Annotated in this window: 54 protein-coding genes, 4 tRNA genes and 1 riboswitch (1 of these 59 only partly in view); of the genes, 22 read left to right on the top strand and 36 right to left on the bottom strand. The window is 57.1% G+C overall.

Annotation, left to right across the window (positions count from 1 at the left end):
- Positions 1–130, top strand: the 3' end of a protein-coding gene (locus AAC632_RS11510) for a hypothetical protein (RefSeq protein ID WP_340299006.1). It extends 335 nt beyond the left edge of the window; only the last 130 of its 465 coding nucleotides appear in the window; the start codon falls outside the window, past its left edge; its stop codon occupies positions 128–130.
- Positions 131–194: 64 nt separating this feature from the next.
- Positions 195–539, top strand: a complete 345-nt coding sequence (locus tag AAC632_RS11515) for a hypothetical protein (RefSeq protein ID WP_340299008.1) — start codon at positions 195–197, stop codon at positions 537–539.
- Positions 540–588: 49 nt separating this feature from the next.
- Here the strand turns inward: AAC632_RS11515 and AAC632_RS11520 are convergent.
- The 6 genes from AAC632_RS11520 to tgt all read right to left on the bottom strand — a co-directional run bounded on the left by AAC632_RS11520 (position 589) and on the right by tgt (position 5,941).
- A tRNA-Val gene (locus tag AAC632_RS11520) sits at positions 589–664 on the bottom strand.
- Between the two features lie 91 nt (positions 665–755).
- Positions 756–1,361: a histidine phosphatase family protein gene (locus tag AAC632_RS11525; RefSeq protein ID WP_340299011.1), complete on the bottom strand. Its 606-nt coding sequence runs from the start codon at positions 1,359–1,361 to the stop codon at positions 756–758.
- A 58-nt stretch (positions 1,362–1,419) separates the two neighbouring features.
- Positions 1,420–1,494, bottom strand: a tRNA-Val gene (locus AAC632_RS11530).
- Positions 1,495–1,689: 195 nt separating this feature from the next.
- Positions 1,690–2,001, bottom strand: a complete 312-nt coding sequence (locus AAC632_RS11535) for a hypothetical protein (protein ID WP_340299012.1) — start codon at positions 1,999–2,001, stop codon at positions 1,690–1,692.
- A 146-nt stretch (positions 2,002–2,147) separates the two neighbouring features.
- Complete coding sequence (lon, locus tag AAC632_RS11540; protein WP_340299151.1) at positions 2,148–4,553, bottom strand: endopeptidase La; 2,406 nt, start codon at positions 4,551–4,553, stop codon at positions 2,148–2,150.
- 257 nt (positions 4,554–4,810) lie between these two features.
- Positions 4,811–5,941, bottom strand: a complete 1,131-nt coding sequence (gene tgt, locus AAC632_RS11545) for a tRNA guanosine(34) transglycosylase Tgt (RefSeq protein WP_340299014.1) — start codon at positions 5,939–5,941, stop codon at positions 4,811–4,813.
- Positions 5,942–6,022: 81 nt separating this feature from the next.
- On the opposite strand from tgt, the gene AAC632_RS11550 reads away from it, so the two are divergent.
- The 3 genes from AAC632_RS11550 to AAC632_RS11560 all read left to right on the top strand — a co-directional run bounded on the left by AAC632_RS11550 (position 6,023) and on the right by AAC632_RS11560 (position 7,865).
- The gene (locus AAC632_RS11550) at positions 6,023–7,024 is read left to right on the top strand and encodes a putative ATP-dependent zinc protease (RefSeq protein WP_340299016.1); all 1,002 of its coding nucleotides are present in this window, start codon (positions 6,023–6,025) and stop codon (positions 7,022–7,024) included.
- Between the two features lie 84 nt (positions 7,025–7,108).
- The gene (locus tag AAC632_RS11555) at positions 7,109–7,486 is read left to right on the top strand and encodes an SUF system Fe-S cluster assembly protein (protein ID WP_317654983.1); all 378 of its coding nucleotides are present in this window, start codon (positions 7,109–7,111) and stop codon (positions 7,484–7,486) included.
- Between the two features lies 1 nt (position 7,487).
- Positions 7,488–7,865, top strand: a complete 378-nt coding sequence (locus AAC632_RS11560; RefSeq protein WP_340299019.1) for a HesB/IscA family protein — start codon at positions 7,488–7,490, stop codon at positions 7,863–7,865.
- Between the two features lie 185 nt (positions 7,866–8,050).
- Here the strand turns inward: AAC632_RS11560 and AAC632_RS11565 are convergent, their stop codons facing one another.
- Positions 8,051–8,959, bottom strand: coding sequence for an isopenicillin N synthase family dioxygenase (locus AAC632_RS11565; protein WP_340256017.1), 909 nt, complete (start codon positions 8,957–8,959; stop codon positions 8,051–8,053).
- 77 nt (positions 8,960–9,036) lie between these two features.
- On the opposite strand from AAC632_RS11565, the gene tpiA reads away from it, so the two are divergent.
- A complete protein-coding gene (tpiA, locus tag AAC632_RS11570; RefSeq protein WP_340299021.1) occupies positions 9,037–9,789 on the top strand; it encodes a triose-phosphate isomerase in 753 nt (250 codons plus the stop codon).
- A gap of 6 nt (positions 9,790–9,795) precedes the next feature.
- On the opposite strand, the gene AAC632_RS11575 is transcribed toward tpiA, so the two are convergent.
- From AAC632_RS11575 to AAC632_RS11605, 7 genes are all read right to left on the bottom strand, one after another.
- Positions 9,796–11,031 carry a DVUA0089 family protein gene (locus AAC632_RS11575; RefSeq protein ID WP_340299022.1) on the bottom strand — a complete coding sequence of 412 codons (1,236 nt, stop codon included), beginning with the start codon at positions 11,029–11,031 and terminating at the stop codon, positions 9,796–9,798.
- 89 nt (positions 11,032–11,120) lie between these two features.
- On the bottom strand, positions 11,121–13,988 hold the full coding sequence (uvrA, locus tag AAC632_RS11580; RefSeq protein WP_340299023.1) for an excinuclease ABC subunit UvrA: 2,868 nt from the start codon (positions 13,986–13,988) through the stop codon (positions 11,121–11,123).
- Positions 13,989–14,180: 192 nt separating this feature from the next.
- Positions 14,181–15,575, bottom strand: a complete 1,395-nt coding sequence (gene lpdA, locus AAC632_RS11585; protein ID WP_340299025.1) for a dihydrolipoyl dehydrogenase — start codon at positions 15,573–15,575, stop codon at positions 14,181–14,183.
- Between the two features lie 100 nt (positions 15,576–15,675).
- Positions 15,676–16,254: a DUF924 family protein gene (locus AAC632_RS11590; protein WP_340299027.1), complete on the bottom strand. Its 579-nt coding sequence runs from the start codon at positions 16,252–16,254 to the stop codon at positions 15,676–15,678.
- A gap of 45 nt (positions 16,255–16,299) precedes the next feature.
- The gene (locus AAC632_RS11595) at positions 16,300–17,580 is read right to left on the bottom strand and encodes an MFS transporter (protein ID WP_340299028.1); all 1,281 of its coding nucleotides are present in this window, start codon (positions 17,578–17,580) and stop codon (positions 16,300–16,302) included.
- Between the two features lie 56 nt (positions 17,581–17,636).
- On the bottom strand, positions 17,637–18,692 hold the full coding sequence (gene queA, locus AAC632_RS11600; protein WP_340299030.1) for a tRNA preQ1(34) S-adenosylmethionine ribosyltransferase-isomerase QueA: 1,056 nt from the start codon (positions 18,690–18,692) through the stop codon (positions 17,637–17,639).
- A gap of 25 nt (positions 18,693–18,717) precedes the next feature.
- Entirely contained in the window at positions 18,718–21,951 is a 3,234-nt protein-coding gene (locus AAC632_RS11605) for a YhdP family protein (protein ID WP_445322682.1), read from the bottom strand.
- A 304-nt stretch (positions 21,952–22,255) separates the two neighbouring features.
- Between AAC632_RS11605 and AAC632_RS11610 the strand changes: the two genes are divergently transcribed.
- The 4 genes from AAC632_RS11610 to AAC632_RS11625 all read left to right on the top strand — a co-directional run bounded on the left by AAC632_RS11610 (position 22,256) and on the right by AAC632_RS11625 (position 25,625).
- Positions 22,256–22,720, top strand: a complete 465-nt coding sequence (locus AAC632_RS11610; protein ID WP_340299035.1) for a peroxiredoxin — start codon at positions 22,256–22,258, stop codon at positions 22,718–22,720.
- Positions 22,721–22,767: 47 nt separating this feature from the next.
- Positions 22,768–23,568: a ferritin-like domain-containing protein gene (locus AAC632_RS11615; protein WP_445322683.1), complete on the top strand. Its 801-nt coding sequence runs from the start codon at positions 22,768–22,770 to the stop codon at positions 23,566–23,568.
- A 199-nt stretch (positions 23,569–23,767) separates the two neighbouring features.
- Positions 23,768–25,108, top strand: coding sequence for a M23 family metallopeptidase (locus AAC632_RS11620; RefSeq protein ID WP_340299040.1), 1,341 nt, complete (start codon positions 23,768–23,770; stop codon positions 25,106–25,108).
- A complete protein-coding gene (locus AAC632_RS11625) occupies positions 25,098–25,625 on the top strand; it encodes a bactofilin family protein (protein ID WP_340299041.1) in 528 nt (175 codons plus the stop codon). The genes AAC632_RS11620 and AAC632_RS11625 overlap by 11 nt, the downstream gene beginning before the upstream one ends.
- A 66-nt stretch (positions 25,626–25,691) precedes the next feature.
- Here AAC632_RS11625 and AAC632_RS11630 read toward each other — a convergent pair whose 3' ends face one another.
- Together AAC632_RS11630 and AAC632_RS11635 are read right to left on the bottom strand one after the other, a co-directional pair.
- A complete protein-coding gene (locus tag AAC632_RS11630; RefSeq protein WP_340299043.1) occupies positions 25,692–26,486 on the bottom strand; it encodes a DUF2189 domain-containing protein in 795 nt (264 codons plus the stop codon).
- A gap of 79 nt (positions 26,487–26,565) precedes the next feature.
- On the bottom strand, positions 26,566–26,847 hold the full coding sequence (locus AAC632_RS11635; protein ID WP_340299044.1) for an RpiB/LacA/LacB family sugar-phosphate isomerase: 282 nt from the start codon (positions 26,845–26,847) through the stop codon (positions 26,566–26,568).
- Positions 26,848–26,946: 99 nt separating this feature from the next.
- Between AAC632_RS11635 and fsa the strand changes: the two genes are divergently transcribed.
- Positions 26,947–27,600: a fructose-6-phosphate aldolase gene (gene fsa / locus AAC632_RS11640; RefSeq protein ID WP_340242504.1), complete on the top strand. Its 654-nt coding sequence runs from the start codon at positions 26,947–26,949 to the stop codon at positions 27,598–27,600.
- A 251-nt stretch (positions 27,601–27,851) separates the two neighbouring features.
- Here the strand turns inward: fsa and AAC632_RS11645 are convergent, their stop codons facing one another.
- The 7 genes from AAC632_RS11645 to AAC632_RS11675 form a co-directional block, all read right to left on the bottom strand.
- Entirely contained in the window at positions 27,852–29,015 is a 1,164-nt protein-coding gene (locus AAC632_RS11645) for an iron-containing alcohol dehydrogenase (protein WP_340299046.1), read from the bottom strand.
- A 5-nt stretch (positions 29,016–29,020) separates the two neighbouring features.
- Positions 29,021–29,458 (bottom strand): 6,7-dimethyl-8-ribityllumazine synthase, encoded by a 438-nt coding sequence (locus AAC632_RS11650; RefSeq protein WP_340299047.1) that lies wholly within the window; start codon positions 29,456–29,458, stop codon positions 29,021–29,023.
- A 98-nt stretch (positions 29,459–29,556) separates the two neighbouring features.
- A riboswitch (FMN riboswitch) is annotated at positions 29,557–29,691 on the bottom strand.
- Between the two features lie 74 nt (positions 29,692–29,765).
- Positions 29,766–30,893, bottom strand: a complete 1,128-nt coding sequence (gene prfB, locus AAC632_RS11655; RefSeq protein WP_340299048.1) for a peptide chain release factor 2 — start codon at positions 30,891–30,893, stop codon at positions 29,766–29,768.
- 86 nt (positions 30,894–30,979) lie between these two features.
- A complete protein-coding gene (locus tag AAC632_RS11660; RefSeq protein WP_340299152.1) occupies positions 30,980–33,529 on the bottom strand; it encodes a penicillin-binding protein 1A in 2,550 nt (849 codons plus the stop codon).
- A 119-nt stretch (positions 33,530–33,648) separates the two neighbouring features.
- Positions 33,649–34,389, bottom strand: a complete 741-nt coding sequence (locus AAC632_RS11665) for an N-acetylmuramoyl-L-alanine amidase family protein (RefSeq protein ID WP_340299049.1) — start codon at positions 34,387–34,389, stop codon at positions 33,649–33,651.
- A 246-nt stretch (positions 34,390–34,635) separates the two neighbouring features.
- On the bottom strand, positions 34,636–34,857 hold the full coding sequence (locus AAC632_RS11670; protein WP_340299051.1) for a hypothetical protein: 222 nt from the start codon (positions 34,855–34,857) through the stop codon (positions 34,636–34,638).
- A 63-nt stretch (positions 34,858–34,920) separates the two neighbouring features.
- On the bottom strand, positions 34,921–36,072 hold the full coding sequence (locus tag AAC632_RS11675) for an aminotransferase class I/II-fold pyridoxal phosphate-dependent enzyme (RefSeq protein ID WP_340299053.1): 1,152 nt from the start codon (positions 36,070–36,072) through the stop codon (positions 34,921–34,923).
- Between the two features lie 63 nt (positions 36,073–36,135).
- On the opposite strand from AAC632_RS11675, the gene AAC632_RS11680 reads away from it, so the two are divergent.
- Together AAC632_RS11680 and AAC632_RS11685 are read left to right on the top strand one after the other, a co-directional pair.
- Positions 36,136–37,452, top strand: coding sequence for a M48 family metalloprotease (locus tag AAC632_RS11680; protein WP_340299055.1), 1,317 nt, complete (start codon positions 36,136–36,138; stop codon positions 37,450–37,452).
- 11 nt (positions 37,453–37,463) lie between these two features.
- Positions 37,464–38,225 (top strand): DsbA family protein, encoded by a 762-nt coding sequence (locus tag AAC632_RS11685; RefSeq protein WP_340299056.1) that lies wholly within the window; start codon positions 37,464–37,466, stop codon positions 38,223–38,225.
- A 69-nt stretch (positions 38,226–38,294) separates the two neighbouring features.
- Here the strand turns inward: AAC632_RS11685 and AAC632_RS11690 are convergent, their stop codons facing one another.
- The 8 genes from AAC632_RS11690 to AAC632_RS11725 all read right to left on the bottom strand — a co-directional run bounded on the left by AAC632_RS11690 (position 38,295) and on the right by AAC632_RS11725 (position 47,659).
- A complete protein-coding gene (locus AAC632_RS11690) occupies positions 38,295–40,934 on the bottom strand; it encodes an Rne/Rng family ribonuclease (protein WP_340299920.1) in 2,640 nt (879 codons plus the stop codon).
- A 544-nt stretch (positions 40,935–41,478) separates the two neighbouring features.
- Positions 41,479–42,801 carry a sigma-54-dependent transcriptional regulator gene (locus AAC632_RS11695; RefSeq protein ID WP_340299058.1) on the bottom strand — a complete coding sequence of 441 codons (1,323 nt, stop codon included), beginning with the start codon at positions 42,799–42,801 and terminating at the stop codon, positions 41,479–41,481.
- 22 nt (positions 42,802–42,823) lie between these two features.
- Positions 42,824–44,596: an ATP-binding protein gene (locus AAC632_RS11700; protein ID WP_340299060.1), complete on the bottom strand. Its 1,773-nt coding sequence runs from the start codon at positions 44,594–44,596 to the stop codon at positions 42,824–42,826.
- A gap of 83 nt (positions 44,597–44,679) precedes the next feature.
- The gene (purQ, locus tag AAC632_RS11705) at positions 44,680–45,348 is read right to left on the bottom strand and encodes a phosphoribosylformylglycinamidine synthase subunit PurQ (RefSeq protein ID WP_340299062.1); all 669 of its coding nucleotides are present in this window, start codon (positions 45,346–45,348) and stop codon (positions 44,680–44,682) included.
- A gap of 18 nt (positions 45,349–45,366) precedes the next feature.
- The gene (locus AAC632_RS11710) at positions 45,367–46,404 is read right to left on the bottom strand and encodes a zinc-binding dehydrogenase (protein ID WP_340299065.1); all 1,038 of its coding nucleotides are present in this window, start codon (positions 46,402–46,404) and stop codon (positions 45,367–45,369) included.
- Between the two features lie 12 nt (positions 46,405–46,416).
- On the bottom strand, positions 46,417–46,647 hold the full coding sequence (gene purS / locus AAC632_RS11715) for a phosphoribosylformylglycinamidine synthase subunit PurS (protein WP_317655037.1): 231 nt from the start codon (positions 46,645–46,647) through the stop codon (positions 46,417–46,419).
- Between the two features lie 47 nt (positions 46,648–46,694).
- Positions 46,695–47,453, bottom strand: coding sequence for a phosphoribosylaminoimidazolesuccinocarboxamide synthase (gene purC / locus AAC632_RS11720; protein ID WP_340299066.1), 759 nt, complete (start codon positions 47,451–47,453; stop codon positions 46,695–46,697).
- A gap of 41 nt (positions 47,454–47,494) precedes the next feature.
- The gene (locus AAC632_RS11725; protein ID WP_340299067.1) at positions 47,495–47,659 is read right to left on the bottom strand and encodes a hypothetical protein; all 165 of its coding nucleotides are present in this window, start codon (positions 47,657–47,659) and stop codon (positions 47,495–47,497) included.
- Between the two features lie 25 nt (positions 47,660–47,684).
- Here AAC632_RS11725 and AAC632_RS11730 point away from each other — a divergent pair, with 25 nt between their 5' ends.
- From AAC632_RS11730 to AAC632_RS11745, 4 genes are all read left to right on the top strand, one after another.
- Positions 47,685–47,999, top strand: coding sequence for a DUF1476 domain-containing protein (locus tag AAC632_RS11730; protein ID WP_340299068.1), 315 nt, complete (start codon positions 47,685–47,687; stop codon positions 47,997–47,999).
- A 162-nt stretch (positions 48,000–48,161) separates the two neighbouring features.
- Entirely contained in the window at positions 48,162–49,175 is a 1,014-nt protein-coding gene (bmt, locus tag AAC632_RS11735) for a betaine--homocysteine S-methyltransferase (protein ID WP_340299070.1), read from the top strand.
- A 135-nt stretch (positions 49,176–49,310) separates the two neighbouring features.
- Complete coding sequence (locus tag AAC632_RS11740; protein WP_317655041.1) at positions 49,311–50,015, top strand: corrinoid protein; 705 nt, start codon at positions 49,311–49,313, stop codon at positions 50,013–50,015.
- Between the two features lie 6 nt (positions 50,016–50,021).
- The gene (locus AAC632_RS11745; RefSeq protein WP_340299071.1) at positions 50,022–50,672 is read left to right on the top strand and encodes a DUF1638 domain-containing protein; all 651 of its coding nucleotides are present in this window, start codon (positions 50,022–50,024) and stop codon (positions 50,670–50,672) included.
- On the opposite strand, the gene AAC632_RS11750 is transcribed toward AAC632_RS11745, so the two are convergent.
- Positions 50,669–51,094, bottom strand: coding sequence for a SufE family protein (locus tag AAC632_RS11750; RefSeq protein ID WP_340299073.1), 426 nt, complete (start codon positions 51,092–51,094; stop codon positions 50,669–50,671). The two genes, AAC632_RS11745 and AAC632_RS11750, sit on opposite strands and share 4 nt — an antisense overlap.
- 128 nt (positions 51,095–51,222) lie before the next feature.
- Between AAC632_RS11750 and AAC632_RS11755 the strand changes: the two genes are divergently transcribed.
- Positions 51,223–51,666 (top strand): hypothetical protein, encoded by a 444-nt coding sequence (locus tag AAC632_RS11755; protein WP_340299075.1) that lies wholly within the window; start codon positions 51,223–51,225, stop codon positions 51,664–51,666.
- Here AAC632_RS11755 and rnd read toward each other — a convergent pair.
- The 3 genes from rnd to purM form a co-directional block, all read right to left on the bottom strand.
- Positions 51,663–52,823, bottom strand: coding sequence for a ribonuclease D (rnd, locus tag AAC632_RS11760; RefSeq protein ID WP_340299076.1), 1,161 nt, complete (start codon positions 52,821–52,823; stop codon positions 51,663–51,665). The genes AAC632_RS11755 and rnd overlap by 4 nt on opposite strands.
- 76 nt (positions 52,824–52,899) lie before the next feature.
- Positions 52,900–53,502, bottom strand: a complete 603-nt coding sequence (purN, locus tag AAC632_RS11765) for a phosphoribosylglycinamide formyltransferase (RefSeq protein WP_340299078.1) — start codon at positions 53,500–53,502, stop codon at positions 52,900–52,902.
- The gene (gene purM, locus AAC632_RS11770; protein ID WP_340299080.1) at positions 53,499–54,560 is read right to left on the bottom strand and encodes a phosphoribosylformylglycinamidine cyclo-ligase; all 1,062 of its coding nucleotides are present in this window, start codon (positions 54,558–54,560) and stop codon (positions 53,499–53,501) included. The genes purN and purM overlap by 4 nt, the downstream gene beginning before the upstream one ends.
- Positions 54,561–54,685: 125 nt before the next feature.
- Here purM and AAC632_RS11775 point away from each other — a divergent pair.
- Positions 54,686–54,762, top strand: a tRNA-Ile gene (locus AAC632_RS11775).
- 16 nt (positions 54,763–54,778) lie between these two features.
- On the opposite strand, the gene AAC632_RS11780 is transcribed toward AAC632_RS11775, so the two are convergent.
- A complete protein-coding gene (locus AAC632_RS11780; protein WP_340299153.1) occupies positions 54,779–56,113 on the bottom strand; it encodes an ATP-binding protein in 1,335 nt (444 codons plus the stop codon).
- Between the two features lie 55 nt (positions 56,114–56,168).
- On the opposite strand from AAC632_RS11780, the gene AAC632_RS11785 reads away from it, so the two are divergent.
- The 3 genes from AAC632_RS11785 (at position 56,169) to AAC632_RS12240 (ending at position 57,518) form a co-directional block, all read left to right on the top strand.
- A complete protein-coding gene (locus AAC632_RS11785; RefSeq protein ID WP_340299921.1) occupies positions 56,169–57,020 on the top strand; it encodes an MBL fold metallo-hydrolase in 852 nt (283 codons plus the stop codon).
- Positions 57,021–57,091: 71 nt separating this feature from the next.
- Positions 57,092–57,166, top strand: a tRNA-Asn gene (locus AAC632_RS11790).
- A 19-nt stretch (positions 57,167–57,185) separates the two neighbouring features.
- Entirely contained in the window at positions 57,186–57,518 is a 333-nt protein-coding gene (locus AAC632_RS12240) for a TfoX/Sxy family DNA transformation protein (RefSeq protein ID WP_445322680.1), read from the top strand.
- Positions 57,519–57,671: the final 153 nt, after the last annotated feature.

The raw sequence follows: 57,671 nt of genomic DNA on the forward strand, positions 1-57,671 counted from the left end.
TGATGACGATAAAGGAAATCTTGACCCCCGTATCACCCTAACCAACCCGCAAGACGGGCCGATTGATATTTGGGTTGGCACCTACGATGGGGCCTATTGCAACGCCCGTTTAGAAATCGAAACTTTCTGATCAAATTTTGCCGCACAGTGATGGTTGCGCGGCCAATTCAAACGACGATGAGGATGAGTGCCCAATGTCACGTAAATCAATTCTTGCCGCTCTTGCCCTAGGCAGCCTTGCCAATTTTGCCCGCGCCGATGAAGTGGCTTTTACCGTGGATGGACGCAGCTTTAGCAGCAATTATGCCTGCACCACGGCCTCTGAGCGCGCCGTGAACCAAGTCGCCTCTTGGGTCGATTTTGCGGGCGGTGATGACGAGGAACATGTATGGTATCAAATCAACGGCAATATTTTTGTGACCATGAAATGTTACGACAATCAGCCGTATTTCATTCATGTGCATCGAGTTGGAGATACCGGTGACGCGGCGGCCAATATCCGCGACCGCATCACCGACCGGCTCTATACCGCGAAATAATCGCGCGAGCCCTTGGGATCAGTCAAGCTGAAGTCTGGGAGGAAGCGCGTGGTGGGTGATGAGAGACTCGAACTCCCGACATCTTCGGTGTAAACGAAGCGCTCTACCAACTGAGCTAATCACCCTCGCCAACGCGTGAAGGGGTATTAGCCGCATGATGCAGGGATATGCAAGCCCGATCTGCAAAGAATTTTGCCCCAAAGGCGTAAAGTTTTTTCAAAACCCAATCTTCACCTCACCCCCATTGGCGGTAATCACATAAACCCCGCCCTGCGCATGGCCCAAACGTGCCGTTTGGTCAGGGTCTAGCCCGCGCAAAAGGCCGCGCAAGGTTTGGATCACAACGCCGTGGCTAACCAATAGGCTCGGCCCCTTCAAATCAGCTACAAGATCCTGCAAACGCGCCTCGAGGGCCGCGCGCGTTTCGCCCCCTTGGGTCAAGAGAGAATGACGATAGACCTGCGCCTCGGTGTCAAAGCGCACAGGCCAATTCGCCTGCACCTCGGCCCGCGTAAGCCCCTGCCATTGCCCCATATTCACCTCACGCAGGCGCGCGTCTTGCACTAGGGTCGGCAAATCGGGATAGGCCCGCGCGATCAACCGCGCGCTGCGTGCCGCGCGCCCAAGCGGGCTGGTTCGGAAATCGGTCACCGCGTCATAGCCTTGGCGGGTGATCATTTCCTGCAACAAACGACCTTGCGCCTGCGCCTGCGCAACCCCATTGGTGGTAAGCGCGGAGTCGAGCCAACCTTGAAACCGATGCGCGTTGTTCCATTCGGTTTCCCCATGGCGCAGCAAATATATCGGAAAATTTCGCCGCATCACAAAGATCACCTCGCCCGTGGTTCACAGACCTGCCCCGCCTCAACAATAGGCCAGATGGTGGGTGATGAGGGATTTGAACCCCCGACATCTTCGATGTGAACGAAGCGCTCTACCACTGAGCTAATCACCCGTTCTGCGCGGGGTTCTTCTATTCAGCCGCGCCCCACTGCGCAAGGGTTTAGTCTTGGTCGGTTTCCTCGGCGCTTGCACCGCGTTTATCAGCCTCGATCAGCTTTATCCGCGCCACCATCGGGCGCCCATCCTGACCATCCTTATCTTTGCGCAACATGACCTATCCAAATGGCGGCAGGATCAGGTCGCGCCCTTAATCTAGGGCTTCGGCCATCTCGACCAGAACCGCATCCATGACTTCGCGCGCATCTGTGCGTTTGACACCCACGCGCATCGCAACCGCCTCAAGCAGGGTGCGGCGCTTCAGCGCCTCAATCTTCGCCTTGGGTTTGCTCTCAAATTTGGGGGCGGTCACGGCTTTGAGCGCGGGCTTGTCAGACGGTTTTGCTGTTGCTTTTACGGCCGCCTTTGATTTGGGTGCGATCACCGCCGCGACCGAGGCCACCGCAGGTTTTGGTTTAGATGCCGCCTTATCCGTAGTGGATTTTGGTGATTTTGTTGCCATGTGTGTCCCCATTTGGCCAATCCTATCAAAGCCACATGGTATCAGGACATATTATATATGAAAACTATATATTTTTATTTCGCAGCACCCGAAAAAGAAAACCCCCGCCACGAATATGACGGGGGTGTTTCGCGGAATGTGCCACATTAATGGGTTGTGGCACTGCTGTCTTTTGCGGCCTCAAGCGCACGCTGTGCGGCGGCGGCCTCTGCCTCCTCATCCCAATCAATCGGTTCGGGCTGACGGGTCAAGGCCTTTGCGAGAACCTCGCTGACATGGGATACGGGGATAATTTCCAATCCCTCTTTCACATTGTCAGGGATTTCGGGCAGGTCTTTTTCATTTTCCTGCGGGATCAGCACTGTTTTGATCCCACCCCGCAACGCGGCCAACAACTTCTCCTTAAGGCCACCGATGGCCAAGACATTGCCGCGCAGCGTCACCTCGCCCGTCATAGCAATATCACGGCGCACGGGCGTTTGGGTCAGAACCGAAACGATAGACGTCACCATCGCAATCCCTGCACTAGGGCCATCTTTCGGGGTCGCCCCTTCTGGAACGTGGACATGGATATCCCACCCGTCCAGTTTCGGGGGCTGCACGCCAATTTTGGGCGCGATAGAACGCACATAGGAACTGGCCGCATCGATGGATTCCTTCATCACATCGCCAAGTTTACCCGTGGTTTTCATGCGCCCCTTGCCCGGCAGGCGCAGCGCCTCAATCGACAGCAGATCACCGCCCACACTTGTCCAAGCCAGCCCTGTGACAACGCCAATTTGATCATCCGATTCCGCCAGACCAAAGCGATAGCGGCGCACGCCAAGCATCTCTTCAAGGCGCTCACGGGTGACTGTGACAGATTTCTCGCCGCCCTTGAGGATTGCGGTCAGGGCCTTGCGGGCCAGTTTCGCGACCTCGCGCTCTAGGTTTCGCACACCCGCCTCACGGGTGTAATAGCGGATCACATCGGTCAGCGCCTCGGGCTCGACCGCGAATTCCCGCGCCTTGAGATTGTGGTTTTTCACTTGCTTAGGCAGAAGATGCCGTGTCGCAATTTCTAGCTTTTCATCTTCGGTGTAGCCCGAAAGCGAAATGATCTCCATGCGATCCAACAGCGGCGCAGGCATATTATAGCTGTTCGCCGTGGTCAGGAACATCACGTTCGAGAGATCATATTCAACTTCCAAATAGTGATCCACAAATGTGGCGTTCTGTTCGGGGTCGAGAACCTCCAACATCGCACTGGCAGGATCCCCACGGAAATCTTGACCCATCTTGTCGATCTCATCGAGCAAGATCAGCGGATTGGTGGTTTTCGCCTTTTTCATCGCCTGAATGATCTTGCCAGGCATCGACCCGATATAGGTGCGGCGATGGCCCCGAATTTCAGACTCGTCCCGCACACCGCCCAGACTGATGCGAATAAACTCGCGCCCCGTGGCCTTCGCCACCGATTTCCCAAGCGAGGTCTTCCCAACACCCGGAGGGCCCACAAGACAAAGGATAGGCCCCTTCACCTTGGCCGAACGCGCCTGCACCGCAAGATATTCGACAATGCGCTCTTTGACCTTTTCAAGCCCGTAATGATCCGCATCCAAAACCTCCTCGGCACGGGTGAGGTTCTTTTTCACACGGCTTTTCACGCCCCAAGGCAGTGAGACGATCCAATCAAGATAATTGCGCACCACAGTCGCCTCGGCGGACATGGGCGACATATTTTTCAGCTTCTTCAGCTCTGCATCGGCCTTGTCGCGCGCCTCTTTTGACAGTTTGGTTGCGACGATTTTTTCTTCTAGCTCTGCCACCTCATTGGCGCCGTCTTCGCCATCCCCCAACTCGCGCTGAATGGCCTTCATCTGTTCGTTCAGATAATATTCGCGCTGCGTGCGCTCCATCTGCGACTTCACGCGGGTTTTAATCTTTTTCTCAACCTGCAGCACGGACATTTCACCCTGCATCAGGCCATAGACCTTTTCAAGGCGCTCGGAGACGTCAATCGTTTCAAGCAAATCTTGCTTTTGCGCGACATCAACGCCGAGATGCCCTGCGACCAGATCGGCCAGTTTTTGCGGCGCTTGGGTTTCGGAAACCGAGGTCAGCGCATCTTCGGGGATGTTTTTCTTGATCTTCGCATAGCGCTCAAACTCGTCTGCGACCGACCGCAACAAGGCCGTTGTTGCCGCCTCATCGCCCAATTTTTCTTCAAGCGGCGCGGCCTCTGCCTCGAAAAACTCCTCCGTTTTGGTGAATTTCTTAATTTTTACGCGGGATTTTCCTTCGACCAATACTTTGACTGTGCCATCGGGCAATTTCAGCAATTGCAGAACCGAGGCCAAGACACCGACCGAATAAATTCCTTCTGGTTCAGGGTCATCAATGGCCGGATCAATTTGACTGGACAGCAGGATCTGACGATCATCCTGCATCACCTCTTCCAGCGCGCGCACCGATTTTTCGCGCCCCACAAAGAGCGGCACAATCATATGGGGAAACACGACAATGTCGCGCAGCGGCAGAACTGGATAGGTTTCGTGAATTTCTGGCATTATGCCTTCCTTTTCTTCGTGGCAAGAGAGCGCGCGATCCCATCTTTGGCGATCATTTGGCTCTCTCCTCATGGAGCAGCTACATTTGGGCAGCCTTGAGACGCATTTCAAGCGGGGAAGTTAATCTATGGTTTACGCATCAGGGCCGCGCCTTCAATCTGCGTGCCATATTACGCCCCTGCCAATCTTGACGCGTCTTGCGGCTGCATTTCATGCAATGCTGCACTAGGGCGCGGGCAGTGACAAGCCGAAAATCAGGGTTAGATCGGCTCGATATCGCCCTCAGTACGGGCGGCGTGGAAGCCCGCCTCAAACTGGGCGAATTGCCCCGCCTCGATGGCCCCACGCATCCCTTCCATAAGTTCTTGGTAGTAATGCAAATTATGCCATGTCAGCAGCATCGAAGAAATAATCTCGCCCGCGCGGAACACATGATGCAGATAGCCGCGCGAATAATTGCGACAGGCGGGACAGGTGCAATTTTCGTCCAAGGGGCGCGGATCATCTTGGTGGCGGGCATTTTTGATATTCACCTGCCCCCGCCGCGTCCATGCTTGCCCCGTGCGCCCCGAGCGCGAAGGCAGCACGCAATCCATCATATCAATCCCACGCGCCACAGCCCCAACAATATCATCGGGCTTGCCCACCCCCATCAGATAACGGGGACGATCTTGGGGCAAGAAATCAGGGGAGTAATCGAGGCAATCAAACATGGCCGCCTGCCCCTCGCCAACGGCGAGACCACCGACCGCATAGCCGTCAAAGCCAATATCACGAAGCGCCTCAGCGCTTGCCTGTCGCAAATCGCGCTCTAGCCCGCCCTGCATGATCCCAAAAAGCGCATGGCCCGGCCTCTCGCCAAACGCCGCTTTCGAGCGCGCAGCCCATCGCATGGACAACTCCATCGAGGCTGCAATGCGATCTCGATCCGCAGGCAAAGCGGGGCATTCATCGAAACACATGACAATATCCGACCCCAGCAGCGCCTGAATTTCCATACTGCGCTCGGGCGTCAGCATATGTTTTGACCCATCCACATGCGAGCGGAACGCAACCCCTTCCTCCGTCAGCTTGCGCAGATCTGACAGGCTCATCACTTGAAACCCGCCGCTATCGGTCAGGATCGGCTTCTGCCAATTCATGAATTTGTGCAGACCCCCGAAACGCGCAACCCGTTCAGCGGTCGGGCGCAGCATAAGGTGATAGGTGTTGCCCAAAAGAATATCCGCACCTGTGGCCGCAACACTTTCGGGCATCATTGCCTTGACCGTTGCAGCCGTGCCTACAGGCATGAAGGCGGGCGTGCGAATTTGCCCCCGTGGGGTAGAAATCACGCCACGGCGCGCCTTGCCATCTTGGTGTAATAATTCAAATGCAAACTCTTTGGGCACGGGATAAAGCCTCGCTCAGATTGGGCCTCTGTTCATAGGCGATTCTTCGCCGATGCCAAGGCCCGAGAATGATTTCACCAGATGGGGTATCGCACGGATCAAGTCTTGAAACTTGGTTGGGAAGAATGGGTTGGCTTGCCGCAATTGGGGCTGCCTGCACTGAAGGCTAAGGTGGATACAGGCGCGCGCACCTCGGCGCTGCACTCCTTTGATATCGAACTCTTTGCCCCTGCCACTAAGCCGAAAGTGCGGTTTTTGATCAATCCAATTCCTGCCCGCCCAGATTTGGCGATTGCCTGTTCTGCAACCATCCATGACCGCCGCGATGTGACCAGTTCCAATGGTGATACAGAGGCGCGCTATGTGATCCTCAGCCCGCTCGAAATCGGCCCGTTGCGGCAAGAAATTGAAATCACGCTGACGGATCGCGCCAATATGAGCTATAGGATGCTTCTGGGGCGGCAGGCAATTGGGACAGATTGGATCATCACCCCCTCAGAAAGTTTCTGTCAACCGCAACGCAGTTACGAGGTTTATCACACCGCTGCGGTCAAAGAGACCGCGCCCAAACGCGCGCTGGGCATTGCCGTTCTGAGCCGCGAACAAAACTATACTACACAAAAATTGCAGGCCGAGGGCGAGGCGCGCGGCCATGTCGTTGAAGTGATCAACACAACCCGTTGTTACATGGCGCTCAATGCCATGACGCCTGCGGTTTATTGTGACGGGCAAGAATTGCCAAAATATGATGCGGTTATCCCCCGCATCGGCCCCTCAATTACAGCCTATGGGGCGGCGGATGATTTCCGCTCAAAATTGCATCGTGGCGGCACGGCGGTCAGCGTGCGCATCACCCGCGAGGAACGCGAAACCGCCATTCGATCTGCGCGCGCCTTTGGCGTTGGGATTGCGGGTGTCGATATGCTGCGTGGCGCTGACGGGCCTAAAGTGCTTGAGGTCAACTCTTCGCCGGGCTTTGAGGGCATAGAGGAGGTCACGGGCAAAAACATCGCCGCCCATCTTTACAGCGCCATCGAAAAACACGTGCGCCCCGCCCCGATCAAACGCCGCCCGCCGCGGTGATGAGCGTGACTTACCCTTGCCCTTGGCCCACCCTTTCCTTATACGTTTAGTCAGGAATTCGTCCCGCAAAGGATATGGCCCAAGATGACCAGCACTCCCGATCCGATGCCGCAAGAAACGCTTGAAGGGGCGCCTTTGATTGCGCCCTCTAGCACGGACCACCCGCTTTACGACACGGTGGTCGAAGCCTGCCGCACTGTTTATGACCCTGAAATTCCAGTGAATATTTATGATCTGGGCTTGGTTTACACGATCAATATCGATGCTGAGAATGCAGTCGAGGTGATCATGACCCTAACCGCACCGGGCTGTCCAGTTGCGGGCGAGATGCCCGGATGGGTGGCAGACGCAATTGAGCCTCTCGAAGGGATCAAGCAGGTCGATGTCAAGCTGACATGGGAACCCCCATGGGGTATGGATATGATGAGCGATGAAGCCCGTCTTGAGTTAGGGTTCATGTGAGATGTTCGGCATTTCAGGAAAAGCGGCTGTAACCCTTACCCCCGCTGCGATTGGGCAGATCAAGAAACTGATGACGCGAGACGGGCATCAGGGGCTGCGCATCGGGGTGAAAAAGGGCGGCTGCGCAGGCATGGAATATACGATGGATTACGCCGCGGAGATCGACCCCCATGACGAGGTGGTCGAGGTCGAAGGCGCGCGCGTGATGATTGCGCCCATGGCGCAAATGTTCCTCTTTGGCACAGAGATCGATTATCAAACCTCACTTCTTGAGGCAGGGTTCAAATTCAACAACCCCAATGTGGCCGATGCCTGTGGTTGTGGTGAATCGATCAAGTTCAAGGATGTCTCAGAACTCAACGCAGAACGCGAAGGCTGACGCACCGCATCGCTTGCCAAGCGCGATTTCTGCCCCCTATAGTGAACCCGCTAAACTTGGGACGGGCACAAGGGGTTGATCCGTGCAATCAGAAGAATTTGAGGCGCTGTCGAAAAAAATCGACAGCCTGATTTCGCTTAATGCGCAAATTGCGGCGCAGAAATCCTTGCAGCGCTGATGGCCCCTTAGGCGGTTTTCATATGCAGATAGGTTTCAGCATAGCGGCGGCTGAGGTGGTCGCCTGCACGGATCAGCTGATCTGATCTTGCGGGTGCGACATTGGCATCATAATTAGGGTTAAAAAACAGCGGGATAGAAATGCGCTCCTCCGCACCGCCTGTAACGCGGTGCAATGTGGCCTTCACCCCGCCCTCGCTCCACATCTCAAGCATTTCGCCAAAATTGATGACAAACACACCCGGCTCAACCGCGACAGGCAGCCATGACCCATCCCGCATCTCTACTTCAAGGCCCGCCTGCCCATCCGTGGCCAAAAGGGTGAGGCAGCCATAATCCGTATGGGCCGCGATGCCGAAATCCTTTTCACCCGCCCAATCTGGGCGGGGTGGATAGAAATTTGCCCGCAACAGCGCCATGGGGCGGTCGAATTTATCTGCAAAATAATCCCCGTCCTTGCCAATTGCCCGCGCAATCGCCGCAAGCAGGGCCAAGGACACAGCGCGCGCTTGCGCAAAATACTGCTCGACTGTGTCTTGGAAACCTTGAGGGGCTTCGGGCCAAAGATTTGGCGCATAGACAGGCAAATGCGCCATTGGGTCGCCATCGGGCACTGGCAGGCCACAGTCGAACACTTGTTTATAATCAGGGTTTGACTTCGGATCGACCTGTTCGGATTTGGACGCACCCCACCCGCGATTGGCCCCTGTTCGCGCCATATCCACGGCCGCTTTGGCCGCGTCATCCATTTTGAAAAAACGGCGATAGAGCGCGATTAACTCTTGAACAGCCTCGCCCGAAATCGGCGTGTTCTCAAGCGTCAAAAACCCAACGTCACGCGCGCCATAGGCGATAGTCTCAAGGGTCTCGGCATCACCTGCGATCATTTTCTGAAAATCAATTCGCGGTATTGTCACGATTCTCACCCCATATTGGCTTGACCCTTGGCTGCATCCTTGCCACCCATAAAACCAAAGATAAAGAGGAGAGTGCGATGCGCAGAAAACTTGCCGCAGGAAATTGGAAGATGAACGGGCTTTTGGCGAATATGGCCGAAGTGCAAAGCCTGATTGCGGCATTCCCTGCACCGCAGCCAGTCGATATTTTGATCTGTCCGCCCGCGACCTTGCTGGGTGCCATTGCCGCACAGTGCCGCGACAGCGCCATCGCGCTCGGGGGGCAATATTGCCATACCGCAACGGCAGGGGCGCATACGGGCGATATTTCCGCACCCATGCTGAAGGACGCAGGGGCGGATTATGTGATTGTGGGCCATTCCGAGCGGCGCGCTGATCACGGCGAAACCAACGCCCAAGTGCGCGCGCAGGCAGAAGCGGCATTGGAGGCGGGGCTGACCCCCATTATCTGCTTAGGTGAAAGCGAGGCAGAACGGCGCGCGGGCCATGCCCGCGCGGTTGTTGAAACACAGCTTGACGCCTCACTCCCTGATGAAGGCGCGTTTGTAATAGCCTATGAACCGATTTGGGCGATTGGCACAGGGCTTGTTCCTGAACTGGGTGATATTGCCGAAATCCATGATGCCATGCGCGCTAATCTGGCTGCCCGCTACGGCGCGGATGCCGCAAAAAGCGTGCCGCTGCTCTATGGCGGGTCAGTCAAGCCAACCAATGCCGCCGAGATTTTCGCATTGGAAAATGTCGATGGCGCTTTGGTGGGGGGGGCCTCTCTGGAGGCGCAGGATTTTGGCCCCATCATCACGGCATTAGCCGCATCAGACGGGGCCTGAACGCGCTTAATTGGCCGCCACAAAGCGCTGGATCACCAGACGCACCATGCCTGCGCTGTTATCATATTGCCGCAAGCCCACCAAATAGCTGCCCCCGCCAAGAGGCTGCGCGATTTGGCTGTCATATCCAGACCCGCTATCGTCATTATAGGCAAGCTCACGGCCCACTGGATCGTAAAGGGCCAGAATTGGGTCAGAATTGCCCATGCCAACCGCATCAATCAGCAAAAGCCCATCCTCTTGCATAGACACGAGGAACCATTGCGCCTTGCCTGATACGCTGACATCGCGCACGAACTGCCCCGAAATTGCGCCCAAATCCGTGATAGGATAGCTGCCACCGATAGGGGGGCTGGCCTCTAGCGCCTCATACATCTGCTGCATGGCACGCATTGGGTCGTAATCGCGCAAGGTCACTGTCACAGGCGCGTTTTGATCTGACAAGGCGCGCATCGCGATACAATAGCTGCCTGCAGGCAGCGGGTCAGCCATGTCAATCTGGCTATCAAGACCCATATGGTCGTCATTTTCCGCCAAGAGCCGCCCATCTGGCCCATAGAGATAGATATAGGGATCAGCCGCACTGTTTTCGGCTTGAATGGTCACCGCCGTTGGGGCCGAAAGGCCAAAGCGATAATAGGGCGTGCTTGCCACGCTGCCTGTTTGGCTGATACCTGCGCTCAGCTCAGCTTGGCTCAAGGCCCCCGCCCCCAAAACCGTGGCGGGCGTATCCGCCGTGCAGGGCGTAACCCCTGCAAAGCTGCCTGTTCCTGCATCCAAACCCATCGTCAGCGCAGGATCGCGATCACTGAGGCCAATACGCAGGTCAACCGCGCCAGCGGTTCCACTAAAATCGCGCAACGCAACGCAATAGCGCCCCGCCGCCAAGTTGATCTCACCGCGCGCAGCAAGGTTTCCGCCGCTATCGTCATCATTCAAGATCAAACGGCCCGTTTCGTCATAGAGGTCTAAAACGGGATCAACCCCACCCTGCCCCACCGCCTCAACGCGCAGATTTGCAGATTGCGATAATGTGAACAGCCCGACCGCCTGATTGCCCGCAGACAGGCCAAGACCCGTCAGATCAAAGGCCGTGCTTGCTTGGCTGAGGTCAGAGGCGGCCTCGGTGCCATTGGCCCAAAGACCCATGGCCCCCATTCCTCCACAAAAATCCTGCGCAAAGGCAGGGCTGCTTGCCGCAAACAGCCCCAGTGACAAGGCAAAAGACATACGTGCCGACATTGGTCAACCCCTATTTATGCTTCATCCGTCACGCCAAGCTTAGACGCAATCAGCGCCGAACGGGAAAAAATTTGCGTGAGGGGGTAAATCTATTGCGCAGCCGTAACGCGGGCCGCGGGCAGCATCGGGGCCAAATAACGTCCCGTATGCGATGCGGCAACGCCCGCGACATCCTCGGGCGTGCCTGTCGCCACGACCTGCCCCCCGCCATCACCGCCTTCGGGGCCAATGTCGATCAGCCAATCGGCGGTTTTGATCACATCAAGATTATGCTCAATCACTACAACTGAGTTGCCCTGATCAACCAATTCATGCAGCACTTCCAACAATTTGCGCACATCTTCGAAATGCAGGCCCGTGGTGGGTTCATCCAGAATATAGAGGGTTCGGCCCGTGGCGCGTTTGCTCAATTCCTTGGACAGTTTCACACGCTGCGCCTCGCCACCCGACAAGGTGGTCGCTTGCTGGCCCACCTTGATATAGCCGAGCCCCACGCGCATCAGCGCGTCCATCTTCTCGCGAATGGATGGCACCGCTTTGAAAAACTCCTGCGCGTCTTCGACAGTCATGTCCAATACATCGGCAATGCTTTTACCTTTGAACGTCACCTCAAGGGTTTCGCGGTTATAGCGCTTTCCTTTGCAGGTTTCACATTCCACATAAACATCGGGCAAGAAATGCATCTCGATCTTGATGACACCATCGCCTTGGCAGGCCTCGCAGCGACCGCCTTTGACGTTAAAGCTGAACCTCCCAGGCTTGTAGCCGCGCGCCTTGGCCTCGGGCAGGCCTGCAAACCAATCACGGATTGGGGTAAAGGCGCCTGTATAGGTCGCAGGGTTCGAGCGGGGCGTGCGCCCAATTGGGCGTTGGTCAATATCGATCACCTTATCGAGATGCTCTAGCCCTTTGATCGTCTCGCAAGGCGCAGGTGTCTGGCGCGCCCCATTCAGCCGCGCTGAGGCTGTTTTGAACAGGGTTTCAATCGTCAGGGTGGATTTGCCCCCCCCCGAAACACCCGTGACGCAGACAAATTTCCCGAGCGGGAAATCCACTGTCACCCCCTGCAGGTTGTTGCCTGTCGCATTGACCACGGTAACGGACTTGCCGCCCTTTTTGCCCTTGCGCCGCTCTTGGGGCACAGCAATCTCGCGGCTGCCCGACAGATATTGCCCCGTGACTGAGGCGGGGTTTTCCATGATCTCACGCGGCGTGCCAGAGGCCACAACTTGGCCGCCATGCACCCCTGCACCGGGGCCGATATCTAGAACGTAATCCGCCTCCCGAATGGCTTCTTCGTCATGTTCAACCACGATGACGGTATTGCCCTGATCGCGCAGATTTTTCAGCGTATCCAGGAGGCGGGAATTATCGCGCTGATGCAAACCAATTGAGGGTTCATCAAGAACATAAAGCACCCCCGTGAGGCCCGAGCCGATCTGGCTTGCCAAACGGATACGTTGGCTTTCACCACCTGACAAGGTGCCTGCATTGCGTGACAGCGTCAGGTAATCCAAGCCCACATTGTTCAGAAACCCGAGGCGTTCGCGGATCTCTTTCAGAATTGCGCGGGCGATTTCATTTTTTTGGGCACTCAAGGCAGCTGGCACAGTGTCGATCCAATCATAGGCCTGACGGATGGACATTTGCACCACCTCGCCCACATGAAGGCCGCCGATTTTCACCGCTAACGCCTCAGCCCGCAGTCGGTACCCGCCACACGCACCACAGGGGCGATTGTTCTGATAGCGTTCAAATTCCTCACGAATCCACGCGCTATCGGTTTCGCGATAGCGGCGTTCCATATTGGGGATCACCCCCTCAAACACGCGGGAAACCTGATAAACCCGCCCGCCCTCGTCATAACGAAAGGCGATTTCTTCCTCGCCAGAGCCGCGCAAAAACACATCTTGCACTGCCTCAGGCAGGTCTTTCCATTGCGCCTTAGGATCAAAACCGTAGTGACGGGCGATCGCTTCGATGGTTTGCAGGAAATAGGGTGACTTCCCCCTGCGCCATGGCGCAATGGCCCCATCGGCAAGGCTAAGCGTGACATCAGGCACCATCAGCCGTTCATCAAAAAACAGCTCATGCCCCAACCCATCACAAGACGGGCACGCCCCAAAGGGCGCATTGAACGAGAACAAGCGCGGCTCGATTTCGGGAATGGTAAAGCCCGAGACAGGACAGGCGAAATTCTCGGAAAACGTAATCCGCTCGGGGTCGCCGTCCTTTGGCGCAGTCTCCAGAATGGCAATCCCATCGGCCAGATCAAGCGCCGTGCGCAAACTATCGGCCAGACGCGTCTCACTACCCGCACGCATCACAATGCGATCCACCACAACGTCAATATCGTGGCGAAATTTCTTGTCCAAGCTTGGCGGGGTTTCTAATTCGTAAAACGCTCCATCTACCTTGACCCGCTGAAACCCCTGCTTGCGCAGTTCCAACATCTCTTTGCGATATTCACCTTTGCGGTCGCGCACAATCGGGGCCAAGAGATAGGCGCGGGTTCCCTCCTCCATGCCCATAATGCCGTCGACCATGTCCTGAACCTGCTGCGCCTCAATGGGCAGACCTGTTGCGGGGCTATAGGGCGTGCCGACCCGCGCAAACAACAAGCGCATATAGTCGTAAATCTCGGTCACGGTTCCCACCGTGGAACGGGGGTTTTTCGAGGTGGTTTTCTGCTCAATGGAAATCGCGGGCGACAGCCCCGAGATGTGATCCATGTCGGGCTTTTGCATCATGTCAAGGAATTGCCGCGCATAGGCGCTGAGGCTTTCGACATAGCGGCGCTGCCCTTCGGCATAGATCGTGTCAAAGGCCAGTGACGATTTCCCTGATCCCGATAGGCCCGTTATCACAGTCAGTTGGTCGCGGGGAATGTCGACATCGATATTCTTCAAATTATGCTCGCGTGCGCCGCGCACTTCGATTTTCTTTAATTCCGCCATCTGACCGCCCGATCCTATATTGATGCGCCACAAGCTAGGGCGATCCTGTGCCTGCGCCAGTGCCACAAAGCAAGGGTCAGGATGGCGAGAACAAAACCGAAACGCGCAAACCTGTCAAGCATGGCGCCAGAACGGCAAAAGGGGCACGGTTGCCCCTGCCCCCATAACCCAGACACCTGAGACGCGCGCCCTCTAGATATGGATCGCTCGCCCATAGGCATCAAGAACCGCCTCATGCATCATCTCTGACAAGGTTGGATGCGGGAAAACGGTCTCCATCAGGTCTTCTTCAGTGGTTTCAAGCTTGCGGCCCACCACATAGCCTTGGATCAGTTCGGTCACTTCCGCGCCCACCATATGTGCGCCCAAAAGCTCGCCCGTTTTGGCATCAAACACAGTTTTGATCAGCCCTTCAGGCTCGCCCAAGGCGATGGCCTTGCCATTGCCAATAAAGGGGAAGCGGCCCACTTTCACGGCATAGCCTGCGGCTTTTGCCTTTTCTTCGGTCAAACCGACCGAGGCAATTTGCGGGTGGCAATAGGTGCAGCCTGCAATGCTTTCAGGTTTCACCGCGTGAACCTTGCGCCCTGCAATCATCTCGGCAACCATCACGCCTTCGTGGCTGGCCTTGTGCGCAAGCCATGGCGCGCCTGCGACATCGCCAATTGCATAAAGCCCGTCCACGCCTGTGCGGCAATATTCATCCGTCACAACATGGGTGCGGTCTATTTTGACCCCAAGCCCATCTAGGCCCAAGCCTTCGACATTGCCGACAATACCAACGGCGGAAATGACTGTGTCGAATTCTTGCGTCTCAACCTTGCCGCCCATTTCGATATGCGCTGTGACCTTATCAGCTGCACGATCCAGTTTCTTGACCACCGCCTTTTGCAGAATTTTCATCCCCTGCTTTTCAAAGGCCTTTTTGGCAAAGGCGGAAATCTCGGCATCTTCCACAGGCAGGATGCGGTCCATCACTTCGACAACTGTCGTCTCAGCGCCCAGCGTGTTGTAGAAACTTGCGAATTCAATCCCAATCGCACCCGACCCAATGACAAGCAATTTCTTAGGCATATGCGGGGGGGTGAGCGCCGATTTATAGGCCCATACGCGCTTGCCATCCGCCTCTAGGCCCGGCAGTTCGCGGGCACGGGCGCCTGTGGCCAGAATGATATGTTTGGCGGTCAGGGTTTTCACACCATCCTCCGCCTTCACCTCGACCTTGCCTTTCGCGGGAATTGTGGCCGCGCCCATCACAACTGTGACCTTGTTCTTTTTCATCAGATGGCCCACGCCCGAATTCAGCTGTTTGGCCACATTGCGCGAGCGTTTCACGACCGCATCCAAATCATAAGAAATCCCGTTCGCAGACAGACCGAATTCCTTAGCGCGGTGCATCAGGTGGAAAACTTCGGACGAGCGCAGCATGGCCTTGGTTGGGATACAGCCCCAATTGAGACAAATCCCGCCCATATGTTCTCGCTCGACAATCGCAACTTTCAGCCCCAATTGGCTGGCGCGGATCGCGGCCACATAGCCCCCGGGGCCTGCACCGATGACGATTACATCGAAATCTTGGTTGGACATAGTAGTTCTCCTGCAATTCGGCCCACGCAGGGGCGGCGGGATTCGGAATTGTTCAACGTTAAACTATCTCTAAACCATCTCTGATCGCGCTGCAATCTATCTAAGATTCCTGCAGACTGCGCAGCACAGAACCATAACCGCCCGCGTCTAGAAACGCCTGTTCTTCTGCGGTCATATCCCGCCCCAAATCCGCGTTTCGATAGGGAAAGCGGCCAAATCGGCGGATGATTTCAGCATGGGCGCGGGCATGGGTCACATTGCCCTGCCCCGTCTGCGGCATCCGCGTTTCGATCAATTCAATCGCGCGGGTTTGATCTGCCAAATCCTCAGAATGCATGAAGGGCAAGTAGAAAAACTGACGTTCAGGCTCTGGGACGCTCAGATCATGGCCCATCTCTAGCGCGTCCTTGGCCAATCCCAAAACCTTTGCATCGGTGGCAAAGGCCCGCGGGTCGGCGCGAAACATATTGCGCGGGAATTGATCCAACAGGATCATCAGCGCCAAGGCGGTCGGGGCGGCATTGATCCAATGATCCATCGCGCCTGCTGCCGCCCTCTGCCATGCCGCGCCAAAACGGGCGCGAATTTCAGCGTCAAAATCATCATCGCGGCGATACCACGCATCGGGCCCTGCCCCGATCCAGAACTCTGTGATTTCTTGCGCCAGTGGGTCTGTCATCCGATCTTCCCCCTTTAGACCATTGTCAAAGAGAGACTTCCACGATCACGCGGCAGGAGGAAGCGTTCCTTGCACGTCATCCCCATCATCAGAGGCCGCATCCGCGAAAACCTCTTGCGCCAAGCCCACCACAACGGGCGAGGCTGAGGGCAAAACAGGCGCATAGCTGCCTGTATCTTCCACTGTAGGTGCGGGGCGCACCGTCATACGATAGGCCGCATACAGTGCCAAAACCGTGACCAAGCCGCCGATGAAATAGAAATACCCCAAGGGGCCAATGGCCTGCATCATGCCGCCCACGACAATCGGGCCGAAAATCGCCCCGACCCCGTTCACAAACAACAGACGCCCCCCTGCGGCAGGCATTTGTTCGACCTCAAGAAAGTCGTTCACATAGGCAATCAACAACGCATAAAGCGGGTTGGCCATGCCACCTATGAAGAAGGCCGAAATCACCAAGATCGAAAAGATGCCAGAACTCAGCGCACCCAACAGGCCCGCTGCGCCACAAATGGCCGCCAAGATCATGATCAACAGACGGCGATCCATCCGATCAGAAATCCATCCGATGGGGAATTGCAGAACCAAGCCGCCCACGTAAAAGGCCGATACAAAAATGGACAATTGCGCAATAGGCAGCCCTACCTGCGTTGCGAAAACGGCCGCCATGCCGAACATGGCCGAATAGACACCGCCCATAAGGAATGTGCCAATCACACCCAATGGCGAGATTTTTAAGACCTCCATCAGGCTCATCGGCTTGGCGGTTTCAAATGCCGGCGTGGGGGTAACCGACAGCAAAATCGGCGCGAAACTTAGCGAAACCAGAACCGACAGCACCACAAAGAGGAAATAGTCGGACGGATCCCCAAGGTTCAGCAGCATTTGCGCGGCAACAATGCCGACCATCTGCACCACCAGATAGACTGATAGCGTCTGACCACGGGTTTCATTGGTCGCTGCATTGTTCAGCCATGATTCTGCCGTGACATAGACGGCGGCAAAACAGGCCCCAATAATCAGGCGCAACACTGTCCATGCAATGGGATCCGTCAGCACAGGATAGAGGATCAGCACCGCCGATATGACCGAGCCCAGCGCAGCAAAGGTGCGGATATGGCCCACGCGGCGGATCATTTCAGACCCCATACGCGAGCCGATCAGGAACCCCGCAAAATAGGCAGACATCACCACGGACATCTCAAAGGTTGAAAAACCCTCAATTTCGCCGCGCACACCCAGAAGCGTGCCCTGAAGGCCATTCCCGACCATCAGAAGCATGATACCCAAAAGCAAGGCCCATGAATTTCGCAACACCAATAACATGCGCGATCCTTACGCTGCACGGCACCAAACTAATGCCGCGTTCACGCCCTATCCTGTCACGTCTGCGACCCGATTAATAGCGAAGCGTCCCCGTAGGAGAAAAAACGATAGTTCTGCGTGATTGCATGGTCATAGATCGTGCGAATTTGATCTGCCCCCATCAGGGCCGAAACCAGCATCATCAGGGTCGATTTGGGCAGGTGGAAATTAGTCATCAACCCATCAGTGATTTTAAAGCGATACCCGGGGTAGATGAAAATATCGGTATCCCCCTCAAAGGGGCGCATCTCGCCAGTTTCGCTTGCCGCAGTTTCAATCAACCGCAATGCTGTTGTGCCCACGGGGATAATCCGCCCGACTGCGGCGCGGGTGGCGTTGATTTCATCCGCCGCGCTTTGCGAAACCTCGCCCCATTCGGCATGCATTTTGTGGGTGGTGACATCTTCCACCGTCACGGGCAGAAACGTGCCTGCACCAACGTGCAAGGTGACAAAGCTGAACGTCACCCCATGGGCGCGCAAATCTGCCATCAGCCCCTCGTCAAAATGCAGGCTTGCGGTTGGGGCGGCCACCGCCCCTTGGCGCTTGGCCCAAATGGTTTGGTAATCTTCCCGATCTTGGGCATCGGACGGGCGCTTGGCCTCAATATAGGGCGGCAGGGGCATCGCACCTGCGGCATTCAATGCCGCGTCAAAATCATCCCCCCCAAGATTAAACCGCAGACGCAACCCCCCTTCAAGGCTTGCCACCTCGGCGTAAAAATCAGGGGTAAACTCCACCACCTCGCTCAAGGCCAGTTTCCGCATCGGCTTGGCAAGGGCCGACCATGTGCCATCGACCTGTGGCTCGAGAAGGGTCACCTCAATCTTTGCGCTCACGCGGCCTTGCGCGCTGCCACGCCACCTTTGGCCGCGCAGACGGGCGGGAATAACGCGGGTGTCGTTCAGGATCAACCGATCCCCCTTGCGCAAGAATTGCGGCAGATCGCGCACGATCGCATCGGTGATCTGCCCCCCCTGCGCATATAGCAGCCGCGCCGAAGAACGCGGCTTTGCCGGACGGGTCGCAATAAGGGTTTCGGGAAGGTGAAAATCGAAATCATCAAGACGCATCGTAAACCTAGCAGAAACGGGCGGATTATTGGGAATTTGTATCAAGCTGCGGACGCATCAAGTCGCGCAGAATGCCTGGCACAAGGATGGAGAGCGGATTGACCCGCACCTGCGGCGTATCGGGCGGGCCGTTCAGGGTGAAATTAAACCCAAACAACCCCTCATCACGCCGCGCAAACAGCCGCCCGACAACGCCGTTGAGCGCATAAATGGGCGTCAGCACACCACGAAAGTCCAAATTCCGCGCAGATGTGTTATAGAACCCATCCATGCTGATCCCCAAAGACGGGCCAATGGCGGTGCCTTGATGTACAGTGATCTGTGACGGATCGAGCGTGAAGCGCGCATTCACCTCGCCCATATTGATCCCGTCCCCCGACAATTGTTCAATCAATCCAATCACGGAGACAGCGTTGAGCAATTCGGCCATAACGGGGGCATCGCGTAGTCTGGGGTTGGTGATTTGCAACTGGCCCTCATAGCTGCGCGCGCCAGTCGCGCCCTGCAATTGAAGGGTCAGCGCGCCACCATAAAGGTTGCGCATGATGCCCGCGCTGCGCATGGCGGCCCCGCCATCATCAGCCTGAAGTCGAATATCAATGCCCCCGCCTTCACGCGGGGCAATCGCGCCCTCTAGCGGAACGGCGCCGTTAAGATTGCCGCGAAACGCCCCCGCCAACCCGCCACCGCCAGAACTGAGATCCGCGCGCAGATCGCTGAGCGCAATCGTGGCGCCAATGCGCAGCTCGTCCAAATTGACCGACAGGGGGGCGCGTGCCGTTTGCGCCTGTTCGCCGCCCTGCGGCAGGCCCCGCACATCCAACCGCCCCGAAGCAATCGCAAGTGCAGGTGCCAAACCCTCCCCACGCGGCGTCAGCGTGCCTGTCACATCTAACCAGTCATCAATGGTAAAGCCTTCTATGCGCAACAGCTCAAGACGGCCCTCGGGGCCGAGATCCCCCGAACCCTGTGCAGATAGGCCCGCCCCTGATAGGCGGAATGCGCGCAGGCTTGGGTCAGGCCCAAGGATCAGCGTGACGTCTAAATCCCCTGCTGCCGCTGCGGGTTTCGTCCACGCCAACGCGGCAAAGGACAGCGCAACGCCCTCAAGCGGTGATGTGAGACGCAATTCTGGGGCTGCACCGCGCCCCGCAAGATCAAGCCGCAGATCCAGTCCTGCATCGCCCTGCACCATGCCATCAGGCAAAATGACACCAAAGGCCGCAAGGCTTTCAGGGGTCAAACGCGCCTGCCCTTCGACATAAGATTGCGGGGCATCACGGTTAAGATCAGGCCGAACCCAACGGCCCGTGAGTGGCTGACCTGACATTGTGGCAGCGCCAGAAATCATCACGCCTGCCTTGGAGGTAATCGCCAAATCAAGCGCCTCTGCACGCAGATCGCGATTGGGAACCAATGTGTCTGAGCGCACATCGGTCAGACGGCCCGTGATATCGAGGCTCATCTCACCAATGGGTGGGCGCTGCACCAAATTCAGACCGATTTGCCCTGACAGCTCTGCTTGCCCTGTGGCCAAGGTGGCGGGGTCAAGACGCCCGTCTTCGGGAAATAGGTTTAGGGGCGGCCCTGCAAATAGGGTCAAAAGATCAGGGATTTCTCCAGACACATCCAAGTCAAGGGTGGCGGCAGGGCCACGCATCGCTACATTGGGCACAGTGAGCCTGCCTTCATGCATCACGATATCTTGGCCAGTGGGCGCGCGCATCAAACCATCTTGCGCCACAATGGTCAGCCGCGGCCCCTCTAGGCGCAGTTGGCCCTGCAGATCCCGCAAAGGCGGCGTATCGCGAATGGGGCTGAGTGCGAGCGCGCTAAAATCAAACCCCAAGGCCGCCTGCGCACGGGCATCTTGCGGGGCCTTGCGTAGGGTCAGCATAAGGTTCTGCGCCTGCCCTTCGTGCAGATTGCGATCAACCCAGTCACGCGTTTTAGAGACAAACTCATTTGGCCAATAAATCAGGGCATCGCGCAGCACCATTTGCGCAATATTCCCATCAATCGCCAATTCCGTGCCATCAGCCCGCGCCACCCCATAGCCTGAGAGGGTCAACTCAAACGCATCTGTGCGGATCAAAACACGATCAAGATCGAGGCGCGGCTCCTCCCCCAAACTGATCCGAAATTCAGACCGCCCCTGCGAGAACAGCAAGGGCGCCTCGAACATCGTATTGGGGTTCACCAATAGATCATTAAGATCAAGCGTGGCGTCAATTTGCGTGCCATCGGGCGAAATCAGCGCATCACCCGTTGCGGTAAAATCTAGGTCGCGCGCATCAACCAACAGCTCATCCAGCGCCGCGCGCCCTGAGGTGGCCTCATACCGAAATCGCGCTGAAATCTCGCTAAAGCTTAGGGGGCGTTCTGCGCCCTCAAGGGCCAATTCCCCTGCCCCTAAATCAAGGCGGGCTTCAAGATCACCAACGCCCTCGGCATCGCGCAATTTGGTGCTGAGACTGCCCGACAATGGCGCAGAGATCAGATCAAGCCACCGCAAGGCAGGCGATGCAACAGAAAGGTTATTTGCAGGTATCCCTTGAAATTGCAGCCGCAATTCAGTCTCACGCGCGGCATCGGTGCGGGTCGCTATAAAGGAAAGACGCCCCACTTGCTCCGCCGCCCCCTCCGCGTGGGCCTCAAGACCTGCGGTAACCGCCAAAACCAAATCTTGGCCCTGACGGGCCAGACGCATTTGCCCGTTTTCGATTGATAAGGCCCGTCCTGCGGTGGCATCGCGCAGAGAAATCGTAATCTCACGGCCAATGGCCTCTTGAAAATTGGCAAAACGCGGATCGGCAAACATTCTGTCAAAGGCGGCCATGGTTTGGGCCAAATCGGCGCGCGCGGCGTCTTGATTGGTTGTGAAAGCCAAATCGATACCACCAGTTGCGTCCCGTTCAAGCAAGAGACTGGCACCGCGCATTTCGGCGCGGATGGGGGATATTTGCCCCATCAGCAAGGCGCCTGCATCAAAGGCAAAGCTTAGCTGCGGAAACGCCGCGCGCAAACCACTCTCATCGCGCACTGTGACATCGGTGATCACCAACAGGGCTTGGCGTCCCGTCTCATCAAGGGCAATGGACATATCTGCAATGCTTAACTCATCGCGCACCATACCCGCCTGCATTTGCGCAATAATGCGCGCCTTCCATGAGGCAGGCAGCGAAACGGGGCCTTGAGACAGCCGCAGGTAAAAGCCACCAAGCACCGCCGAAATGGCCAAAAACAGGCCCAAAACCACAGCCAAGACCCACCGCCCTCTGCGCGATTTGGCAGGCTGTGTTTTAGGTTTGGACTCGGCGTTTTCTTTGGAGGTCACGGGAAGCGGTCAATCTATAATCTGTCTGGTCACGGGGCTGGTCACGGGTCGGGCGCGGAACAAAGAGAGGGGCGATTTCGGATGCCGCCCTTTATCTTTGCTGTAAATCCCCTAGCTTGCAATCACACATAACAAAACCCTGCAACTGGTCCCGCGCAAATATTCGCCGCACTGGATCACGATGTGGCGAGTTTCCGCGCAAGAGAATGAACAAAGGATGAAGCCCATGCTTGAGATCGGCAGCCCCGCCCCAGATTTCACCCTTCCCCGCGATGGCGGTGGCGAAGTGACGCTATCGGCTCAAAAGCCCAAGAAAGTGGTGCTCTATTTCTATCCCAAAGATGACACATCAGGCTGCACCAAAGAGGCGCAAGGCTTCACCGAAGCGGCAGACGCCTTTGCCGCAGCAGGCGCTTTGGTGATTGGTGTCTCCAAAGATAGCGTGGCCAAGCACGATAAATTCATCGCCAAATATGATCTTGGGGTGATCCTTGCCTCGGATGAAACCAGCGATGTCTGCGAACGCTATGGCGCATGGGTGGAAAAATCCATGTATGGCAAAAAATACATGGGCATCGAACGCTGCACCTATCTTATTGATGGCGACGGGAAAATTTCCCAGATTTGGCGCAAGGTTAAGGTGCCGGGCCATGTTGATGCCGTGCTAGACGCGGTGAAATCCTTGGGCTAATTCACCGCCCCATGAGTGATTTGCAAATACCCGAGACCTTGGCCGAAATGGCGGTGGCGGTTTTGACCACCGCCAATGCCAAGGAGAAATGCGCGCTTTCGCGCGCTTGTGCCAAAAAATGGTTCGCGGCGCGGGAGGCAGGCACGCCCCTACCCCTTGGCCGCGCCACACTGCCCGACCAACCCGCGCGCCCTGCACAACCCGCATTGCTTGATCCGACTGAGGTGCCAAAGCGCAAACCTGGCAAAGCCGAGGGTCGGATCGCGATTTTGCACGCGGTGGCGCATATCGAACTTAATGCGGTGGATTTACATTGGGACATTATCCCCCGCTTTGCTGAGACGCCCATGCCCATCGGATTCTACGATGATTGGGTTAAATCGGCGGATGAAGAATCCAAGCATTTCAACCTACTGTCAGATTGCCTTGAACAAATGGGCAGCCATTATGGCGCGCTTGTCGCACATGCGGGGATGTGGCGCGCCGCAGAAGACACGGCCACCGATTTCATGGGCCGCTTGGCGGTCGTGCCAATGGTTCTCGAGGCACGCGGTCTTGATGTCACGCCCTCGATGATCGAGATTTTCAAACGCCCACAAAATGACCCTGCCGCCAGTGCAGCGGTCGACGCGCTAAAGGTGATCTATGCCGAAGAGGTGCATCACGTGGCCTATGGCAGCAAATGGTTTCATTTCCTCTGTGGCCGCGAAAATCTTGATCCAAAGGATGCGTTCCACGAACTGGTGCAACGTTATTTCCACGGCGCATTGAAGCCACCCTTTAACGAAGAAAAGCGCGCCGAAGCGGGCCTTCCACCCGATTTTTACTGGCCTCTCTCCGAACGCTAGGCCATCTATCGGCGAAATCTCGCCCAAATTGCGGGGATGACCTCAATTTCCCGCCTAAATGGCGCAAAAAATATTGAGCCACCCCGCCCAATGTCCTATCCAATCCTCGCGCCCCCCAATTGGTCTGGGGACGCTGTGATGGGGTGGTGACGAGAGGCGCAGAGCAAAGCGCCCGAACGACAAAACAGGGGACTTGGCATTGAAATCGCGATTGATTGAGCGCGCAAACCACGCATTGGATCGGCATTTGCCTGAAAAACGGCTGTTTCTGAAATCCGATACAAGCACGCGCTTTGTGCGCCTGAGGCCCCTGACGCAGGCCGCAATCATTGCCACGACAGGGCTTCTGGTCACATGGACGGCGATTGTTTCAGCGGTGTTTTTCATCGATGCCATCAATTCAGGTTCTAATCGCGATCAGGTCGCGCGCGCCTCGCAGGCCTATCAAGACCGCCTCAATGCAATGTCCAGCGAACGCGACAGCCGCGCTCTTGAGGCACAAGCCGCCCATGAACGATTTGGCGTTGCGATGGCCCAAGTCTCGGCCATGCAATCGCAGCTTCTGGCATCAGAAGAACGCCGCCGCGAATTGGAAACCGCGGTCAACGTGATCCAAAGCACCTTGCGCCGCACCATCAGTGAACGCGATGACGCGCTTAAAGAGGTGGCGCAATTGACCGCCGAGATGACCGATGAGAATGGCAGCCTGCAATCCGCCGCAAGCCGTCAACGGGATCTAGAGCAGGTTTTGGCGCTATTGACCGAGGCGCTGCAAGAAACAGCCGAAGGGCGCGACACAACCCATGATCTGATTGCCGAAGCACGCGCGCAGATTCAAGACTTGGAATTCCAAGCTGCCCTTTCCGCCGAGCGCAATGAACGCATCTTTACCCAAGTCGAAGACGCGGTCGCAATGTCGCTTGAGCCACTTGATGCGATGTTTCGTGCGGCAGGCCTGCCCACCGACAGCATTCTTGAGACTGTGCGCCGTGGCTATTCGGGCCAAGGCGGGCCTTTGACGCCAATCACCTTTTCAACCTCCAACGGCCAACCCGACCCTGTTTCGTTGCGCGCCAACGAGGTGTTGGAAGACCTCGATGCGGTGAACCTCTATCGTATTGCCGCAGAAAGCCTGCCGTTCAGCTATCCTGTGCAGGGCGCTGCGCGGCGCACCTCGGGCTATGGCTATCGCAATGATCCGATCCAAGGGGGGCGGCGGATGCATGAGGGCCAAGATTTTGCAGGCCCCGTTGGCACCCCGATTGTTGCCGCCGCAGATGGCACTGTGGTTTTCGCCGGCCGCCGCGGCGCCTATGGCAATATGATAGAAATTCGCCACGCTATGGGATATACAACACGCTACGCACATTTATCGCGTATTCGCGTGACACGGGGCGAAAGAGTGTCGCGCGGCGACAGAATTGGTGATATGGGAAATACTGGACGCTCGACCGGGTCCCATTTGCATTACGAAGTGCGCCAGAATGGCAACCCAACCAACCCGATGACCTTTATCACGGCAGGACGAAATGTTTTCTAAATCAAAAATCAACGAACCTGGACCAAAAGAAACAACAACGCCAAGCGCGGCCCCTGCCGCGACAGCACCAAGCGCGCCTTCGGCACCGGTGGCCCCCAGCACATCTGCTGCCCCCGCCAAGCCAAAGCCGCCTGCGTCTTTGCTGAGCTCGGATTTGGTGATTACGGGCAATCTGAAAACCTCGGGCGACATTCAAATCGAAGGCACCGTCAAGGGCGACATCCGCGCACATTCGCTGATTGTTGGTGAAAGCGCACGCATTGATGGCGAGGTTCTTGCCGATGATGTGGTCGTGAACGGCTATGTCAAAGGCCGCGTTCGTGGCTTGAAAGTGCGCCTCACCTCAAGCGCGCGTGTTGAGGGCGATATCATTCACAAGACCATCGCGATTGAATCTGGTGCGCATTTTGAAGGCACGGTTCAGCGCCAAGAAGACCCGCTGTCCAGCGGCGCAAAATCGGCCCCTGCCCCGGCAGCAAAACCGGCCGCAGCAGCCGCAGAGCCAGAAAAGAAATAAGCGCAGGCGCGATTTATTTAAAATGCACCCCCGCCCGCATCCGCGCGCGGGGGTTTTTCTTTGTCATCATATCGCCTCATGCACAAAGGCGCGGCGATAGATATGCCATGAGGCATGGCCCAAGACGGGCAATACCAAAAACAACCCCAACAGCGCGGGCAGCATCGCCAAAAAGGTCAGGCTTGCGATCAGCGCCCCCCAGATCAGCATCACCTTCGGGTTGGCTTTGACCACCGCAATGCCTTTGAGCATGGCGGTGACAAAATCCACTTCTTTATCCAACAAAAGGGGCAGCGAAATCACCGTAAGGCAAAACAACACCAACGCAAAAACCGCACCAAAGCCTGAGCCCACCAACAGCATAATCAACCCTTCGGGCTGAAGCAGATAGGCATAGCTTGAGGTAACATTCAGCAGCGCAGATGGCCCCATAAACAGGGCGAACAACATATGCGCAAAGAAAGACCAAAATAGAAAATAAACGATGATCACCCATGCCATAGATGGCAATTGGCGCAATCTTTGCCGCCAGATCACGCTGAAAATATCATTTCTGCGAAAGTCACGATCCCCCGCGTCAAGGCGGCGGGACACCTCATACAGCCCAACCGCCAAGAAAGGCCCTATGAGGGGAAAACCAACCGTAATCGGAATAGCCAACCACCCCATATCCAGGATCGAACGGCTGCCATAGATCAACCAGCCCCCCACCACATAGATATGGGCAAAGAACAGGCCCATCATCGGCTTTTGGCGAAAATCGCGCCACCCTGCGCCCAATGCCACCCAAATATCGCCCAATCCCATCTTGGCCAATGGCGGCAGGGGCGATGGCCCCTCGAGCTGCACGCGGTCGTTCATATTGCGCCCTCCCTTCTTCCGTCAGAAATAGGTTAAGCCCCCGATCCACACGCCGCCAAGGGAAATTTGGCAAACCGCGCTATCCGTCTAGCGCATCAATCGCGGCAACATTGCTGGCGCTGCGGCCATTGGGGTCAAAACTTTGCGCCAAATAGGCCTCGGCAATGGATTTCGCCAATTCTGCCCCAATCACCCGCGCGCCCATCGTGATGATCTGCGCATTATTCGACAGCGCGGCACGCTCGGCTGAATAGGTGTCATGGGTCTGTGCGGCGCGAATGCCGCGCACCTTGTTCGCGGACATCGCCGCGCCAATCCCTGTGCCGCAGACTATTTTCAAGCGGTCGTAAGAAAATTGCAATTTGCAGAATTCGTCTCACAAGGTTATCGAAGCGCCAAACAACCCATTCGTATCAGGCCTCGCCCGCCCCGCGCGAATAAGCATCAAGGAGAACTATCTATGAAATTCTTTGTCGATACTGCCGTGGTCGATGAAATCCGTGAATTGCACGATTATGGTCTATTGGACGGGGTCACCACGAACCCCTCGCTGATCGCAAAATCAGGCCGCGATTTCAAAGAGGTAATCGCTGAAATTTGCGCGTTGGTCGATGGGCCCGTATCCGCCGAAGTCGCCGCAACCGATTTTGCGGGCATGGTGGCCGAGGGCGAGCATTTGGCAAAAATCGCCGATAATGTCGTGATCAAGCTGCCCTTGACCTTGGATGGTCTAAAGGCCTGCCGCCATTTCACCAATAAAGGCATAAAGACCAATGTGACCTTGTGCTTCTCGGCCAATCAGGCGCTTTTGGCGGCCAAGGCGGGTGCAACCTATATCAGCCCCTTCATCGGGCGCTTGGATGACCTCAACCTCGATGGCATGGAATTGATCGCAGAAATCCGCGAGATTTACGACAATTATGGATTTGAGACTGAAATTCTGGCGGCGTCCATTCGGACGGCAAACCATGTGAAAGATGCCGCGATGGTTGGTGCAGATGTGGCGACCATTCCACCCGCAGTGATCAAGGGTCTTGCCAAGCACGTCTTGACGGATAAGGGCCTTGAGCAATTCACCAAAGATTGGGCCGCAACGGGCCAAACCATTCTTTAAGGCAAGTTCATACCGATTTTGAAAAGCGGCGGGACCATAGGCCCGCCGCTTTTTTCATACCCGCAGATCAGCTGCGCCTGTGTCGATATGGGGTGTCCAGAAAGCCACGCTATCGGCAATATCGGCCACCAAGGCCCAATCATCTGGTTCACGCTCTCTAAAGCTCAGCTCAAGGTATCAAAGAAATCTTAAGAACTTTGGCGGAAACCGAGGCCATTGTTGCAATTGCAACGGGTATATTGTGGCGTGGGTTATAACGCTTCGCGCAGAATTTCGGTCAAATCAGACGCGGTCAAATCGACTGGATTCGCCTTCATCGAAGACGCGCTTGCCGCCGCTTGTGCAATCTGGTCGATCTTGTCGGCAGGCAGACCCGCTTGCCCCAATCGCGGCAGGTTTTGCCCCTCAATAAATCGCGCCAAGGCCTCAAAGGCCATCTCGGCGCTGACGCCAAAGGCATCGCCCATCCAAGCGCGCAGATCAGAAAAGCGTCCACGCAATGCAGGGCTTTCGGCGCGGGCCTCATTGGCCAAAAGAACAGGTACCAATAAACGGCCGCAAATCAGGCCATGTTGCGCCAGATAGCCGCCTGCAGGCCCCGCCAAGCCATGCACCGCCCCCAAGCCCGCATTGGCCAAGGCAAGACCGCCAATCACCGATGCCAAGGCCATATCATCGCGCGCCATCGGATCATCGCCGCCCCGATCAAAGGCATCAGATAGGCGGCGCAGCCCCGACACGGCCCGCGGAATGGCATCCCTGCACAGCGCATCGGTGAACGGGTTGGCGCGGGTGCACAGATAAGGCTCTATCACTTGGGTCAGGGCATCAAGCCCGCTCATCATGGTTTGCGCGCGCCCCATCCCGTCACATAAACTTGGGTCAATAATGGCCAAATCTGGCAGCATCCGCGCATCACGCAAAGATACTTTGCGCTGGTGTTCGGGCACAGAAATCACCGCGTTTTTGGTGACCTCGGCCCCTGTGCCCGCTGTGGTGGGAATGGCCACAAAAGGCAAAGGCGCGGCATCAAGCGCGCGCCCCTCACCGACAACCTCAAGATAACGAAGGGCGGGATGCGGTGCAGGGATCAAGGCGGCGATGGCCTTGCCTGCATCAATGACAGCCCCCCCGCCAATCGCCACAACGCAGGCAACCCCTGCCCCGCGCGCGCGCATCACCGCACCCTCGATGGTTTTCAAATCGGGTTCAGCCGCAATCACGATCTGCAGCACGGGCGCAAGAGCATCAACCAAAGCACGCGTTTCTGTGTGACGCAGACCAGAACCGCCCGTGATTACCATCACGGGCACCCCAAAAGTCATAATCTGCGGCGCAAGCCCCGCCCCGACCTTTCCGCGACCAAATTGAATTTGACCTGCGGTGAGAAACTCAAAGCTCAGGGCCTGCGCCATCAGGATCAAACCTCGATACGTGCGACCATGCGCAAGGCTTGCGCTGCTTCTGCGCCTTTCTTGACGAAATGATCATGATAGAAATCGTGATGCACCGCATGCTCGTGGAAATGATGCGGGGTCAGCGATACGGAATAGGTGGGAATGCCTGTGTCCAACTGTGCTTGCATCAGACCATCAACCACAGCAGCAGCCACAAAATCATGGCGGTAAATGCCCCCATCCACCACCAATGCGGCGCAGACAATCGCATCAACCTTACCAGACGCGCCCAGTTTCTTTGCCAAGAGCGGCATTTCAAACGCGCCGGGCACATCATAGGTCATCAGGTTATACGCCTGACCTGATGCTTGCATATCCACTTCAAAGCCAACCAAGGCTTGGTTGACAATGTCGCTGTGCCAATTTGCTTTGATAAAAGCGATATTCAGTGTTTTCGTCATTTGGGTCATCCTTTCTAAAGACCAAGGTGCCCAAGGCGATCGTGAACACGCGCCCGCGCCTGCACAAGGGACACGCCCCCGCGCAACCGCGAAACACGGCTCATTCTCTTTCATCCGGACTATAACCGTCGGCTTTGGAATTTCACCAAATCTGCTGACCCTTGGTCGTGAAACCAAGGCGCTCGCGGGCTGTCACCGCCGGTGGGGAATTTCACCCCGCCCCGAGAATGTCATTAGAAGTAATCAACCAAAAGCTGCAGTGCAAGACGCGAATGCGCCGCATCGCTGCGTGCTTGCGTCTCAGGCGTCAATCTTCGGCCTGTGCATCGGCACGGCTTTTGCCAGAGACATCCAGCGCCAAAACCGAGGCCATCAACCCATCAATTTCACCATCCAAAACACCTTGGGTGTCAGAGGTCTCAAACCCTGTGCGCAGGTCTTTAACCATTTGATAGGGCTGCAAAACATAAGAGCGAATTTGATTGCCCCAACCCGCCTCACCTTTGGCCTCATGGGCTGCGTTGATCTCGGCATTGCGGCGGTCAAGCTCCATCTGATAGAGGCGCGATTTCAGCGCCTTCATCGCGATATCGCGGTTTTGGTGCTGAGATTTTTCCGAACTCGTGACCACGATCCCCGTTGGAATATGGGTGATACGCACGGCAGAGTCGGTGGTGTTGACGTGCTGCCCCCCCGCCCCTGACGAGCGATAGGTGTCGATGCGGATCTCATTTGGGGCCACTTCGATTTCGATATTGTCATCAACCACAGGATAGACCCAAACCGAAGAAAAGGACGTATGCCGCCGCGCCGAACTGTCATAAGGCGAGATGCGCACCAAACGATGCACGCCCGATTCCGATTTCAACCAGCCATAGGCATTATGGCCAGAGATTTTGTAAACGGCGGATTTGATCCCCGCTTCTTCCCCGTAAGAGACGGATTGAAGATCAACCTCATATCCCTGTTTTTCGGCCCAACGCACATACATGCGTGCCAACATGGAGGCCCAATCACAGCTTTCCGTGCCGCCTGCGCCCGCATTGATCTCAAGGAAGCTGTCATTGGCGTCCGCCTCGCCGTTCAATAGGGCTTCAAGCTCTTTTGCGGCGGCGGTCTCGACCAAGGCAGACAGGGCGGCTTCCGCCTCTGTCACGATGGCGCTGTCACCTTCTTCCTCGCCCAATTCGATGAGGCCAATATTATCGTCCATTCCCGACTTGATCGCGTCATAGGTGCCGATTTTATCAAGCAACACCTGACGATCGCGCATCAGCTTTTGCGCCTTTTCGGGATCGTTCCACAGGTCTGGATCCTCGACACGGGCGTTGAACTCCTCCAAGCGGTGCTTGGCGGTGGTCAAATCCATTCGCTGCCCGAGCAAATCAAGAGAACGGCGAATTTTGTCGATATTGGATTGGGTTTCGGCCCGCATCGGATACCTGCTCCAATTGCATCAAGAAATCATCTGGTCGCGGTGATCTAGACCAGCGGCGGCGTGGCTGCAATCCCCGATGGGGTTTAATAGAGCCCGCCTGAGCTGATCGTGCCAAAGCCCGCATCGGTGGGAACCCGCACTGTTTCGCCTGACGAGGTGCGCACATCTGCGCCCTCTTCCTGCAATGCGCCATCAACCTCACCCGGCCCAAAGACGGGCAAATCCGAGGCCATAGCAAACCCACCATCCACAATGGCCGAACGCGCACCAACAGGGGGCACTTCTGCGGCGCGGAAATATTCATAAACCACGTTTTCGCCGCTTTCCCCATCAGCCAGACGTTCGCCAGAGAAGCGATCAATTGGCACGAACACACCGCCCTCGGGCACGCGGAACGGGCCGCCGCCATATTCGGCCACGGCCTCTTGCATAAATTCTTGGAACACGGGCGCACAAGTCCCACCGCCGGAGGCGCGGCCAAGCGACCGCGGTTGGTCATAGCCGATATAGCACCCCGCCACGATATTGGAGGTAAAGCCAACAAACCAAACATCGCGGGCGTCATTGGTTGTGCCCGTCTTCCCAGCAGCAGGCACAGGCAGGTTCACCGCGCGCGCGGCTGTTCCGCGCTCGACAACCCCCTCAAGCATCGAGGTGAGTTGAAAGGCGGTAATTGGATCCATAACACGAGCGCGGTTGGATACGATCCGCGGCCCCAAGCCTGCGGGCAATGTGTCGCTCAAACAATCTTCGCAAATACGCTGATCATGGCGATACACAGTTTGTCCAAACCGATCTTGGACACGGTCAACAAGGGTAGGCTCCACCCGCTCACCGCCATTGGCAAACATCGCATAGGCCGCGACCATTTTGTAAAGCGTGCTTTCTTGCGCCCCCAAGGAATTGGCCAAAAATGGCTGCATCTCATCATAAACACCAAAGCGTTCAGCATAGCGCGCAACGGTCTCCATCCCCACATCTTGGGCCAAGCGGATGGTCATCAAGTTGCGCGATTGTTCAATCCCTGTGCGAATGGGCGCAGGGCCAAAAAACCGATCCGAGGCATTGGTTGGACGCCAAAGACCCTCGGGCGTTTCCACCTGAATGGGCGCATCGATCACAATGGTGTTGGGGCTATAGCCACTGTCCAACGCCGCCGCGTACACAAATGGCTTAAAGCTTGAGCCGGGCTGCCGCGTGGCTTGGGTGGCGCGGTTAAACACCGAATATTGATAGGAAAAGCCGCCTTGCATCGCCAAAACGCGGCCCGTGTTCACATCCATCGCCATAAAGGCCCCTTGCACCTCGGGGATTTGGCGCAAGGAATAATGCCCTGCCCCTGTGTCATCCTCAACAGGCAGAACATGGATCACATCCCCGCGCGCAAGCAGGTCATCGGCAAAATTGGCCGCGCTGCCTGTTGTGCCATCTTCGCGCAAAGGGCGCGCCCAAGTGACATCCTCCGCCAAGATGCGACCCGTTTCGCCATCCTCAAAGGCAATCAGCGCATCACCGCCCTCGAACCCCGTCACAGCAGCCACATGCCACTGATCCACATCGCGCGGGATTTCCGCAACCGAAAGCGCCTCGGCCAAACTGGCCGCATCCTCAAGGGCCGCTACATCCAGTTGCGCCAAGGCCCCCCGCCAAACTCCGCGCCCGCGATCATAGGTTTCAAGCGCGCTGCGCAACGCGCGCTGTGCCACGATTTGAAGATTTTCATCCATCGTTGCGCGCACGGCATACCCGCCTGTGAAGAATTCTTCTTCGCCAAACTGGGTCGACAATTGGCGGCGAATTTCATCCGTAAAATAGCCCCGTGGCGGCAGGCTAGAGCGGAAAGGCGCAATATCCCCCCGCTGCACCGTCTCAAGCTCTGAGGCTTGGCTATCTTCCATCAACTCGCGCGTGATATAGCCATTCTCGAACATCTCGCGCAGCACATAATTGCGCCGCTCAACCGCATCATCGTAATCGCGCACAGGATGCAGACGCGCAGGCCGTTGCGGCAGAGCGGCCAAATAGGCAGCTTGCGCAGGGGTCAAATCGGACAGCGCCATGTTGAAATAGGTCTGCGCAGCGGCGGCAACACCATAGGAATTTTGACCAAGGAAAATCTCGTTCAGATACAGCTCAAGGATACGTTCCTTGCTCATGGATCGCTCAATCCGTGCGGCCAAAATAATTTCCTGCACCTTGCGCTCAATCGTGCGGCTGCCATCGAGAAGGAAATTCTTCATCACCTGCTGCGTGATGGTGGAGGCGCCACGCACATCCTGCCCGCGCGAACGCACCGCATCCACAAGGGCCGATGCAATCGCGCGCGGATCATAGCCCGCATGCTGATAGAAATTGCGATCTTCGGCGCTGATAAAGGCATGAGCCACCAGATCAGGGATTTCTTCGGCTGGCACGAAAACACGGCGCTCTTGCGCGAATTCGTCAATGATACGGCCTTCGCGCGAATAGATACGGCTGATTGTGGCAGGGGTATATTGCGACAGCGTTTCGTAATTGGGCAAATCGCGCGCAAAAACCCAAATCACGCCGCCAACAATAATGGCACCAAACACAACCGCCATGATCGCCGAGGCAAAGAGCCCGCCGAAAATACCCATCACAAAACGGATGATCTGGCTCATGCGTGTCACTTCCCCAAAAAGCCTTACCCCAAGCGCGTGTTCGCTTATAGGGCGCAGCCGCGCGCGCGTCAAAAGCTTAAACCTTCACTTCATGGTGAGATCACACAAGATTATCGCCGCATCAGGCTGCGGCGCAGATTGTCTTCGGCCAACCATGCCTCGATGGCCCGCGCAATCCCGCCTTGCGCCCGCGACCGCAAAACAGGGTAAAGGATATTTTCCAAATCCCCACCTTCGGACATAAAACCGGTTTCCAAGAGGACAGAGGGGTAATCAGGCGCGCGCAGCACCGTAAAATTTGCCTCAAGACGCGGGCGGCTGTGCAATTCAACCCCTGCCCCCTCAAGGCCCGTCACCAAGGCATCGGCCAAGGCATCACTGCGCGGATCGGTTTCAAGACGCGCCAAATCCATAAGCAAATCTGCGACAACATCATCGGATTGGCCCAAATCCACGCCCGCCAATAGATCGGCGCGGTCATGCTGCGCGGCAAGCGCCGCTGAGGCCGCATCAGAGCCTGTCTCGGACAAGGTATAAACAGTCGCCCCAGGCGCCATGCCATCGCCTGCGGCCAAGGCATCGGCATGAATTGAAATGAAAAGATCAGCCCCCGCCATGCGCGCGCGCGACATCCGATAAGGCAGGGGGATAAATTCATCCCGCTCGCGCGTCATGAACACATCCACGAGTCCATCACGCAACAATATCTCGCGCAACTCTAACGCGAAGAGCAAAACCAAATCCGCTTCGCTATAGCCATCGCGCTCTGCGCCCGGATCAATTCCACCATGGCCCAGATCAAGGGCAATCAAGGGCCGTGTACGCAGTGGCGGCGCGGGTTCAGCAATCACCGCTTCAGGTGGCTCATCTGCGCTTGCTGGGGTGAGATGGGTTGCAAGTTCTTACGCCGTTGCGGGGCGCAGCCGCAAGGTGAGACGCACCGCGTCAGGATGCCCTGTATCCATCACCGCGCGATCAATCACCATGGGCGCGGTCAAATTCAGGCTCAACCGCCCCCAACCTGCACGCGGTGCGGGGCCGAGCGTGACCGCCTGTGCGCGATCCGCTCGATCAAACCCATTGGGCAGATTTTGCGCCTATACCACTGCCAAATCAACAATCAACCGCATCGGATTGCCGCGCAGACGCAGCCCATAGGCGGTGGCACGATTAAGGCGAAGCTGCACCTCAATCCCTTGGCCTCGATCCGTGACATAGCTTTCGCCTAGATCAAGGCGCACAGGTGTTTCGGCCCAAACCATGGGGCCAATCCACAAAAACAGAATCGCAAAAATACTGCGAAACATGACCTGCGGCATGGGGTTGTCTTTCTGCTCTTATCCGCGTCATAAAGATACAAAATTTAGATTGATATTTACAATCTATTTTGCATGTACAGCCATAAAGGCCGTGATACGTGCGACCCCTTCTTCGATATCGGCCGTGCTGCGGGCATAGGAGAACCGTAAGGCGCGCGTGCCTTCTTCCGGATCAAAATCAAGGCCTGGGGTGACGGCAACCCCTGCCTCCTCCAACATTGCGCGCGCCATATCTTGCGCGGGCCAATCAAAAGCGCTGATATCGGCATAGACATAGAATGCACCATCTGCGGGCGCGAGGTGCTCAAATCCCGCCGCGCGCAGCCCATGCAACAAGATCATGCGGTTTTTAGCATAGATAGCGCGGTTCTCATCCAGTTCCGCACGCCCTTCAGGCGACAAGGCCCCTAGGGCTGCGATTTGTGCCGCATGTGGCGCGCAAATAAACATATTTTGCGCCAAACGCTCGACCACGCGCAGGTGATCTTCGGGCACGACCATCCACCCCAATCGCCATCCTGTCATCGAGAAATATTTAGAAAAGGAGTTGATAATATAGGCCTGATCGGTCACCTCAAGCGCGCTGACGGCGCGCGCCTCGTAATGCAGCCCGTGATAGATTTCGTCACTGATCAAGGCCACATCCCGCGCGGCGCAGGCAGCCGCCAGTTCCGCAAGTGCGGGCTTTTGGATCATCGTGCCTGTCGGGTTTGCAGGGCTTGCCAAGATCAGACCTGCGAGATCTTCGGTGATCTGGTTGGGGCGCGGCTGAAACCCACTGCTGGCATCGGTGCGCAATCCCGCAACGTCCAAACTCATTGCCTTAAGGATTTGCCGATAAGACGGGTAACAGGGAAGCCCCATACCAACCTTTTGGCCCGCATCAAAAAGCGCGGAAAATGCCAATAAAAACCCGCCCGATGCCCCCGCGGTGATCACCACGCGCGCAGGATCAAGGTCGATATCATACCATTCGCCATAAAGGGCTGCGATCCCCGCGCGCAGATCAGGACGCCCGAGCGCCACAGTATAGCCTAGCGTGTCTTCTTCCATTGCGCGCGCCAGCCTCTCGCGCGCGGCGCGTGGCGCGCCTGTGCCGGGTTGGCCGACCTCCATGTGGATGATGTGGCGCCCCTCCTCCTCAAGACGGCGGGCGGCCTCCATGACGTCCATCACAATAAAGGGATCAACCTGACCACGGCTTGAATAACGCATTGCTTCCTCGCTAGACTGGATGCATCGGTTTGAAACAGCCCAGCCCGAAAAGGTCAATCACAGATGCGATCCTTTCTTTTTGCCGTGATATTGGGCCTATGCCTTGGCCTTGCGCCCAAAGGGGCCTTGGCGCAATCCATGATCCAAGATGCCGAGATTGAGGCAGGTTTACGCAACCTGCTGATGCCCATTCTCAAGGCGGCAGGATTGGGGCAGTCTATCCGCGTGATTTTGCTCAATGATCCGCAGATGAACGCCTTTGTTCGCGATGCACGCACGATTTTTGTCACTTCGGGGCTGATGATGGCCTTGGACGAGCCTGCCGAATTGCAGGCCGTTTTGGCCCATGAGGCCGTGCATATTGCCAACGGGCATTTGGCCCACCGCCCCGAGAATGCCGACACGATGAGCGGTGCATCGCGGCTGGGTTTGGTGGCAGGTCTGCTGGCCGCAGGCGTAACGGGGGATGCGGGTGCAGGCGCGGGCGTTGCGGCAGGTATGGCCTCAAGCGCGCAGCGCGTCTTTTTCTCACATACCCGCGCCGAAGAGGCGAGCGCGGATGCCGCCGCCCTTAGATATCTCGAGCGCGCAGGCGTTGACCCCACCGCAATGGCGCGCGTCCTAGATCGCTTTGCAGGGCAAGAGTTACTCTCAACTGACCGCCAAGACCCCTATGTGCGCACCCACCCGCTGACCCGTGATCGTCTGCGATTGGTCGCAAATTTTGACGGCGGCACGGCCCCACCCCCTGACAGCGAAGCGCAATATTGGTTTGATCGTAGCAAGGGGAAATTAGCAGCCTTTCTGAACCCACCCTCTTGGACATTTGCGCAGGTGGGAAATGACCCCTCAGAGATCGCAACAATGCGCCGCGCAGTGGCCTATCACCGAAATTCCGAAGGCGATGCCGCCTTGCGTGAGTTAGAGCGGTTGATCCTAAACCACCCCGCAGACCCCTATTACCAAGAGCTATATGCACAGGTTCTATTTGAAAACCGCCAGTATGACGCGGCGATTGTGGCCTATGAACGGGCCATCCAGATGTCCCCTGATGCAGGTCTGATTTTAGCGGGATATGGTCGTGCCCTTCTTGCGCCCGACAGCCCCGCGCGCAATGCCGAGGCCTTGGCGGTGCTAGAGGCCGCCTTTGCCCGCGAATGGCACAACGCGCGGCTTATGCGAGATTTGGCTATGGCCTATGCGCGCGATGGCCAAGATGGTATGGCCGCATGGGCCACCGCAGAACGCGCGGCCTTGGAGGGAGATTTTGAAACCGCCGCCCTTCATGCCCGCCGTGCCACAGGCCTCTTGCCCCAAGGGTCAAGCGGGTGGCTTCGGGCGCAAGATGTGTTACGTGTGGCTGAAACGAAAAACGACTGACAGGATGCGCGATGACCCCTTCCCCGAAAAGCCTGATCTTGGCGCTTGGCCTAACACTTGGCACCCTCAATCCCGCTACAGCATTTGACATCGATGCCATGAGCGAGACAGAACGCGCAGCGTTTCGCGCGGAAATCCGCGCCTATCTGCTGGATAATCCCGAAGTGCTGATGGAGGCCTTCGACATTCTAGACGAGCGTCAAGCGGCCGCAGAGGCGCAGGCTGAATCCCAGATTATCGCGGCCAATTCTGACGCGATTTTCGCCTCACCCTATGATTATGTTGGCGGCAACCCCGAGGGTGATGTGACCCTAGTCGAGTTTCTTGATTATCGCTGTGGCTATTGTAAACGGGCCTTCCCCGATATCGAAGCCATGCTTGAGGCAGATGGGAACATCCGCTTTATCGTCAAAGAGTTTCCGATTTTGGGCGATGCCTCGCTCTTGGCCTCACGCTATGCGATTGCGGCCAAAATCGCATTGGGGGAAGAAGCCTATCGCGCGCTTCATGATGCGATGATGGTGATGCGGGCCGAGGTCAGCGAAGGGTCATTGCAGGCCACCGCCGAAGGGCTGGGTCTTGATCACGCGGCCATCGTGGCCGAAATCAACAACCCGCAAATCGATGCAACAATCAGCCTCAATTACGAATTGGCCCGTGCGCTGAATATTTCCGGCACGCCAACCTTTGTGCTGGAAACGGGGCTCTTGCGCGGGGCCTTGCCGCGCGACCAGATTGAGGCGGCGATTGCAACTGAGCGCAACGTAAACTGAACAAACGCTTAGCGTGAAAATGAAAAACGGGCAGGGTTTGCCCTGCCCGTTTTATCTTGATCGGGTCGGTTAGCCGCGTGACCACCACCCGCGCTTCTTTGGCCCCTCAGGCGCAGGTTCTGCGGCCTGTGGCGCAGACACCGCCGCGACATCCACATCTGGCGCAGATGGCACCTCGGCCACAGGTTCGGCCTTTTTCGCAAGGGTTTTACGGCTGCGCGTGGCCCGCTTGGGCTTGGGTGCCTCTTCCGCAGGCTCTGGGGCCTTTTCGGCCTCAGCCACCGATTCCGTTACCGCAGCGGCCTCTTCAGCGGCTTTTTCGGCCTTGGTTTTGCGACCACGGCGCTTTGGTTTTGGGGCCTCTTCCACCGCTGCATCTGCCGCTGCTTCTGCAGGTGCTTCTGCAGTGGGATCAGATGGTTCTGGCGCGGCTACCGTCTCCGCCGATGCGTCAGATTTGGTCGGCTTGCGACTGCGGCGGCGCTTTGGCTTTTCCTCAACTTTGGGGGTGGCGTCTGCCTCCGCTGCGGGCAAGGCATCAGCCTCAGACGCGCCTGCACTCTGTTCTGCAATCTCTGGGGCCTCAGTGCCCTCCTCGGTTATGCGGGCCTCGTCCCCCTCGCCCCGATTGCGGCGGCGGCCACGGCCACCACGGCGGCGGCGGCGGCGTTTCTTGCCCTCGCCCTCTTCGCCTTGTGCCTCGGGGCGGTCTGCCTCAGGTGCCTCGGTGATATCAATCTCATCCAAAGCCTCGGCTTCAGCGGCTTCGATTTCCTCCATCAGCCCTGCATCCATCGAAACAACAGGGCTTGCAGGGGAGATGCGGCGGGTGGCTGTTTTGAATTTTTCAATCCGATAATCGGGCGTGATCATCGAAGGATCGGCCTCGACACGGATCGAAACCCCATAGCGCACCTCGAGATCAGCGAGATATTCGCGCTTTTGGTTCATAATGAAATTTACAATGCCCACGGGCGCAGTCAACACCAACTCGCGCGAGCGGCGGCGGGTGCTTTCCTCTTCCAACTGGCGCAGGATCGATAGGCCCTGACTGTCATCAGAACGCACAAGCCCCGTGCCGTGGCAGTGATGGCAGGGCTGTGTCGTGGCCTCCAACATCCCAGGGCGCAGACGTTGGCGCGACATTTCCAACAGGCCAAAGCCTGAGATACGCCCAACCTGAATGCGCGCGCGGTCGGTTTTGAGGCGATCTTTCAGCCGCTTTTCCACTGCCAGATTGTTGCGCCGATCATCCATATCGATGAAGTCGATCACAATCAGACCCGCCAAATCGCGCAGACGCACTTGGCGCGCCACCTCTTCGGCAGCCTCAAGATTGGTCTTAAGCGCGGTTTCCTCAATCGAGCCTTCCTTGGTCGCGCGCCCCGAGTTCACATCAACCGCAACCAAAGCCTCGGTGATGCCGATCACGATATAGCCGCCCGATTTGAGCTGCACAACAGGGTTGAACATATCGGCCAAGTAATCCTCGACCTGATAGCGCGCAAAAAGCGGCAGACTGTCCGCATAATGTTTCACGTTTTTGGCATGGGAGGGCATGATCATTTTCATGAAGTCCTTGGCTTGGCGATACCCCGCCTCGCCTTCAACCAGCACCTCGTCAATATCGCGATTATAGAGATCGCGGATCGAGCGGTGGATCAGATTACCTTCCTCATAAATTGGCGCAGGCGCAATCGAGCGCAGGGTCAATTCGCGCACCTGTTCCCATTGGCGCTGCAAATATTCGTAATCGCGCTTGATCTCGGCCTTGGTGCGTTGGCTGCCCGCGGTGCGGATGATCAGACCCGCGCCCTGCGGCACCTCCATCGATTGCGCGATTTCCTTTAGCTTTTTGCGATCCGAAATATTGGTAATCTTGCGGCTGATCCCGCCACCGCGCGCGGTATTGGGCATCAAAACACAATAGCGCCCAGCAAGGCTGAGATAGGTGGTCAGGGCCGCGCCTTTATTGCCGCGTTCCTCTTTGACGACCTGCACCAGAATAATCTGGCGTACTTTGATCACTTCTTGGATTTTATATTTGCGCGCGCGCGGTTTGCGGGCAGGACGAATATCTTCGTGATCATCATCATCGGCGATGGTTTCGGCCTCGGCGGGGGCGGTGGCGTCCTCGTCAGATGCGCAATCTTCGATATCGGCCTCAACCTCAGTATCGGCAGCGCTCTCAGGGGCGACCGTGTCAGTGAGGGCCGCATCAAGCGCCTCATCTGCCTCCGCCTCAGATTCAGCCTCAGCGTCCAGATCAATCACATCCATGCCCGAGGGCGTGCTAACCTCGCCTGTGGCAATCGCATCACCTGCGGCGGCCTCTGCACGAGTGTCCGAGGATTTGCGGCGGCGCGAGCGGCGGCGTTTGGGGGCGGATTTCTCCTCCTCATCGGCTTCGGCCTCGGCGGCCAACTCCCGCTCCTCGGCCAAAAGCGCCTCACGATCCGCTTTGGGGATTTGGTAATAATCGGGATGAATTTCCGAGAAGGCCAAGAAACCATGACGATTGCCGCCATAATCCACAAAGGCCGCTTGTAACGAGGGCTCAACCCGCGTCACCTTTGCCAAATAGATATTTCCAGCCAGTTGTCGCTTATTCAGCGACTCGAAATCGAATTCCTCGACCTTGTTTCCATCTGCCACAACAACGCGGGTTTCCTCCGCGTGGGTGGCATCGATAAGCATTTTCTTTGCCATGGGTTCCTTGCACATCCCTGCGCTGCGCGCACCCCCGAGGGTCGCGTGAGAGGGGGATATTGTCCTGAAAGGGCGATGACGCGGACAGCAGGATGGGCGGGCGCGGCATGGGCCAACCCGTCACTCACTTGGCTGATCTGCACGCGTTTCATCGCGATTTATCTCCGAAGCTGCGCGTGCACTCGCCCGCGCCTCTCCCATTATGTCCCGCTTGCGCGGGGGTTAGATGGGCCTGAGGGCAGCACAAGGGCGGCGGTCAGGCTTTGGCATCCTGCCCTCTCTCCCGCGCGGGTTTTCGTACGCGCTTCAAGAAGGGGGCAGATAAACTTTGCAGATGTCCAGCTGGCTCAAACCGCCAGATCATCATGATTACCATAGAGGCAGAGCGGGGAAGAGGGCAATGGGTTTTTTTGGGGGGGATGGGCAACGATGTATGTAGATGAAATCATTTTGGTCGGCGATCGACCCAAGGCCACCAATCGTGATCGCGTCCATGCCGCGCCGCCGCATGGCTGCAATCCGCCCATAGAGCCCTTTGCCCCCCTCACAAATAATCCGACCTACTCAACCCGTATTTCGCCATTTTCTCGTTCAGGGTGCGTCTTGGTAGGCTGAGTTCTTCCATCACGGCGGCGATGGAGCCGCGGTGGCGGCGCATGGTGTTGTCGATCAGCATCCGCTCAAACGCCTCGACATATTCTTTGAGGGGTTTGCCCTCGCCCATATCCTGCGGCACCACCTCGGTTGTGTCGTTCATCAACAGCGCCGTGATCGAGGCCGCGCCACGGCGGGCTTGCAGCGTGGAGCGTTCAGCCAAGTTCAGCAATTGACGCAGGTTTCCAGGCCATGGGGCCTGCAACATTTGCGCGGCCTCTTGGGCATTGGGGTGGATTGGCTCGGTGCCGTATTCTTCGGCGTAATTTTCAGCGAATTGTGCGAACAGTGTCAGCACATCCTCGCCCCGCTGCCGCAAGGGGGGCAGCGCGATGCGCATCGCGGCCAAGCGGAAAAACAGATCGGGCCTGAGCGCCGCCTCACACCCCGCGGCCCCTTCGGCCCCGTTACAAATGGCAATGATGCGCAGATCGCGGCCCGCGCTTTGCGCCTCGTCCAAAGCCGACAGCAGCCGCGCCTGCAGCGCATCGCTGAGGGTTTCGACATCCTCAAGCACCAATGTGCCGCCGCGTGCGGCCTCTAGGGCGGGGCGGGCCAGATCGTTTTCTTCTGCGCCAAAGATCAGGCTGCGCAACTGCGCCTCATCCTGCGCGCCACAGGTGACGGTGACAAAGGGTTTGCCCGCACGGGGGCCGACCGCGTGCAGGGCATGGGCGACAAGGGTTTTGCCCGTGCCCGTCTCGCCCGTGATCAGGACATGACCATCGGCTTGGCCAAGGTCGAGAATATCCTCGCGCAGCCGTTCCATCGCGGGGCTTGTGCCCACCAAGCGGCGCATGATCCCTGTGCCATCGCTGAGTTCTCGCCTGAGCAAGCGATTATCAAGGGTCAAACGCCGCGCTTGGATCGCGCGTTTTGCAAGGCTGCTCATCTTTTCGGGATCGAAGGGTTTTTCGAGAAAATCAAAAGCGCCGATGCGCATCGCCTCGACCGCCATTGGCACATCGCCATGGCCCGTGATCATGATCACAGGCAGGCTGTGATCGATAGAATTCAGCCGTTTAAGAAACGCCATCCCATCCATGCCCGGCATACGAATGTCACTGATAACAATACCCGCAAAATCGGATGTGATCTCTTTGAGCGCCTCTTCCGCGCTGCCATAGGTTTCGGTTTCAAACCCAGAAAGGGCCAACCATTGGCTGATCGATTGGCGCATATCCTGCTCGTCATCGACAATCACAACTTTCATTCCAACCCGATCCTTTCGCCGCCTATTCTGCGGCACCCTTTATCTGATGACGCGGCAGCCTGATTTCAAATACCGCACCGCCTGTGTCGCTGTTGCGTGCGCGCAAGCGGCCCCCAAAATCAGTGACAATGCCCGAAGAAATCGCAAGGCCAAGCCCCACCCCTTCGCCGGGCTTCTTGGTGGTGTAAAACGGCTCGAAGAGTTGATCTAAATCTTCGATCCCTGCCCCGTTGTCACGCACCGAGAGAACCGCCTCATCCCCTTCGGCCAAAAGGATTTCAATGCGCCGCGTCTCTTGGCCTTTCATCGCATCAAGGGCGTTGCGCAACAGATTGATGATCACCTGTTCCAGCCGCACGATATCGCCCAAGATCATCACAGGCTGGTTGGGGATGATTTGTGCAATTTCCACCTTCATCTGCCGCATTTGCGGCTCTATCATGGTCATCGCGCCTGTGACCGCATCGCGCAGATCAACGGGGGCAAAACTGTCGCCGCCTTTGCGGGCATAGGATTTGAGCTGCCGCGTGATCGTCCCCATACGTTCAATCAGATCGTCAATGCGCTGAAAGGAGGACATCGCCTCATCAGGGCGGCGGCGCTGCAACAGCAATTTCGCCCCTGCCAGATAGGTTTTCATGGCCGCAAGCGGTTGGTTCAACTCATGGCTGACAGCAGCGGACATTTCCCCCAGAGCGGCCAATTTCTGGCTCTGCGCTAGCGACAATTCGGCCTGCTCCAAGTCGCGCTGCGCTTTTTCGCGCTCGGCAATCTCGCGGCTGAGACGATCATTCAAGCGGCGCAATTCCGCACTTTCGCGTTGAAACACGGCCGTTTGCAACCGCGCGCGGCGCGACAACAGGTAAAACGCACCCGCAAGCACAAGGGCAAAGCCCATTGTCAAAAGGGCCAATACCCCGTTCACCCGCTCACGCACCGAGGCATAGGCAGTGTAGGACACGATTTCCCACCCGCGAAAAGGCATATCTTGGGCAAGGCGCAGCGTGTCATCGCCAAACACATAACCCTCCTCGCCAAAGGCCCAATCTCCCGCATTCTCAATGGCGCGGCGAATGGCCGATGGGGCATCTTGGCGGGCCAAGGCATCCGCCTCAATCAAGCCACGCCAACGGGGTTCGGTTGCCAAAATGATCTCGCCCGACCCTTGGGTGATGAACACAGCCTCGGATGCCCCGCGCCATTGTTCGACCACACGCGCCAAGTTCACCTCGACCATGATCACGCCTAAAAGCTGATTGTTATCAGTGATATGGCGCGAAAAGGTAAAGTCATACCGCCCAGTGGCAGGTTCGTTTGAGGTAAAGACCGTATCTGCGCTGCGCACCGCTTGCACAAAAAAAGGCTCGCTTGCGCGCAATTCCCCAAGCCGCGCGCGGTCGGTCGCAGCAACAACACGGCCCGAGCGGTTCAGCAGCACAAAAGAGGCCGCCCCGATTTCATCCAAATACGAAATCAGACGTTGTGAGGTGGCCGTAAATTCCCCCTCGCGCAGCGCGGTGATGAGGACAGGGTCGCGCGATAACAACAGCGGCACGACAGAGCTGCGCTGTAGCTCTGACATGATCGTGCCAGAATAGAGCGCCAATCGAATTTCTGCGCGGTTGCGGGTGCTTTCGGTCAGGCGCTCGGTCAAAAACAAGTTTGTCGCCCAGATCGTGACGATAAAGCCCACCAAGAACAGCGCCAAGAACAGGCGTAAAACCCAAACGCCACTTAGGCGTGGTAAGGCAAGCAAGCGGCGGGGTTCAAGAGTGGGACGTGTGTTTAGGCTCATGGCGCAAACCTACGCGTGCCCTGCAGGCCAGACAAGAAGATTAGATCACGCTTGCGCGATGTCTTGCCGATGGCAGAGCCGCGCTAGGCCGCAACCAAGGCCTGTGCCAAACCAGCAAAAACGCCCGCACCATCCGTGCCGCCATGCAATGGCTCGCAGGCGCGCTCGGGATGCGGCATCATTCCCAAAACGCGGCGGTTTTCTGATAGGATGCCTGCAATATCCTCGACCGCGCCATTGGGGTTTTCGACATAGCGAAATGCCACCCGCCCCTCGCCGTTCAAGCGCGCAAGCGTCTCTGCATCGGCTTGATAATTTCCCTCATGATGCGCGATTGGCACCTCGATCACAGCGCCCTGTTCATAGGCGGTGGTGAAGGTGCTTTGCGTGTTTTCCACGCGCAACCCAACCGTTTTGCAAATATAGCGGGTCGACATATTTTGCAGCAGCGCACCGGGCAGCAATTTGGTTTCCGTCAAAATTTGGAACCCGTTGCAAACCCCAAACACATACCCGCCCCGATCCGCATGGGATTTTAACGCGCCTGAAATGGGCGATTGCGCCGCAATCGCGCCGCAACGCAAATAATCGCCATAAGAAAACCCGCCCGGAACACCGACCAAATCCACCCCTTCAGGCAGTTTGGTGCCCTTGTGCCAGACCATATCCACGGAAAAGCCCGCCTGTTCAAAGGCGCGCTTCAGATCGCGGTCACAATTCGATCCGGGAAACACAAGAACGGCGGCTTTCATCTTTGCGGGTTCCTTTCGTCAGGACGTAAAATCAGTGATGACCGCCACACCGGGCGGTGTTGGGCCATTAAATGCGGCAAGCTCGGCCCCTGTTTGCGAAAGCGGGATTTCCCGCGCAATCAGGGGGGACATATCCACCCGTCCCGCCTCGATCAGACCCAACAGGCTTGGATACCGCCAGGAGGGCATGCCGCGCGTTCCGTAAAGGGCCAGATTGCGCATATAGACCGTGTTCATATCAATCTGCATCTGGGCCGTATGCCCAACGGGCATGCCCACCTGCACATGACGTCCCAAGGGGCGCAAACATCCAATAGAGCCTGCAACCGTGGCCTCGATCCCGAGGGCCTCGATGCTGACATGCGCGCCGCCCTTGGTGATTTCGATGATCTTGGCCGCGACATCGCCATTACGGGCGTTCACCCCTGCATCAATGCCCAAAGACAGGGCATGGTCGATCTTTTCTTGCACGACATCTACGACAACCACAAAAGCCCCAAGCGCCTTGGCCAAAATCGCGGCGGAAAGGCCAATGCCGCCCGTGCCATGCACCGCGACCCATTCCCCCGCCTGCACGGCCGCGCGCCCCGTCAGCGCGTGCCATGATGTGGTCACACGACACCCTAGCCCCGCCGCAACAGTCGGTGACAGAGTTTCGGGCAAGCGCGCAAGATTATGATCAAAGGGAACGGCGACATATTCGGCAAAGGCGCCCGGCTCAGTAAAGCCCGGCAAGCGTTGATTGGGGCAGGTATGACCCGCGCCCGATTGACAGGTCGGGCAAGAGCCGCAGGAGAGAATAAAGGGGGCAACCAAACGATCCCCCTTTTTATAGGTGGCGCGCGGTCCTGCTTCGATCACTTCGCCACAATATTCATGCCCGCCGATTTGACCGGGTTTGATGCGTGGGTGTTCCCCCACCCAACCATGCCAGTCAGAGCGACAAACGCCACAAGCCAGAACTTTGAGGATCACCCCGTCTTCGGGGCATTCAGGGTCTGACACAGTCTCAATCGACAGGTCTTTGTTATATTCACGCAGGATGGCAGCACGCATCGACAAACCCCTTTAGCTGATCGCGATTTGGTAGCTTTCGATCACAGTATTGGCCAAAAGCTTTTCGCACATCTCGCGGATTTGGTCTTCGGTTGTGCCATCGGCCAGATCAAGTTCGATCACTTTACCCTGACGCACACCCGAAACACCCTCAAAGCCCAAAGCGCCCAGCGCATGGCGCACCGCCTCGCCTTGTGGATCAAGAACCCCCTGCTTCAACATCACGGTCACGGTTGCGCGCATTACTTTTGCCTTTCTGTCTACGTTCTATCTGCGAAGCGGGGCTTCGCTTAATTCACCAATGTCGGGCCTGACACCGTGCCCTGATCAGGCAAAACGCCAAGGCGCTTGGCCACCTCGGTATAGGCATCTGCCAAATCGCCCAAATCACGGCGGAAGACGTCTTTGTCCAACTTCTGGCCCGTTTTCATATCCCACAGGCGGCAGCTATCGGGGCTGATTTCATCGGCCACGATCAGGCGCATATAATCGCCCTCCCAAATGCGGCCAATTTCGATTTTGAAATCCACCAATTTGATGCCGACACCCATCATCAGGCCAGACAGGAAATCATTCACCCTCAAGCCCAAGGCGACCATATCGTCCAAATCTTGCTGACTGGCCCAGCCAAAAGCAATGACATGTTCTTCAGCCACCAAAGGATCGCCCAGCGCGTCATCCTTGTAGTAAAATTCAACAATCGGGCGCGGCAGGGCTGTGCCCTCCTCAATCCCCAATCGCTTGGAAATCGAACCCGCAGCGACATTGCGGATCACCACCTCAAGCGGGATGATCTCAACGCTGCGGATCAGCTGTTCGCGCATATTCAGGCGGCGAATGAAATGGGTTGGAACGCCAATTCCATTCAGACCCGACATGAAAAATTCGGACAGACGATTGTTCAACACGCCTTTGCCGTCAATCGTGGCGCGCTTTTCCGCATTAAAGGCGGTCGCGTCATCCTTGAAATATTGCACCAATGTGCCTGGCTCGGGGCCTTCATATAGGATTTTCGCCTTGCCTTCGTAGATTTTTTTGCGCCGTGCCATGATGTCTCCAATCCCTGATCTGCGGGAGGCAGGTGGTGGTCTCAGATCGGGGGCGTGCTGCAACGCTGCATCTGGCCCAAACCAATGCCGCGCCCCGCTCTCTCTTGTCCGCGCAATAGACCAAAGCGCGCTGTGTCGCAAGTTGGATTGCCAATCACCGCTTGCGGCCAAAACCCTGCTAAGGCTATCACAGGGATAAACCGCAAGCTCACCGCCCAAGGAGACAGATTAATGAGCACATTTGACGACCGTGAACGCGCATTCGAAGTAAAATTCGCGCATGATGAAGAAACGAAATTCAAGCTTGAAGCGCGCCGCAACAAACTGGTGGGCCTATGGGCCGCAGGAATCTTGGGCAAAACGGGCGATGAGGCCGAGGCCTATGCAAAAGAGGTGATCCGCGCTGATTTCGAAGAAGCAGGCCACGAGGATGTCATCGGCAAGCTGAAGGCGGATTTGGGCGATAAAGTTTCGGAAGATGAGCTGCGCGCAAAATTTGACGCGCTCTTGATCGAGGCCAAGACCCAATTGGTGAACGAGAATTAATCACCACCCCCGCCCCAATTCTGCGCACCCCGTGCATCTGTTGCGCGGGGTGTTTCTTTTTTGACCTCGCAGATTTTTCATAAAGATCATGTGGATTTTCGGGCTTGCATCATTACTCCAGAGGGGCCATGTCGCAGCTGATGTGACACAAGGAATTTAATTATGTCGAACCGTTTGCAGACCCTTTTGGAAACCCGCGATTGGCTGATGGCCGATGGCGCAACGGGCACGACCCTCTTCAACATGGGGCTGCAATCGGGCGATGCGCCAGAATTGTGGAACGAAAATCACCCTGACCGCATTGCCGAACTCTATCGCGGGGCCGTCAATGCGGGTTCCGATATCTTCTTGACCAATTCCTTTGGTGGCACGCGCGCACGGCTGAAATTGCATGATGCCCAAGATCATGCCTTTGACCTAAATCGAATTGCCGCAGAGATTGGCCGCGAAGTCGCTGATGCCTCTGGCCGCGAGGTGGTCGTTGCAGGGTCCATGGGGCCAACGGGTGAGATCATGGTGCCAATGGGGCCTTTGACCCACGAGGCCGCCGTGGAGATGTTCCATGAACAGGCCGAAGGGCTTAAGGCAGGCGGTGCGGATGTATGTTGGGTTGAGACGATCTCAGCCCCCGAAGAATACGCCGCCGCAGCCGAAGCTTGCAAACTAGCAGGTATGCCATGGTGCGGCACCATGAGCTTTGACACGGCAGGGCGCACGATGATGGGTGTCACCTCCGCCGCGATGTCGGATTTGGTTGAGAAACTGGATCACAAACCTTTGGCCTATGGTGCAAATTGCGGTGTTGGGGCCTCGGATTTGATGCGCACGGTTCTGGGCTTTCGCGCCTCGGGCAACGAGCGCCCCGTGATTGCCAAGGGCAATGCAGGCATCCCCAAATACGTTGATGGCCATATCCATTACGATGGCACCCCCGAGTTGATGGCCCGTTACGCGGTTCTGGCCCGCGATGCAGGGGCCAAGATCATCGGGGGCTGTTGCGGCACCCAACCTGTCCATCTTGCGGCAATGCGCAAGGCGCTGGAAGAGACCCCGCGCGGCGCGGTTCCAAGCCTTGAACAGATCGCCGAAGCATTGGGCGGCTTTTCCTCAGGATCGGATGGCACGGATGGCAATGGCCCGCAGCGCCGCGAGCGCACAGGCCGCCGCCGCAGCTAATTTGGTATGCAATCGCATGGGCAAAGGTCGCCTGCGGCGGTCGTGATGTCGTAAATTTGCGCGTCTGGTGGCGCAAAGAGCTTAGGTAATCGTTCAAACGCTATCGGCTGAGTGCCGCTTCAGGAGACGCTCGAGATGTCTGACGAAAATGATGAAATCATCCTCTCAGAACTGGACGATGACGAACTTGTCCAACAAATGTTCGATGACCTCTACGATGGTCTAAAAGAAGAAATCGAAGAGGCGGTTAACATTCTGCTTGAGCGCGGATGGGCCCCCTACGACATCCTGACCAAGGCCTTGGTGGGTGGTATGACCATTGTGGGTCACGATTTCCGTGACGGCATTTTGTTTGTGCCTGAGGTTCTGATGGCCGCAAACGCAATGAAAGGTGGCATGGCCATCCTTAAGCCGCTTTTGGCGGAAACAGGCGCCCCCCGTATCGGCAAAATGGTGATTGGCACGGTAAAGGGCGATATCCATGATATCGGCAAGAACCTCGTCACCATGATGATGGAAGGCGCAGGTTTTGAAGTGGTTGACCTTGGCATCAACAACGCGGTCGAAGCCTATCTTGAAGCCTTGGAAAAAGAGACCCCCGACATTCTGGGGATGTCCGCACTTTTGACAACGACCATGCCCTATATGAAGGTCGTGATCGACACGATGAAAGAGCAAGGCATCCGCGATGATTACATCGTGTTGGTCGGTGGCGCACCTTTGAACGAAGAATTTGGCCGCGCGATTGGCGCAGACGCTTATTGCCGTGACGCGGCCGTGGCCGTGGAAACCGCCAAGGAGTTCGTTCTGCGCAAACACAACCAAATGGCCGCGCATTAAGCGATTATGACAAAGCCCGCCCTGCATCTGCCAGATGACGACACGTTACGCGATAGCGGCGTTTCAGCATCTGGCAGGGGGCGGGTTTTGCTTTTGGCCTGCGGGGCTTTGGCGCATGAGGTTTTGGCGATCAAGGCGGCCAATGGGTTTGACCATCTCGACCTGCAATGCCTGCCCGCCATTCTGCACAATCGCCCCGAATTGATCCCTGACGCGGTTGAAGCTGCGGTCACGCGGGTGCGTGGGGATTACGATAGTATCTATGTGCTTTATGCCGATTGCGGCACAGGCGGGGCTTTGGCCGCGCGCTGCGCCGCGCTTGGCGTTGAAATGCTCGAAGGCCCACATTGCTACAGCTTTTTCGAGGGCAATGCCCGCTTTGAAGACTTGGGCGAGGTCACTGCCTTTTACCTGACGGATTTCCTTACCCGTCAGTTTGACGCTTTTGTCACCCGCCCTCTTGGCCTCGATAAACACCCCGAATTGCGGGATATCTATTTTGGCAATTACGAAAAGCTGGTTTATCAGGCGCAGACAGATAACGCTGCCCTAACCGAAAAAGCCAAGGCCTGTGCCGATTTTCTCGGCCTTGCTTTTGAACGCCGCTTTACGGGCTATGGTGATCTTGAAACGGCCCTGAAAAAATGGGGGGATTAACCCCGCGCTTCTGCCGCCAATAGGTGGATGCGTTCGACCATGGCCCGCAACCCGTTTGAGCGCTGCGCGGAGAGGTGGTCATTCAACCCTAACCGCGCCAATTCTGCCCGTGGATCAACCGCCAGAACCTCGGCAATGCTCAGGCCCGCATAAAGCGCGTGCAAAACCGCAATCAAGCCGCGCACAATCATCGCGTCACTTTCACCTTGAAAGTCGAACCGCGCCTCTGGCCCCTGCCCTTCGATCCGCGGCATGATCCAGACCTGCGAGGCGCAACCATCCACCTTGGTGGCGAGAACGCGCATCGCCTCGGGTAAGGGCTCCATCGCTTTGCCCAATTCGATCACATGGCGATAGCGGTCTTCCCAATCGTCCAAAAATTCGAATGTGTCTGCGATTTCCTCAAAGCGTTCGCTGGCCATTCTGCCCTCATCCTTTTGTCACCTCCCCCTGACCTAAAGCGCAGCCCCCCATTCGTCCAGAGGCGCTTTTCAAAACCGCCCTGATAGGGTAGCACTCAAAGAGTGATGCTTTGCCAAGAGGGGCCAATATGCTGCGCACTGCCATTTTTGCTGCGATGATCTTGGGGCTTGCGGGATGTTCCACGCGGCTGAACCCCTTCAACTGGTTCGGAAATGACCGCCAAGAGCAGCGGATCGAGGTTGTGCAGGTCGATGAATTTGTCGATCCACGCCCACTTGTCGCAGATGTCATCTCGCTTGAAGCGGATCAAGTTGACGGCGGCGCCATCATCCGCGCCGTAGGACGCACAGAACGTCAAGGATATTGGGAGGCCGAACTGGTCGAGATTTCCAATGAGGACGGGCTCATGCTGTTCGAATTCCGCGTGGTTCCCCCGCGGGATGACACGGCAGAAGGTGCGCCGCGGACTCGCGAAATTCTGGTCGGCACGTTCCGCAGCGCGAATGAACTGCGCGGTGTCACACGGATCAGCGTGCATGGGGCCAATAATCGCCGCACAGTGTCGCGTTAAAGTTCGAACAAAACCACTTTGCTGCCTTTGACACCAAGGCCCACTTCGCCTTGAACAAGGCGCAATGCGTCCTCGCCAAAGACCTTGCCGCGCCAACCTTTGCGCCACAGGCCATCCAAATGGCCAGAAGCGATATTGTCCAAATCCGCGCTGGACGCGATCAGCTTTTGTGCAACGCCCGCCTCATCGGCCTTGGCCTTGAGCAAGACACGCAGCAAATCCGCCAAGGCAGGGTTAAGGTCGCTGCGATCTGGCCCATTTGGCAATTTCGGGAATTTTTCGGGCGGCGTGTCCATGCCGCGATTGACCGCCGCAATAATACCTTCCGCAATATCGCCCCGCCGCGCCTCGCGCAGCAATAGGCGCGATTTCGACAAATCCGCCAAAGAGAGCGGCTTGGTCGAGGCCAATTCCATCAAGGCATCATCCTTGAAGACGCGCGAGCGCGGGATGTTACGTTCCTGCGCATAGGCCTCGCGGAATGTGGCCAATTCGCGCACAACCGCCAAAAGCCTTCCCGAGCTTGAGCGCATTTTGATCCGCATCCACGCGTGATCTGGATTTACGATATAGCTGTCCGCATTGGTCAGCTGCGCCAATTCTTCCTCCATCCATGCACTGCGCCCAGATCGGGCCAGTTGCGCGGAAAGATATTCATAAATCTGGCGCAGATGCGTGACATCGGCCAAGGCATAGGTTTTTTGCGCATCGGATAGAGGACGCCGCGACCAATCGGTAAAGCGTGAGGATTTATCAAGCGCGGCCTTGGCAATTTTGCGCACCAAAGTTTCATATCCCACTTGATCGCCAAATCCGCAGACCATTGCGGCAACTTGCGTATCAAAGAGTGGCGCAGGCACGAGCCCGCCCTCGACATGAAAGATCTCGAGATCCTGCCGCGCAGCATGGAACACCTTGACCACATCAGGATTGCGGAACAGCTCATAAAGCGGCTCAAGCGACATGCCTTCGGCCAGCGGGTCAACCAAAACCGCGCCACTGTCATCCGTGCCCGGCATCGCCAATTGAACAAGACACAGCTGCGCGTAATAGGTGCGCTCGCGCAGGAATTCGGTGTCAACGGTCACATAAGGGTGCTGTGCGGCGGCCTCGCAAAATTCGGCCAATTCGGAAGTGGTTGTCAGCGTCTTCGGCAAGGGCGTTACTTCTTCAATTTTTCCGCGATACACGGGTTTACGAAAAGGCGCAGGAAAAGGAAAGCCCCCCTCTAGATCAGGGCTCAGCATCCTCAAAGATCAGCGGGCTGCGATCCCCCGCAGCAAAGCGGCGTAACACGGCAGGGTAAAGGCGATGCTCCTGCACCAAAACCCGCGCGGCCAAGGTTTCGGGCGCATCCCCTGCCACCACTGGGACGCGTGCCTGCCCCAAGATCGGGCCATCATCCAAATCCGCGGTCACCTCATGCACTGTGCAGCCTGCGATATCATCCCCCGCCTCAATCGCGCGGGCATGGGTATGCAGGCCGCGATATTTGGGCAATAGCGAGGGATGAATATTCAGCATCCGCCCCTGATAGCGGGCCACAAATTCAGCCGTCAAAACCCGCATAAAACCCGCAAGCGCGATGATATCAGGCTGATATTGGTCAAGCCCCTTGGCCATCTCAGCCTCAAAGGCCGCGCGATCAGCCCCAAAAGGTTTGTGATCCACCACCACTGTTGGCACGCCTGCAGCCTCTGCCTTGGCCAGACCGCCCGCATCAGGGATATTCGACAAAACCACACAGGCCCGCGCAGGGTGATCCCCCGTCATTGACTTGAGCAGTTCCACCATATTGGAACCGCCCCCTGAAATCAGGATGGCGACCCGTTTCACGAAAGCGCGCCCTCATAGGTCACGCCAGAGCCCGCCTCAACCACGCCAAGCCGTGTCACGGTTTCACCCGCAGCCACCAAGAGCCGCGCAATGGCATCGGCCTCAGCCGCATCGACTACCACGCACATCCCAATCCCTGCGTTAAAGGTCTTGAGCATCTCGCGCGTCTCTATCCCGCCTGTTTCGGCCAACCACTGGAACACGGGTGGCAGACCCCAAGCGCCCAAATCAATCCGCGCGCCAAGCCCCTGAGGCAGGACACGGGGCAGGTTCTCGGTCAAACCACCGCCCGTGATATGGGCCAACCCATGCACCCCGCCTGCGCGGATCGCCTCAAGAATAGGCTTCACATAAAGCCGTGTTGGGGCCAAAAGCGTGGCGCCAAGGCTTGTCTCAGGGGCGAAGGGCGCGGGGTCAGACCATGCCAGACCCGACACATCAACAATGCGGCGCACCAAAGAATAGCCGTTTGAATGCACCCCATCGGAGGCCAAGCCAAGGATCACATCGCCCGCCGTGACATTGGCAGGCAGGCTTGCGCCACGCTCCATCGCGCCAACGGCAAAGCCCGCAAGGTCGAAATCGCCTGCGTCATACATACCAGGCATTTCGGCGGTTTCCCCCCCAACCAAAGCACAGCCCGATTGCGCACAGCCCTCGGCAATCCCTTCGATGATCCGCGCAGCCTGATCCACCGCCAATTTGCCCGTGGCAAAATAGTCAAGGAAGAACAAAGGCTCCGCCCCTTGGCAGACCAGATCATTCACGCACATCGCCACCAGATCAATGCCGATGGTGTCCACCGCGCCCGTATCAATCGCGATGCGCAGCTTGGTGCCAACCCCATCGGTGGCGGCGACCAAAATCGGGTCATGATATCCTGCGGCCTTGAGATCAAACAAAGCCCCAAAACCGCCCAGTCCCGACATCGTCCCCGCCCGCGCAGTTGCGGCAGCGGCAGGTTTGATCCGATCAACAAGCGCATTGCCCGCATCAATATCAACACCCGCTTGGGCATAGGTGAGACTGTTTTTGGGCGCTTGCGCATCTGCGGGCATTGATCGGGCCTTTCCTCAGGGGGCGTGATTTTCCGCCCTGATACCGATCTTCGCAGCCTTCGTCCATAAGCGAGTGATCCAATACTTGACCCCCTCGCGTTGGCGCAGTAACCCAAGCCCTACGGGGGCCTGTAGCTCAATTGGTTAGAGCAGAGCGCTCATAACGCTTTGGTTGCGGGTTCAAGTCCTGCCGGGCCTACCATTTCCCCCCAGCACGGCTATCGCGGCAGAATAATGTCTGCCTTTAATCCGCCCAGATCGGCGCTTTGCCCCAAAGTCAGCCGCCCACCATGCCGCCGTGCGATATCTTGCGCAATTGCCAAACCCAATCCAACGCCCGAACCGCGATTTTGGTTTCGCGCCACATCCAACCGCACGAAGGGGCGCATCGCCTCCTCGCGCTGATCTGCGGGGATGCCTGGCCCGTCATCTTCCACAGAAATGCGCCATTGACGCGGCGTAAGCGACAAGGTCACACGCGCCTCGCTGCCATATCGCTGCGCGTTTGAAATCAAATTGCCAAGCGCACGACGCAGCGCCGCAGGTCGGAATGTGGCCGTATAATCCTGAAGAATCCCACTGTTCGAAGAATGGGCAAAGCTGATCTGCGCCCCTAACCGCGTGGCATCTGAGACAATCTCACGCAGGAATTTATCAATATCCAATTCCGCCAAATCATCCAATGCATCGCCACGGGCGAAATCAAGAAACGCCTCGAGCAGGGTTTCCATCTCCTCGACATCACGGCGCAGGGCCGTCACATCTTCGCTTTCCTCCATGACACTGAGACCCAATTTCATCCGCGTCAGCGGGGTGCGCAAATCGTGACTGACACCTGAGAGCATCATGGTGCGCTGCTCGATCTGGTTTTCGATACGATTGCGCATATCGAGGAAGGCGCGGCCCGCACTGCGCACCTCCAATGCCCCTGCGGGGCTGTAATCCACGATACGGCCTTTGCCGAAATCCTCAGCCGCCCGCGCCAAGCGGCGAATGGGGCGCATTTGGTTGCGCAGAAAGAGAAACGCCACAGTGGTCATCAAAATGCCCGTAAACACCATCAAGACCAACAATTGATGCGGGTTCGAGGCCGATACACGCCGCCGTGCAATCTCGGCATCCACGCGCGTGCCATCGGCAAGACGCAGCCCGATCATCACTTTGCTATCATCGGTGATCAAATCAATCCATGTCACCTCAGGCACCGCACGGCGCAAAACCTCAATCACACTGCGCCCCGATAGGTCATAAAAGGCGCGCGCCTCCAGTCCGTCGCCCTCAAATGGCTTGTCCCCACTCTCAAAAAGGCTGATCTCAAGCGGGGCGGCCACACTGCGACCTGCCCAAATCCCACCGCGCTCAATCTCTTGGATGATAAAGCGCAGCTCAACCGCCAACCCCTCCATCATCTGACGCGTCACCCCGTCAAAATGGCGCTGCAAAAACGCCGCAGAAACCACAAGCTGGATCGTCAAAATCGGCACAAGCATGATCAGCGCAGCCCGCCCATAAAGGCCGCGTGGCAGCATTTTCTTGATCAATCGCGTAAACATAGGCCATCTATAGCCGCGGCCCGCGCAAAGCGCCAAAGGAAAAACACGCCCGATGATGACCGAGCATGGCTCACTTTTGCGCAGCATCTGCGCCCCAAACCCTTCGCCCATGACGGCAGAGGGCACATTGACCTATATGCTGGGGGAAACCTCTATCGCCTTGATTGACCCCGGGCCCGCATCAGATCAGCATCTGGCCGCGATCCTCGCAGCCGTGCCGCAGGGCGGGCAGATCACCCATATTTTTGTCACCCATGCGCATTTAGATCACAGCGCCCTCGCCCGCCCCTTGGCCGCGGCGACACAGGCGCCCATTTTGGCGGCAGGCCCATGGGATATGGGGCGCAGCACACTGCCTGATCTGGGCGGTGGCGAGGGGGTCGATCGCGGCTTCATCCCCGACATTGCCCTGCCCGATGGGGCCGTGATCGAGACAGAAGACTGGCGCATCACTGCCCATCACAGCCCCGGCCATATGGGCAATCATATGAATGTCGCATGGCAAGATGTCGAATTTTGCGGCGATATCGTCATGGATTGGTCAAGCACCTTGATTTCCCCGCCTGATGGTCATTTGGGGGCCTATTTGACCTCGCTCGCCGCGATCGAGGCGCGCGGGCCAAAGCGGCTTTTGCCCGCCCATGGGGCCACGATTGAGAGCCCCCGCGCGCGCTGTGCCGAGTTGCGCGCCCATCGCGCGATGCGACATGGCCAGATTCTTTCAGCCCTCACAGCAACCCCGCGCAGTCTCAACAGCCTGCGCGCGGAAATCTACCCCGATCTTCAGCCCCTGCTACACCCGATGGCTGAGCGCAACATTTTGGCGCATCTCATTGGATTGATTGAAGAAAACCAGGCAAAACCAGATAGCCCCCTCAGCGCCGAGGCAGGTTTTTCCAGAATTTGATCCAAAGAACGATTTTTTCGCCCCAAAGCACTGGACGCGCAAAATTCGTCTTGCTATACGGCCCATCGTGTTCCGGCGTAGCTCAGCGGTAGAGCAGTTGACTGTTAATCAATTGGTCGTAGGTTCGATCCCTACCGCCGGAGCCAATTTTTCCTGAAATTTAAATTGGCAGACGCGTTGCAGGGCGGCATTCTAAAGCCGTGCCCAAGCCTATGCGCGCATGACCAATTCTTTTTGATTGCGGATGTGGCGTTCGACCAAGCGGCGGCCGGCTGCGCCGCGTGGCACGGGGCGCACGGGGGCTTTGTGATCTGCGGGACGGTCTTCGATATGGCGCAAAGCCTGCGCAAGGCTGGGATCAAAAGCGCCTCAAATTTGCGCGAACTGGGGGCAGATCAGGCCTATATCGCGCTGTTACACTCAGGAGTATCACCCCATTTTATCATGTATTACGTTCTGCATATGGCACTTCAAGGTCGCGCTTGGAACGATTGCTAAGGGGCTGAAAAAGTCAAATTGCGCGCAAGTTTTGATCAGATTTGCAATGACCACCACGATCCATACCACAGCGAATTTGAACGCCAAATGGATATTCTCGGCTTGCGCGCAAAATAAAAGCCGCACAGCCGATTGGCTATGCGGCCCTCATTT

Source organism: Roseobacter sp. HKCC-CH-9351 (assembly GCF_037830295.1).
Classification (GTDB): domain Bacteria; phylum Pseudomonadota; class Alphaproteobacteria; order Rhodobacterales; family Rhodobacteraceae; genus M30B80.

What these genes read in the sequence shown, in the direction of transcription:
- AAC632_RS11515 (WP_340299008.1), top strand. Translation starts at nt 195, where the DNA reads ATGTCACGTAAATCAATTCTTGCCGCTCTTGCCCTAGGCAGCCTTGCC.
- AAC632_RS11525 (WP_340299011.1), bottom strand. Translation starts at nt 1,361, where the DNA reads ATGCGGCGAAATTTTCCGATATATTTGCTGCGCCATGGGGAAACCGAA.
- AAC632_RS11535 (WP_340299012.1), bottom strand. Translation starts at nt 2,001, where the DNA reads ATGGCAACAAAATCACCAAAATCCACTACGGATAAGGCGGCATCTAAA.
- AAC632_RS11550 (WP_340299016.1), top strand. Translation starts at nt 6,023, where the DNA reads ATGGGGTATCGCACGGATCAAGTCTTGAAACTTGGTTGGGAAGAATGG.
- AAC632_RS11555 (WP_317654983.1), top strand. Translation starts at nt 7,109, where the DNA reads ATGACCAGCACTCCCGATCCGATGCCGCAAGAAACGCTTGAAGGGGCG.
- AAC632_RS11560 (WP_340299019.1), top strand. Translation starts at nt 7,488, where the DNA reads ATGTTCGGCATTTCAGGAAAAGCGGCTGTAACCCTTACCCCCGCTGCG.
- tpiA (WP_340299021.1), top strand. Translation starts at nt 9,037, where the DNA reads ATGCGCAGAAAACTTGCCGCAGGAAATTGGAAGATGAACGGGCTTTTG.
- AAC632_RS11575 (WP_340299022.1), bottom strand. Translation starts at nt 11,031, where the DNA reads ATGTCGGCACGTATGTCTTTTGCCTTGTCACTGGGGCTGTTTGCGGCA.
- uvrA (WP_340299023.1), bottom strand. Translation starts at nt 13,988, where the DNA reads ATGGCGGAATTAAAGAAAATCGAAGTGCGCGGCGCACGCGAGCATAAT.
- lpdA (WP_340299025.1), bottom strand. Translation starts at nt 15,575, where the DNA reads ATGTCCAACCAAGATTTCGATGTAATCGTCATCGGTGCAGGCCCCGGG.
- AAC632_RS11590 (WP_340299027.1), bottom strand. Translation starts at nt 16,254, where the DNA reads ATGACAGACCCACTGGCGCAAGAAATCACAGAGTTCTGGATCGGGGCA.
- AAC632_RS11595 (WP_340299028.1), bottom strand. Translation starts at nt 17,580, where the DNA reads ATGTTATTGGTGTTGCGAAATTCATGGGCCTTGCTTTTGGGTATCATG.
- queA (WP_340299030.1), bottom strand. Translation starts at nt 18,692, where the DNA reads ATGCGTCTTGATGATTTCGATTTTCACCTTCCCGAAACCCTTATTGCG.
- AAC632_RS11610 (WP_340299035.1), top strand. Translation starts at nt 22,256, where the DNA reads ATGCTTGAGATCGGCAGCCCCGCCCCAGATTTCACCCTTCCCCGCGAT.
- AAC632_RS11615 (WP_445322683.1), top strand. Translation starts at nt 22,768, where the DNA reads ATGGCGGTGGCGGTTTTGACCACCGCCAATGCCAAGGAGAAATGCGCG.
- AAC632_RS11625 (WP_340299041.1), top strand. Translation starts at nt 25,098, where the DNA reads ATGTTTTCTAAATCAAAAATCAACGAACCTGGACCAAAAGAAACAACA.
- AAC632_RS11630 (WP_340299043.1), bottom strand. Translation starts at nt 26,486, where the DNA reads ATGAACGACCGCGTGCAGCTCGAGGGGCCATCGCCCCTGCCGCCATTG.
- fsa (WP_340242504.1), top strand. Translation starts at nt 26,947, where the DNA reads ATGAAATTCTTTGTCGATACTGCCGTGGTCGATGAAATCCGTGAATTG.
- AAC632_RS11645 (WP_340299046.1), bottom strand. Translation starts at nt 29,015, where the DNA reads ATGGCGCAGGCCCTGAGCTTTGAGTTTCTCACCGCAGGTCAAATTCAA.
- AAC632_RS11650 (WP_340299047.1), bottom strand. Translation starts at nt 29,458, where the DNA reads ATGACGAAAACACTGAATATCGCTTTTATCAAAGCAAATTGGCACAGC.
- prfB (WP_340299048.1), bottom strand. Translation starts at nt 30,893, where the DNA reads ATGCGGGCCGAAACCCAATCCAATATCGACAAAATTCGCCGTTCTCTT.
- AAC632_RS11670 (WP_340299051.1), bottom strand. Translation starts at nt 34,857, where the DNA reads ATGCCGCAGGTCATGTTTCGCAGTATTTTTGCGATTCTGTTTTTGTGG.
- AAC632_RS11675 (WP_340299053.1), bottom strand. Translation starts at nt 36,072, where the DNA reads ATGCGTTATTCAAGCCGTGGTCAGGTTGATCCCTTTATTGTGATGGAC.
- AAC632_RS11680 (WP_340299055.1), top strand. Translation starts at nt 36,136, where the DNA reads ATGCGATCCTTTCTTTTTGCCGTGATATTGGGCCTATGCCTTGGCCTT.
- AAC632_RS11685 (WP_340299056.1), top strand. Translation starts at nt 37,464, where the DNA reads ATGACCCCTTCCCCGAAAAGCCTGATCTTGGCGCTTGGCCTAACACTT.
- AAC632_RS11690 (WP_340299920.1), bottom strand. Translation starts at nt 40,934, where the DNA reads ATGGCAAAGAAAATGCTTATCGATGCCACCCACGCGGAGGAAACCCGC.
- AAC632_RS11695 (WP_340299058.1), bottom strand. Translation starts at nt 42,801, where the DNA reads ATGAAAGTTGTGATTGTCGATGACGAGCAGGATATGCGCCAATCGATC.
- AAC632_RS11700 (WP_340299060.1), bottom strand. Translation starts at nt 44,596, where the DNA reads ATGAGCCTAAACACACGTCCCACTCTTGAACCCCGCCGCTTGCTTGCC.
- purQ (WP_340299062.1), bottom strand. Translation starts at nt 45,348, where the DNA reads ATGAAAGCCGCCGTTCTTGTGTTTCCCGGATCGAATTGTGACCGCGAT.
- AAC632_RS11710 (WP_340299065.1), bottom strand. Translation starts at nt 46,404, where the DNA reads ATGCGTGCTGCCATCCTGCGTGAATATAACAAAGACCTGTCGATTGAG.
- purS (WP_317655037.1), bottom strand. Translation starts at nt 46,647, where the DNA reads ATGCGCGCAACCGTGACCGTGATGTTGAAGCAGGGGGTTCTTGATCCA.
- purC (WP_340299066.1), bottom strand. Translation starts at nt 47,453, where the DNA reads ATGGCACGGCGCAAAAAAATCTACGAAGGCAAGGCGAAAATCCTATAT.
- AAC632_RS11730 (WP_340299068.1), top strand. Translation starts at nt 47,685, where the DNA reads ATGAGCACATTTGACGACCGTGAACGCGCATTCGAAGTAAAATTCGCG.
- bmt (WP_340299070.1), top strand. Translation starts at nt 48,162, where the DNA reads ATGTCGAACCGTTTGCAGACCCTTTTGGAAACCCGCGATTGGCTGATG.
- AAC632_RS11740 (WP_317655041.1), top strand. Translation starts at nt 49,311, where the DNA reads ATGTCTGACGAAAATGATGAAATCATCCTCTCAGAACTGGACGATGAC.
- AAC632_RS11745 (WP_340299071.1), top strand. Translation starts at nt 50,022, where the DNA reads ATGACAAAGCCCGCCCTGCATCTGCCAGATGACGACACGTTACGCGAT.
- AAC632_RS11750 (WP_340299073.1), bottom strand. Translation starts at nt 51,094, where the DNA reads ATGGCCAGCGAACGCTTTGAGGAAATCGCAGACACATTCGAATTTTTG.
- AAC632_RS11755 (WP_340299075.1), top strand. Translation starts at nt 51,223, where the DNA reads ATGCTGCGCACTGCCATTTTTGCTGCGATGATCTTGGGGCTTGCGGGA.
- purM (WP_340299080.1), bottom strand. Translation starts at nt 54,560, where the DNA reads ATGCCCGCAGATGCGCAAGCGCCCAAAAACAGTCTCACCTATGCCCAA.
- AAC632_RS11780 (WP_340299153.1), bottom strand. Translation starts at nt 56,113, where the DNA reads ATGTTTACGCGATTGATCAAGAAAATGCTGCCACGCGGCCTTTATGGG.
- AAC632_RS11785 (WP_340299921.1), top strand. Translation starts at nt 56,169, where the DNA reads ATGACCGAGCATGGCTCACTTTTGCGCAGCATCTGCGCCCCAAACCCT.